The organism is Achromobacter sp. Root83 (assembly GCF_001428845.1).
Classification (GTDB): Bacteria; Pseudomonadota; Gammaproteobacteria; order Burkholderiales; family Burkholderiaceae_B; genus Achromobacter.
Map to the genome: position 1 here is coordinate 570375 of NZ_LMIU01000022.1, position 56267 is coordinate 626641.

Below are 56267 nucleotides of genomic sequence, written 5' to 3' on the forward strand. Positions count from 1 at the left end.
TTGTCATGCGCCCCGCTCAGACCGCCCCCGACGTCACCTTCACCACCCTGGAAGGCAAGACCTTCTCCATGCAGGACTTGCGCGGCAAGGTCGTGCTGGTCAAATTCTGGGCGACCAGCTGCGTGACCTGCGTCAAGCAGATGCCGGACACCATCTCGGCCTACAACGAATACATGGGCAAAGGGTACGAGGCGATCGCGGTCGCCATGAACTACGACCCGCCCAACTTCGTGCTGAACTTCGCCGAAACGCGCAAGCTGCCGTTCCCCGTTGCGCTGGACACCAAGGGGGACATCGCCCGCGCCTTCGGCGATATCCGCCTCACGCCCACGGCTTTCCTGATCGATAAACAGGGACGCATAATCAAGCGCTATCTGGGCGAATACGACAAGGCGGAATTCCACGCGACCGTGGAAAAGGCCCTGGCGGCAGGCTGAAGCCCGCCCCGGTCCGCAGCCCGACGACCGCCCGGCAGGGCGGTTTTTTTCGCCCCGCCGCGCTTGCCCGGGCCCCGGGCCGTCCGCCCAAAAACAAAACCGCCCGAATGGGGCGGTTCCGTGGGACCGGGGAGGCCCGGCTTCAGAAAGCCGGGATCACGGCGCCCTTGTACTTTTCCTGGATGAATTTCTTCACCTCGGGCGAGTGCAGCGCATTGACCAGCTTCTTGATCCCCGGCGCGTCCTTGTTGTCGCTGCGGGCTACCAGGACGTTCGCGTATGGCGAATCGGCGCCTTCGATGAACAGCGCGTCCTTGGTCGGGACCAGGCCGGCTTCGAGCGCGTAGTTCGTGTTGATCAGCGCCAGATCCACGTCATCGAGCGAGCGCGGCAGCATCGCGGCTTCCAGTTCGCGGAACTTCAGCTTCTTGGGATTTTCGACCACATCCGCGGCGGTGGCCAGGATGTTGGACGGATCCTTGAGCTTGAGCACGCCCTGCTTCTGCAGCAGCACCAGCGCCCGGCCGCCGTTGGACGGATCGTTGGGGATCGCCACCGTGGCGCCGTCCTTGAGTTCGGACAGGCTCTTTATCTTCTTCGAGTAACCGCCAAACGGCTCCACGTGCACCAGCGCGACCGGCACCAGCGTGGCCTTGCGGTCCTTGTTGAAGGAATCCAGATACGGTTTGTGCTGGAAGAAATTGGCGTCCAATTGCTTATCCGCCAACTGCAGATTGGGCTGGACGTAGTCGCTGAACACCTTGATGTCGAGCTCCACGCCGTCCTTGGCCAGTTGCGGCTTGACCACTTCCAGGATCTCGGCGTGCGGCACCTGCGTGGCGCCCACCACCACTTTTTCCGCATGGGCGGCGTGGGCCGCCACCAGGAAGGCCGACGCCGCCAGGGCGGAACGGACGAAGTTCAAACGCATGTTTTGCCTCTTTTATGGGTAAAAATAGGGGATCGATGCCCCGCCGGTACGGAGCGGCCCCCTTTTGCGGGGCGTCCCGTTGCGAAAACGCCCCCAATTTACCTGAATGCCGGTTATTTGTCGGGCATATGGACATAGGTTTAAAGCATAAGAAACCTGTGGGTACTACAATCCGTCGTATGCTTGCGCTACCGCGTCCCGAACGCGTTTTTGTGCAGGCATTTTTTACTGCCCTTCAACTTTTACTGATTACTTATTTGCCGACTTAGCTGCCATGACCGACACCCCCGACCCTGCTGCCGTTTCGTCTCCCGCTGTCAAAGCCGCTGTGCTGTCCGAAGCGCTGCCGTATATCCGACGATTTCACGGCAAGACCATCGTGGTCAAGTACGGCGGCAACGCCATGACGGAAGAGCGATTGCAGCGCAGCTTCGCGCACGACGTCGTGCTGCTCAAGCTGGTGGGATTGAATCCGGTGGTGGTCCACGGCGGCGGTCCGCAGATCGATGACGCGCTGCGCCGCATCGGCAAGCAAGGCACCTTCATCCAGGGCATGCGCGTCACCGACGCCGAAACCATGGAAGTGGTGGAATGGGTGCTCGGCGGCCAGGTCCAGCAGGACATCGTCATGATGATCAACGAGGTCGGCGGCAAGGCCGTCGGCCTGACCGGCAAGGACGGCGGACTGATCCAGGCCCAGAAGAAGCTGATGGCCAATAAGGACAATCCCGCCGAACCCATCGACATCGGTTTCGTCGGCGACATCACCATGGTCGAGCCGGCCGTGGTCAAGGCGTTGCAGGACGACCAGTTCATTCCCGTCATCTCGCCCATCGGCTATGGCGAGGACGGCACGGCCTACAACATCAACGCCGACGTCGTCGCCGGCAAGATGGCGGAAGTGCTGGGCGCTGAAAAGCTGCTGATGCTGACCAACACCCCAGGCGTGCTGGACAAGGCCGGCAAGCTGCTGCGCAGCCTCTCGGCGCAGACCATCGACGAACTGTTCGCGGACGGCACGATCTCCGGCGGCATGCTGCCCAAGATCTCGTCCGCACTGGACGCCGCCAAGAACGGCGTGAACTCGGTTCACATCGTCGACGGGCGCGTGCCGCACTGCCTGCTGCTGGAAATCCTGACCGATCAAGGCGTGGGCACGATGATCAGCTCGCACTGATGCGGGCACAGCGTTACCTGCTGCGGCCGGCGGTGCGCATGCGCCGCTCGCGCCGCGTCGCCACGGGCGACTCCGAACGCCTGTGGCTGTTCGATCTGGACAATACCCTCCACGACACGTCGCACGCCATCTTTCCCAAGATCGACCACGGCATGACCATGGCCGTCGCGGAAGCCCTGAACGTGGATATCGACACGGCCAATCGCGTGCGCTCCCAGTACTGGAAGCGCTATGGCGCGACGATGATCGGCATGGTCCGCCATCACGGCGTCGATGCCCATGACTTCCTGCACCGCAGCCATGATTTCGACGTCGGACCGCTGGTGCGCGCGGAAAAGGCGCTGGCCTACAAGCTGCGGCAGTTGCCCGGCCGCAAGGTGCTGCTGACCAATGCGCCGCTGCACTATGCGCGCGCCGTGCTGGCCCGCCTGGGCATCCTGCGTCAGTTCGACAGCCTGTGGGCCATCGAGCACATGCGGCTGCATGGCGAATTCCGGCCCAAGCCTTCGCCTGCCCTGCTGCGCTACGTACTGGCCCGCGAGGGCGTGCCGGCCTACCGGGCGGTTCTGGTGGAAGACACGCTGGCCAACCTGCGGGGGGCGCGCATGGCGGGCTTGCGCACCGTCCATGTGTATCACCCCGGCACCCCGTTCTCGCGCGGGCGATCCCATCGCCCGGCATACGTCGACTTACGGGTAAACTCCGTCAGTGATTTATTGTTACGCCGGCGCCCCTTGCGGGGATAGCGGCGCGCTCTTCCCCCCTTACACCGTCAGCCTGCGCAGAGCAGACCCCTCCATGGCGAGCAAACCCGGCGAGCGCAAGACCCAGATTCTGCAGACCCTGGCCGAGATGCTGGAGCAGCCGCACGCGTCCCGGATCACCACGGCCGCCCTTGCCGCGCGCCTGCAGGTATCGGAAGCCGCGCTGTACCGCCATTTCGCCAGCAAGGCGCAGATGTTCGAAGGGCTGATCGAATTCATCGAGACCAGCATCTTCACGCTGGTGAACCAGATCGCCACCGCCGAGCCCTATGGCCTGGCCCAGGCCCACAAGACCGTCGCGATGCTGCTGACCTTCTCGGAACGCAACAAGGGCATGACCCGGGTGCTGACCGGCGACGCGCTCGTCACGGAAGACAACCGGCTGCAGGAACGCATCAACCATATCAACGACCGGATCGAAGCGTCGTTGAAGCAATCCCTGCGTATCGCCATCACCGACGGAGGCCTGCCCCAGGAGTCCAATGTGGCCGCCCATGCCAGCCTGCTGACGCATCTGGTGCTGGGCCGCTGGCTGCGCTATGCCCAGAGCGGCTGGCGGGTCGCGCCCACGCTGCACCTGGACGAGCAACTGCGCCTGGCGCTGGGCTGATCCGCCGTATCGATGCCGCATTCCAGGCTTGCGGCGTAAACGGGGCGACGAGCATAATGCCCGGAACACGGTTCCACAAGCGCAAAACCTATTCCGCTTGATCTGTATCAATACGGGTTTTCCTCAATGCCGTCACGATCATCCTGTAGCGTCGACATACCGATTTGATTGATCCCGTGCTCGCGGGCGGCGTGTCGTCAGTTTGACCTCAACCGGAGAAGGATATGGCCGCGGAAACCGCAGTCCCTGCCTCGCAAGCCCCCAAGAAATCCAAAATCCCCATCGGCCTCTATGCCGGCGTCCTCGTGATGATCGGCGTACTGATGATGCCGCTGCCCGCCGATCTGCCGGTTGCCGGCCATCGCATGCTGGCAATCCTGGCCTTCGCCGTGGTGGTCTGGATTACCGAAGCCGTGTCTTACGAAGCCAGCGCGATCATGATCACGACGCTGATGGCCTTCCTGCTGGGCACGGCTCCGACAATCAAAGACCCGAACGTGCTCTATGGCACGTCAGCCGCGATCAGCATGGCGTTGGCGGGCTTCTCCAATTCGGCGCTGGCGCTCGTCACTGGCGCTTTGTTCATTGCCGCGGCCATGACGTTCACCGGGCTGGACCGGCGCATCGCGCTGGTCACGCTGTCCAAGGTGGGCACCAGCACCCGCCGCATCCTGATCGGATGTATCGCAGTGACAATCGTGCTGAGCCTGGTCGTGCCCAGCGCCACTGCGCGCAGCGCAGCCGTGGTGCCCATCATGATGGGCGTCATCGCGGCCTTCGGCGTGGACAAGCGGTCGAACATCGCCGCCGGCATCATGATCATCGTGGCGCAGGCCACCAGCATCTGGAACGTCGGCATCCAGACCGCCGCGGCGCAGAACCTGCTGACCGTCGGCTTCATGGAAAAAATGCTGGGCGAACGCGTGGCATGGTCGGACTGGCTGATCGCCGGCGCCCCTTGGTCGCTGATCATGTCGGCTGTGCTGATCATCACCGTGCTCAAGCTGCTGCCGCCGGAAAGTGACAGCATCGCGGGGGGCAAGGAAGCGGTGGAGAAGTCGCTGCTTGACCTGGGTCCGATGACCGGTGCGCAAAAGCGCCTGATGACCGTGTCGATCATGCTGCTTCTGTTCTGGTCGACCGAAGGCAAGCTGCACAAGTTCGACACCACGTCGACCACCTATTTCGGCCTGGTCCTCCTGATGCTGCCGCGCTTTGGCGTGATGACATGGAAGGACGTGCAATCACGCATCCCATGGGGCACCGTGATTGTGTTCGGCGTGGGCATCAGCCTGGGCACCGCGTTGTTGACGACGCAGGCGGGTCAGTGGCTGGGCAACCAGGTGGTAACGCATACGGGTCTGGATCATCTGGGGTCGCTGGCCATCTTCGCTATCCTGGCCGCCTTCCTGATCATCATCCACCTGGGCTTTGCCAGCGCCACCGCGCTGACGTCGGCCATGCTCCCGATCCTGATCTCGGTGCTGGCCACGCTGCCGGGTGACTTCAGCCGCCTGGGCATGACGATGCTGCTGGGCTTTGTGGTCAGCTACGGTTTCATCCTTCCCATCAACGCGCCGCAGAACATGGTGTGCCTGGGTACGGAAACCTTCAATGCCAAGCAGTTCGCCAAGGTCGGGATCATCGTCACCATCATCGGCTACCTGCTGATGCTGCTGATGGGGATGACCTATTGGCGCTGGCTGGGCTGGCTTTAAGGGGTCGCGACATGAAAATCACGATCGCAGAAGCCAATGAATATGGCCGCCGGGTGCTGATGGCGCAAGGCGTGCCCGAAGACATCGCCCGCGATGTGGCCGAGCATCTGGTCGAATCCGACCGGGTCGGCTACACCAGCCATGGCCTGTCCATCCTGACGAATTACCGGCGCGTGCTGTCCGAGGGCCTGGCGCAAGCCGACGGCCGGCCGGAGCTGCTCAATGACCGGGGCGCCATGCTGGCCTATGACGGCCACCACGGCCTGGGCCAGTATGTCGGCAAGGTGGTCATTGAAAAGGCCATCGAACGCACGCAAGAGCACGGCCAGTGCATCGTGACGCTGCGCCACAGCCACCACCTGGGCCGGATGGGCCATTTCGGGGAGATGGTGGCGGCCAAGGGGCTGATCCTGCTGGCGTTTACCAACGTGATCAACCGCTCTCCGACCGTGGCACCGTTTGGCGGCGCGCAGGCATGCCTGACCACGAATCCGCTGTGTTTCGCCGGACCCTTGCCGGGCGGCCGCCCTCCGTTCATCGTGGACATGGCGACCAGTTCGATCGCGGTGAACAAGGCACGGGTGCTGGCTGCCAAGGGCGAACAGGCGCCGCCGGGATCGCTGATCGACGCCGAGGGCAATCCGACCACGGATCCGAACGCGCTGTTCTCGGATCCGCCGGGCGCCTTGCTGCCGTTCGGCGGCCACAAGGGCTATGCGCTGGGCTTGGTCGCCGAGCTGCTGGCCGGTGTGCTTTCCGGCGGCGGCACCATTCAGCCGGAACACCCGCGTATCGGGGTGGCGACGAACAATATGTTCGCGCTGCTGCTGGATCCGCAGGTGGACTTCAATACGGACTGGCGGACGATGGAGGTCGGGGCATTCATCGACTACCTCCATGCTTGCAAGCCGCAGCCGGGAGTCGAGGCGGTGCAGTATCCGGGCGAATATGAGGCGCGGAATCGGGCGGTCAATGCGGATTCGGTGGAGTTCGATAGCAGGATCTGGGATGGGTTGACGAAGCTGGCTTTGGACCTTGGTGTGCCTGAGGCGTTGCCGTAGGTATTTTGGGTTTGCTTGTTGGTGCGGGCGCTTCGAGGGATTGGGGCGTCCGTTTCTTTTTTTGGAGTTCGGATTGGTGCCTGGCGGTTGAGTTCTTGAGGCGCCTGGCGTGGCGGGGGCCTGGGGGTGCGGGGCTTCGATTGCGGTCCGGAGCCTTCGCTCCAGACTGCCCCGTCGTCATCTTCGTCACGGCCTTCGGCCGTTCCTTCAGATTCCCTCGGGCTTATCTGACGCCCCGCCCCCCCAGGCCCCCACCACGCCAGGCTCTAGTGGTTTCAACTTTACGGGAGCTGGGGCGAGTCGAGTTCTTTAGGTTCTCGCCCACAGTGGGGGGTAGAGGAATATCTTGCGGGGCCTGCCCCCGGCCGGCCGCGCGGGCGGCCTTTGGGGGCTTACGCGGTGTCTTGCGTCGTGGCTATGACGCTTTGCGTGTGGCTGCTTTGTGGTTGGGTTCTTGCCGCGATTTTGGGCCGTTGGAATATCGTGCGTTGCTCGCCCCTGGTCGGCCGCGCCGGCGGCCTCGGGGGCTTTGGCGGTGTCTCGCGGTTGGTGATGCCGCTGCGCGAGTGCGGGAGATTTGCCTGCGCTGCCCGCCACTAATCATCACTTGAATCCCGGCGCCCGATGGGCGGCGCGCGCGAGAGAATTTGCAGAAGCAAGCGGCTCGCCATCGCGCGCCGCCCATCACCACCCCCTCCCCCTGATGTCGGCGTCATTAGCACACCAACCGCCGCATTCGCGAAAGCGAACACCCCATCAACGACCCGCAGACATATGCCGATTGCTGCCGCCCGCGCGGCTGCAATCGGCGTCCCCGCAGATTTCACTCCCTGACCACAGCTCTTGTAGCGCAACGACCCCAGACACGCGTAGCCCGGCGGCGCGGGCGCCGTGGTTGCGAGCAACCTCGATGCGCCCGAGGGAACCGGAGCGAACGCTCCGGACCGCAATCGTGGGCGCTCGCAGCCACGGCGACCGCGCCGCCGGGCGACCTACGAAGACTTGGTGCTACCCACCAAGATCGCCAACCCACAAAAACCAACCACAGCCCTACAAACGATCAAGCCTTCACCGACCGATGCCGACTGATACTCATCATGATCCCGAACGCAATCCCCATCGTAAACAACGCCGTCCCCCCATAACTCATGAACGGCAAAGGCACGCCGACCACCGGCAGGATCCCCGTCACCATGCCCACGTTCACGAATACATAGATGAACAGCATCATCGTCAGCGCCCCGGATAACAGCCGGCCGAACTGCGACGACGCCCGTGATGCGATCGTCAGGCCGCGCGCCATCATCAGGCCGTAAAGCACCAGGATGGCGATGCCTCCGTACAGACCGAATTCCTCGGCGTACACGGCGAAGATGAAGTCGGTGGTACGTTCCGGGATGAAATCCAGATGTGTCTGCGTGCCCTTCATGTAGCCCTTGCCGTACATGCCGCCGGAACCCACCGCGATCATCGACTGGATCGTGTGGAACCCCTTGCCCAGCGGGTCGGAGCTGGGATTGAGCAGCGTGCAGACGCGGTGCTTCTGGTAGTCGTGCAGCACCACCCAATCCACGTCGGGCTCGCACAACTGGTCTTCGTAATAGACCAGCGTGCCGATGCCGATGATGCCGGCCAGCATGACGGGCACCAGCAGCTTGAACGACAGGCCGGCAAAATAGATCACGAAAAAGCCGGCGCCGAACACCAGCAGCGCCGTGCCCAGGTCCGGCTGCAGCACGATCAGCCCGAAGGGCGCGGCCAGCATGGCGGCGGCGGCCAGAAAGTCGCGGACGCGGACGGCGCCTTCGTGGCGCTGGAAGTACCAGGCCAGCATCATCGGCACCGCGATCTTCATCATTTCGGACGGCTGGATGCGGGTGACGCCCAGGTTCAGCCAGCGGGTCGCGCCCTTGCTGGTTTCGCCGAAGAACTCCACGCCCAGCAGCAGGACCACGCCCACCACGTAGAAGGGCAAGGCCAGTTTCATCAGCCACTTGGGCGGAATCAGCGCCATGACCCACATCGCGAAGAACGCGATGATGAAGTTGCGCGACTGCTCCGCGAAGCGCCAATCGGTGCCACCCACCGCCGAGTGCATGACAGTCAGGCCCAACGCCGCGAACATCAGCAGGATCGCAAGCAGCGGCCAGTCGAATGCCGTGAAAACGCGCAGCAGGATGAGGCCCAGACGCTTCATTGTTGGCGCACCAGATCGGAAGTGATGGTTTCGACCGTGGCCGTGGCATCCGCGCGTTCCGGCCGCACGATCTTGTCCTGCCGGTCCTTGGCGAGCCAGTAGTCGAACACCTTGCGCGCCACCGGGGCCGCCACGCTGGCGCCCCAGCCCGCGTTTTCGACGATCAGGGACACGGCGATACGGGGGTGCTCGAGCGGCGCGAAGCCCATGAACAGCGCGTGGTCGCGCAGGCGTTCGTCGATGGCGCTGGCGCGGTAATGGCCCCCGCGCAGGCTGAATACCTGGGCGGTGCCGGTCTTGCCGGCGGCCTGGTAAGGCGTATTGGCGAACGCGCGCCGCGCCGTGCCGGCCCGCACGACGTCGGCCATGGCGTTCTTGATCACGTCGACGTTGGCCTGCTTGAGCGGAATGCGGTAATCGGGGGTGGACTCGGTGGGCTTGGCCACGCCCGTGCGCGGGTCGCGCACGGCATGGACCAGATGCGGGCGCCGGAACAAGCCGTTGTTGGCCAGGGTGGAGGTGCCCTGCGCCAGTTGCAGCAGGGTGAACGCGTTGTAGCCCTGCCCCACCGCCACGGAAATCGTTTCGCCCGCGTACCAGCGCTGACGCTCCTTGTCCTTGTACGCCGCGCGCTTCCAGTCGGTGGACGGCAGCACGCCGCGTTTCTCGCCTTCCAGGTCGATGCCGGTGATCTGGCCAAAGCCGAATTGCTTCGTGAAGTCGTGCAGGGCATTCACGCCGATTTCGGGGCCCAGCGAATAGAAATAGGTGTCGGACGACACGACGATGGCCTTGTGCATGTCCGTCATGCCGTAGGCCGCGCCCCCGGCGTTGCGGAACTTCTGCCCGCCGAATTCGTAGTAGCCCGGATCCGAGATCCGGTCGGTGGCCCGGCGCTTGCCAAGCTCCAGCGCCGCCAGGCCCACGAAGGGCTTGTAGGTGGAACCGATAGGATAGGTGCCGTACAGGGGACGGTTGATCAGCGGGTGGTCCGGCGATTCATTCAGCATGCGCCAGTTGTCCACGTCGATGCCGTCGACGAAAAGATTGGGATCGAACGACGGCTGCGAAACGAAGGCCAGGATCTCGCCGGTGTCCGGGTCGATCGCGACCAGGGCGCCGCGCTGCCCCTCGAAAGCCTCTTCGGCCACCTTCTGCAGGCCCAGGTCGATGGAAAGCATGATGTCCGATCCCGGCACAGGGTCGATCCGGCGCAGCGTGCGCATGGGACGGCCGCCGGCGGTGACTTCGACCTCTTCCAGACCGGTGCGGCCGTGCAGTTGCTCTTCCCAGGTCTTCTCGATGCCCTTCTTGCCGATGACCTCGGTGCCGCGGTAGTTGCCCGACTGGCCGGTGCGCTCCAGTTCTTCGTTGTCGCCCTCGGCGATGCGGCCGATGTAGCCCACCACGTGCGCGGCAGACAGCCCCTGCGGATACTCCCGCACCCAGCGCGCGCGCAGCGCCACCCCCGGGAACTGGAAGGCATGCGCGGCGAACCAGGCGGCCTCGGTCTCGTTCAGGTTGTTGCGAAGCTGCAGGCTGGCATAGCGGCTGGATTCGGCGGCGCGGCGCTTGAAGCGCCGCTGATCGGCCGGGCTGATATAGACGACTTCGGTCAGGCGCTCGAACAGTTCGTTCATGTTGCCTGCCTGGGCGGGCACGACTTCGAGCGTATAGGTGCGGTAATTGCGCGCCAGGACTTCGCCGTTGCGGTCCAGGATCTCGCCGCGGCGCGGCGGAATCGGTACGACGGCGATGCGGTTGCGGTCGGCGCGTTCGGACAGGCCCTCGTAGCGGTCGACCTGCAAATACCAGAACCGGCCCACCAGCACGCCAAAGCAGACCAGCGCGAATACGCCGCCCACCCAGGCGCGCAGGCGAAAACGCTGCTTTTGCTGCTGGCCGGTTTTCTTGAATTCAAACATGACGAGACGCCGCCATCAGGCGGAGGAAGATTCGGCGTCGTCGGCACCGCGTTGCGGCAGGTGCAGAACCCAGCCCGCCAGCGGCCACAGGGCGGCGGTCAGGAGCACGCTGATGCCCCAGTCCCAGCCCGGCCATTTTCCGGCCAGCCATGCATGAATGATCTGGGTCACGAAACGGGCGATGAAGAACACAGGCAGCATGTGCATGGCCTGGCTCCAGAGGTCGAAGCGTTGCAGCCGGCGGTGCAGGACCACCGCGCCGTAGGCGACCAGCGTGTAGGACAAGGCATGTTCGCCCAGCAAGCCCGCGTCGTGTACGTCCATCAGCAGGCCGAAGAAGAACGCGGTGAACAGGCCCACGCGGCGCGGTTCGTGCACGCACCAGAAGGCGATGATCAGCAGCAGCATGTCGGGCGCGCCCTGCCACAGGCGCCAGGGCAGGAGGGACACCAGCCATACGAGCAGCACCGTGCCCCAGACGAATACGCCATGCGCGGGGCCCGACAGCCGGTCGGGCTGCACATTGCTGGGCGTGCCCAGCCGGCGCCGGGGCTGTCCTGCGGATTGATTAGTCCGATCCACCGGAATCGACCTCCTGACGGTTGGACTCGGCGCGGTCCACATCCACCTGTAGAACCAGGAAGTGGCGATAGCGTTCGGGATGGGCCAGCGGTTCACATACGGCACGCGCGAAACCGGATGCGGTGTCGCGTTCGACGGAAGTCACCTTGGCCACGGGCAGGCCGGCGGGGAACAAGCCGCCGACGCCGCTGGTAACGATAGTATCGCCTTCCTTGATGTCCGCATTGGCCGCCAGGTAACGAACTTCCATCTTGCCGGGTGAATTGCCGCCAAATGCGATCAGGCGCAGCCCGTTGCGCAGCAACTGCACGGGGATGGAGACCTGTTCATCGGTGACCAGCGCCGCCTCGGCGGTCATGGGGGTCACGCGCACGATCTGGCCGACCACGCCGCCTTCGTCGATCACCGGCATCCCGGGCGCCAGGCCGGCCTTGCTGCCTTTATTGAAGACCAGGCGCTGGGTGAAGGCGTTGGTGGGCTCGTACATGACTTCGACCACCACGGCGGACTGCGCCACGGTATCGGTCACGCCCAGCAGGCGGCGTAGCTGGGAGTTTTCGGCGGCGAGCTGGGCCGCATGCGAGGCGACCTGGGCCAGCTCGATGCGCTGGCGCTGCAAGGCTTCGTTTTCGCTGCGGATGAGGTTGGCCGCGTTGAGCCATTCATTGACTTGCTGAACGAGGTCGCGCGGCGCCATGACGGCGCGTTGGAAAGGATAGAGCGCCACGGAAATCGCCCGGCGCGCCGGTTCCAGCATGCGCCATTGCGAATCCATGACGATCAGGGCCAGGGCAAGGACGACCAGAACGACCAGCCGCACCTCCGCAGGTGGGCCGCGCCTGAATAGGGGGGGGGTCCCTTGTCGTTGCATGAATTTCAGCCCGGGCGCCCGCGTCCGAGGCTCCCGCCGCGGCCGGAGCCATGAGAAAGCGGGGCTCCGGGCTGACGGGCAGTATTAGTCGTTGATGAAGATGGCGCCCAGTTTTTCAAGGTGTTCCAGCGCTTCGCCGCAACCGCGCACGACGCAGGTCAGGGGATCGTCGGCCACCACGACGGGCAGGCCCGTTTCTTCCTGGAGCAGGCGGTCCAGGTCGCGCAGCAACGCGCCACCGCCGGTCAGGGCAATGCCCTTGTCGGTAATGTCGGCGCCCAGTTCGGGCGGCGTCTGCTCAAGGGCAATCTTTACGGCGGAAACGATCTGGTTCAGCGGATCCGTCAGCGATTCCAGGATCTCGTTGGACGAGACCGTGAAGCTGCGCGGCACGCCTTCGGCCAGATTGCGGCCCTTGACCTCGATCTCGCGGACTTCGGAACCCGGGAACGCCGAGCCGATTTCCTTCTTGATGAGTTCGGCGGTGGGTTCGCCGATGAGCATGCCGTAGTTGCGGCGGATATAGTTGACGATGGCCTCGTCGAACTTGTCGCCGCCAACGCGCACGGAACCCTTGTAGACCATGCCGCCCAGCGAGATGACCGCCACCTCGGTGGTGCCGCCGCCGATGTCGACGACCATGGAGCCACTGGCGTCGGACACGGCCAGGCCGGCGCCGATGGCCGCGGCCATGGGTTCTTCGATCAGGAAGACGTGCGAAGCGCCAGCGCCCAAGGCCGATTCGCGGATGGCACGGCGTTCAACCTGGGTGGAGCCGCAAGGCACGCAGACGATGATCCGCGGGCTGGGCGCCAGCATGTTGCGGGGGTGCACCATGCGGATGAACTGCTTGAGCATCTGTTCGGTGACCGTGAAGTCGGCGATGACGCCATCCTTCATGGGCCGGATGGCCTCGATGTTGCCGGGAACTCGGCCGAGCATCTGCTTGGCTTCGTGGCCGACGGCCTGGATGATCTTCTTGCCGTGAGGCCCGCCTTCGTGACGGATTGCGACCACGGAAGGTTCATCGAGAACGATGCCCTTGCCGCGGACGTAAATCAGCGTATTGGCGGTACCGAGGTCAATCGCCATATCGCTGGAAAAATAACTGCGCAGGAATCCGAACATGGGAGCTCAGCTAAATTCTGGGGGAATTGGGGTCATGCCGTGGGGCGTTTGGCCCGAAAAACGACGGGTCCGCCTGTCATCACGGCGATTAAACCGTGAATCATAACTTATAATTTCACCGGAAATAGCGCATAAATGCAGGCTATTCAAGCTTTGTAACGGGTTCGGCGTATGCATACTGCCCGGTCCCGCCCTTCGGCCTTCGCTATCTATTTTGCAATCCCCCCATGGCGCTCAATGACAAAGATGTGGCCCGCATTGCCCGGCTGGCCAGAATCGAACTGACTCCCGACCAGCGCACCGTCGCGCAGGCGGAGCTCAACGGCATCCTCCACCTGATCGAACGGCTCCAGTCCGTCGATACCCAAGGCGTCGAACCGCTGGCCCATCCCCTGTCCGCCCACGAGGACATTGTGCTGCGCCTGCGTGAAGACGCCGTGACCGAAGCCAGTTCGGAAGCGCGCCGCGCGGCGCTGCTGGCCAATGCCCCCGATGCCCAGGAAGGCTTGTTCCTGGTTCCCAAGGTCCTGGATTAAGTCATGACTAAACCCGCTCTGCATACCCAATTCGAGGGGATCGCCGCCCTGCGCGCGGCCCTCGGGCAACGCCAGGTCAGCGCCGTCGAGCTCGCCCAAAGCGGCTTGGCGGCCGCCGAAGCGGCCGCCAGCCTGAATAGCTTTTTACATATTGACGCCGAATTGACGCTGGCGCAGGCGCGCGCGGCCGACGCGGCGCTGGCGGCCGGCACGGCGGGCCCCCTGGCCGGCATCCCGATTGCCCACAAGGACGCCTTCGTGACCCGCGGCTGGCGTACCACCGCCGGCAGCAAGATGCTCGACGGCTACGTCAGCCCGTTCGACGCCACCGTCGTGGAACGCCTGGGCGAAGCCGGCGCGGTGTCGCTGGGCAAGCTGAACTGCGACGAATTCGCCATGGGTTCCGGCAACGAGAACTCCGCCTACGGCGCCGTGAAGAACCCCTGGGACCATGCCGCCGTGCCTGGCGGCTCCTCGGGCGGGTCCGCCGCGGCCGTGGCCGCGCGCCTGGTGGCCGCGGCCACGGGCACCGACACCGGCGGCTCGGTTCGCCAGCCGGCCGCCCTGTGCGGCGTCAGCGGCATCAAGCCGACCTACGGCACCGTGTCGCGCTACGGCATGGTGGCCTTCGGCTCCAGCCTGGACCAGGCCGGGCCGCTGGCCCCCAGCAGCCGCGACCTGCTCGAACTGCTGGACGTCATCAGCGGCTTTGACCCGCGCGACGCCACCAGCCTGGAAAAATGCGATGCCGCCGTGAACGAGCCGGGCCGTGTGCGCCGCGACTTCGACGCCGCGCAGGGCCGTTTCGACGCCGCCGGCAGCCAGCCCCTGAAGGGCCTGCGCATCGGGGTGCCCGACGAATACTTCGGCGCCGGCCTGGCGCCGGACGTGGCCGCCGCGGTGGAAGCCGCGCTGGTGCAATTCGAAGCGCTGGGCGCCGTGCGCGTGCCGGTGTCGCTCCCGCGCACCGAACTGGCCATCCCCGCCTACTACGTCATCGCCCCCGCCGAAGCGTCCAGCAATCTGGCCCGCTACGACGGCGTGCGCTACGGCCACCGCGCCGCGCAGTACGGCAACCTGGATGAGATGATCAGCCGTTCGCGCGCCGAAGGCTTCGGCGACGAGGTCAAGCGCCGCATCCTGATCGGCACCTACGTGCTGTCCCATGGCTACTACGACGCCTACTACCTGCAGGCGCAGCGCCTGCGCCGCCTGATCGCGCAGGACTTCCAGCGCGCCTACGCCGGCCAGTGCGACGTCATCATGGGCCCGGTCACGCCCACGGTGGCCAAGAACATCGGCGACAACCGCGACGACCCGACCGCCGACTGGCTGGCCGACGTCTACACGCTGGGCGTCAGCCTGGCGGGCCTGCCGGCCATGTCGGTCCCTTGCGGCTTGGGTGGCGAAAAACAGAACCGCCCCATCGGCCTGCAGATCATCGGCAACTACTTCGACGAAGGCCGCCTGCTGGCCATCGCCGACCGCTACCAACAAGTGACGGACTGGCACAAGCGTGCCCCTGTCCAGCAAGGCTGAGAACATGAACTGGGAAATCGTCATCGGCCTGGAAACGCACACCCAGCTTTCCACCGGCTCCAAGATTTTTTCGGGCAGCAGCACGCAGTTCGGCGCCGCGCCCAACACGCACGCCAACGAGGTCGACCTGGCGCTGCCGGGCAGCCTGCCGGTCATGAACCGCGGCGCGGCCGAACGCGCCATCCGCTTCGGCCTGGCCGTGGGCGCCACCATCGCGCCGCGCTCGGTCTTCGCGCGCAAGAACTACTTCTATCCCGACCTGCCCAAGGGCTACCAGATCAGCCAATACGAGCTGCCGGTGGTCGTGGGCGGGACGCTGTCGTTCTTCGTGGGCGAAGAGGAAAAGACCGTCAACCTGACCCGCGCCCACCTGGAAGAAGATGCCGGCAAATCCTTGCACGACGACTTCAACCTGGCCAATGGCGCCCCCGCCAGCGGCATCGACCTGAACCGTGCAGGCACCCCGCTGCTGGAAATCGTGACCGAGCCCGAAATGCGCTCGGCCGCCGAGGCCGTGGCCTACGCCCGCGCGCTGCACAGCCTGGTCGTCTGGCTGGGCATCTGCGACGGCAACATGCAGGAAGGCTCGTTCCGCTGCGACGCCAACGTGTCGGTGCGCCCCGTGGGCCAGAAAGAATTCGGCACCCGCACCGAGATCAAGAACGTCAACTCGTTCCGCTTCCTGGAACGGGCCATCGTCTATGAGGCCCGCCGCCAGATCGAGCTGATCGAGGACGGCGGCACCGTCGTCCAGGAAACCCGCCTGTACGACGCCGACCGCGACGAAACGCGCAGCATGCGCAGCAAGGAAGACGCGCACGACTACCGCTACTTCCCGGATCCGGATCTGCCCACGCTGGTGATTTCCAGCGCCTGGGTGGACGAGGTCCGCGCCGCCATGCCCGAGCTGCCGGCCGCCCAGCGCGCCCGCTTCGAATCGGAATACGGCCTGCCCGCCTACGACGCCGCACAACTGACCGTCGCCCGCGACCTGGCTGCCTACTTCGAGGCCGTGGCGCACGCGCTGCCCGCGGGCCAGGCCAAGCTGGCGGCCAACTGGGTCATGGGCGAAGTCGCCGCCGCGTTGAACAAGGAAGAAAAGGGCATCGCCGATTCACCGGTCCAGGCGCCGGCGCTGGCCGCCCTGATCGGCCGCATCATCGACGGCACGGTCTCCAACAAGATCGCCCGGGAAGTCTTTGGCGCCATGTGGGCCGGTGAAAACGGCGGCGACGCCGACGCCATCATCGACGCTCGCGGCTTGAAGCAGATCAGCGACACGGGCGCCATCGGCGCCATGATCGACGAAGTGCTGGCGGCCAACCCGGCCATCGTCGAGGAATACCGCGCCGGCAAGCAGAAGGCGTTCAACTCGCTGGTCGGCCAGATCATGAAGGCCGCCCGCGGCAAGGCCAATCCGCAGCAGGTGAACGATCTGCTGAAGCAGAAGCTCGATAGCTGAGTGCTCTCACGGGAATCAGGCTGATAAGAGGCCGCGGCACATTGCCGCGGCTTTTTCTTTGGCGAAGAATGGGACGGTCAATCGTTAACACGTGACCGGAGAATCGCCATGAAGTACATCGAAATCAGCGATGAGCAATTGCGCGACCAATTCATGGAGTACCTGTTGGCAGTCAGCAAAGGACAGCATTTCGTTGTCACGGTGGATGGCGTACGTTGCGCGCGCTTGACCCCGACACTCCCAGGAACGACCCTGGACGCCCACGACGCCATCGAAGAACTGAAGCAGTTTGTACGTGGTCCCGCGATTGCGCACGACGTGATTCGCGCCTGGATTGAAGAGGGCCGCGAATGAGCCAAACAAGCATGGTGCTGGATGCCTCGGTCACGCTTGCCTGGTTGCTTGGACGCACCGACGCCCAGGAAAGCCTTTTGGCCAGGCATCTACTCGAGGTCGCTCACGACTCCCAAAGCACGGTACCTCCAATCTGGCACCTGGAGATCGCCAACGGCATGCTACGCGCAGAACGGAGCCATCTGGTCTCCCAGGACCAGCTTGCCTCATTCAATCGGATTCTGAGCAGGCTGCCGATCGTGCGGGACCTGTCCGCGGCCGCCTTTCGAATCGCCAGCGTCTGCCAATTGGCGCGTTCGCACGCGTTGACCGCCTATGACGCCAGCTATCTGGAACTGGCGCTGAGAAGCGGCAGACATCTGGCAACGTTTGACCGAAAGCTGGCCGACGCCGCACGGGCATGCGGCGTATCCGTGTGGGGCCAGCCCCACGGCGTGGCTGAGCCGATGGTCCGCTATGGGTAGCAAGACCATGCAACACATGCCGCCCCGCACGCACAAGGGTTACTTCACCCCGTACTTCGTCCGATACGCCAACACCGCATCGCGATTTTCCGCGAACGACGCATCGTCCTGCAGCAGGGCCAGGATGTCCGTCAGCGACGCAATCGCCACCACCGGAATGCCATAGGTCTTGGCCACGTCCTGCACGGCGGAATGCGGCGACAGGGCATCGTCCGGCCCGGCCCGCTCCATCCGGTCCATGGCGATCAGCACCGCCGCCGGCTCCGCTCCCGCGGCCCGGATGATCTCCACCGATTCGCGCACCGACGTCCCGGCCGTGATCACGTCGTCGATGATGACGACCTTGCCCTTGAGCGGCGCCCCGACCAGCGTGCCGCCTTCGCCGTGGTCCTTGGCTTCCTTGCGGTTGTACGCGAACGGCACGTCGCCGCGGCCCTGCATGTCGGGGTGCCCGGCCAGCGCCACGGCCGTGGCCGTGGCGAGCGGGATGCCCTTGTACGCGGGACCGAAAAGCATATCGAACTGCACGCCCGAATCCAGCAGCGCCTGGGCGTAGAAGCGCGCCAGCTTGCCGACCGAGCCGCCGCTGTTGAACAGTCCGGCATTGAAGAAATAGGGACTGATACGGCCCGACTTGACCTTGAAGCTGCCGAAACGCAGTACGCCCTCTTGCAGGGCGAATCGGACGAAATCAAGGGCGGTGGCGGAAGGGTGGGCGGCGGGCATTCGAATGGATCCGGTAGGTGGCAAACCTGGGCATTTTATCCGTTGTCGGGACGATTCCAGGGCGCCGCCACCGAGTCGGTTAAATTCCTGGCATTGCCCGGTCTCCCCGCGGCCGCACTACAGGAGTTTCGCTTTGCTGCGCATCACGTCGATCAATCTCAATGGCATCCGGTCCGCCTTCCGCAAGGGCCTGCAACCGTGGATGGAAAAGCACGCGGCGGACGTGCTGTGCCTTCAGGAAATCAAGGTCTCGCACGATGACCTGACCGAAGATCTGCGTCATCCGCCCGGTTATACCGGCCACTTCCACCACGCGGTGAAGAAGGGCTACAGCGGCGTGGGCATCTACCTGCGCGACGCGGCGGAGCGCGTGAACATCGGTCTGGGCTGCGAAGAGTTCGACCCCGAAGGCCGCATCATCCGCGCCGACTGGAAGAACCTGTCGGTGATCAGCGCCTACCTGCCCTCGGGCTCCAGCGGCGACGAACGGCAGCAGGCGAAGTACCGCTTCCTGGACCGCTTCGGCCCATGGATCGACGCGCTGATGCACGAACACAAGACGACCGGCCGCGAATTCGTCATTTGCGGCGACTGGAACATCGCGCACAAGGAAATCGACCTGAAGAATTGGAAAGGCAACTTGAAAAACTCAGGCTTCCTGCCCGAAGAGCGCGCATGGCTGACGGACGTGTTCGACAAGCGAGGCTTCGTGGACGTGTTCCGCACCATCGACGACCGCCCCGACCAGTACACCTGGTGGAGCAATCGCGGCCAGGCCTGGGCGAAGAACGTGGGGTGGCGCATCGATTACCAGATCGCCACGCCCGGCATCGCCGCCAAGGCTCGCAACGTGGCCATCTACAAGGATGAACGCTTTTCGGACCACGCCCCCTTGACGATCGACTACGACACCGCGCTCTGACCGCCAGGGCGGCCGGCGGCGAGGCGGCCGGCGCCTGCTACGGGCCGCGCGGCGCGTCTTGCTCCCTCAGCACGGCGGCACGGCCTGATTTTTCTCAAATATATATTGGGGACATAATAATGGCATGTCACGATCCCGAGGGGTTGAAAGCGACTCGCACGAGTGCGCTTTTCCCCTGGAGGCGGGCATACCTCCCCATGATCTGCCTGCCAATTTAATTGGGGCCGCATCAATTTCCCTAGGGAATTCAAGACATCTGGCCCTGTAAGCTGGATTCCAAGCCCCTCGGCCGCGACGCACCACCGACAAGCGTCCCTATTTTTATCGCAAAAAAAGCCTTTTGATATCAAGGCGATGGCGCGCTTTCCCGCTTTGCGCAGGGCAACAATTTGCCCCTACAATTCCGCACCACTCAGGTGCAGGCATGCACCAAAATAAATGGTTCGCGCCCCAAAATGGCGCAGCCCGCACCTATTCGAAGCACCCCGAGGAGATCATGTTGAAAGTGCAGAGTCTGGACGACTTCCTGCGTGGCGTCGCCGCGCGCGATCCGCAGCAGCCCGAGTTCATGCAAGCCGTCCAGGAGGTGATGCTGAGCCTGTGGCCTTTCATTGAAAAGCACCCGCACTACGCCGAGCATGCCGTGCTCGAGCGCCTGGTGGAGCCCGAACGCGTGATCCAGTTCCGGGTGTGCTGGACCGATGACCAGGGCCGCGCCCAGATCAACCGCGCTTTCCGCATCCAGCACAGCTCGGCCATCGGCCCGTTCAAGGGCGGCATGCGCTTTCATCCGTCGGTGAACCTGTCGATCCTGAAGTTCCTGGCCTTCGAACAGACCCTGAAGAACTCGCTGACCACGCTGCCCATGGGCGGCGGCAAGGGCGGTTCCGACTTCGACCCCAAGGGCAAGTCCGACGCCGAGGTCATGCGCTTCTGCCAGGCCCTGATGATCGAGCTGTACCGCCACCTGGGTCCGGACACCGACGTGCCGGCCGGCGATATCGGCGTGGGCGCGCGTGAGGTCGGCTTCATGGCCGGCATGATGAAGAAGCTCTCCAACTCGACCGCCAGCGTTTTCACCGGCAAGGGCCTGACCTTCGGCGGCAGCCTGATCCGCCCCGAGGCCACCGGCTACGGCACCGTGTACTTCGCGGAAGAAATGCTCAAGCGCGCGGGCAAGTCCTTCGACGGCCTGCGCGTATCCGTGTCGGGCTCGGGCAACGTGGCGCAATACGCCATCGAGAAGGCCATGGCGCTGGGCGCCCGTGTCGTCACGATCTCGGATTCGAACGGCACCGTCGTGGACGAGGCCGGCTTCACGCATGAGAAGCTGGTGGCGCTGATGCACATCAAGAATGACTTGCGAGGCCGCCTGGACACGTATGCCAGGCAGTTCGGCCTGCAGTACGAAGCCGGCAAGCGCCCGTGGCACGTGCCGGTCGACGTCGCCCTGCCCTGCGCCACCCAGAACGAACTGGAACTGGCCGATGCCCAGACGCTGATCAAGAACGGCGTCGTGTGCGTGGCGGAAGGCGCCAACATGCCCGCCACGCTGGAGGCTGGCAAGGCCTTCATCGCCGCGCGGGTGCTGTATGCCCCGGGCAAGGCCAGCAACGCTGGTGGCGTCGCCGTTTCCGGCCTGGAAATGGCGCAGAACTCGGCCCGCATCGCCTGGACCCGCGAAGAAGTGGACACCCGCCTGCACGCCATCATGCGCGACATCCACGAAAACTGCGTACGCCACGGCCACACCGAGCGCGAATACGTGAACTACCTGGACGGCGCCAACATCGCAGGCTTCGTCAAGGTCGCCGACGCAATGCGCCAGCAAGGGCTGTATTAATAACCCCCCCCGAAGCGCTGCGCGCTTCCCCCAGGGGGCGCCGCTGCGGACCGGCAGAGCCCGGCTCCGCGCGGCCTCGGTCGGGGTAGACCGGCCTGATTGGGAGCGGGCCTGCCTGATCAAGGGCAGACCTGCCTGATCGGAGACGGAACTCGCGGGCAGCGCAGGGCGCTCAGTGCTTCATCGCGCCGTGTTCCATGCCGCCGTGGCTCATGCCGGGGTTGTGCGAGGCCGGCTTGACCTTGAACTGCACGGCCACTTCTCCGGCCTTCTCGAACTTCAGCGTGGCCGGCACCGTGGCGCCGTCCTTGAAGGGCGCCTTCAGCTTGATGAACATGACGTGGTAGCCGCCAGGGCTGAGCTTGACCTCGGTATCGGCGGGCAGCGCGATGCCGCCTTCGACCTGGCGCATCTTCGACACACCGTTCTCGGTCTGCACCGTGTGCAGCTCGACGCGCTCGGCGGCGTCCGAAGACACCGAAAGCAGGCGGTCGGCGGCCTTGGCATCATTGTCGATATCCATATACCCCGCGCCGTTGGCCTGGCCCGGCGCCGAAGCGCGGACCCAGAGGTCGTCGACCTCGATCTGCCCGACCTTGTAGTCCTTTGCCCACGCCGAACCGGCGGTGCACAGGCCGAGGGCGGCGATGGCGGCAAACTTGCGGATGTTCATGGGTATCCTCCTAAGGGGTTAACGCCGCCGGACCAGACTGCGGGCGGCTGACAGAACCGAGTCGGTCAAGGCTTCCATCGCCTCGGAGTTTACCCGCCAATGCTGCCAGTAGAGCGGCACGTCTTCCCAGGCGCGCGCGCGCAGCAGCACCAGTTGACCGGCATCAAGATGTTCCTGCACGAGCGGCAGCGGATTCATGGTCCAGCCCAGGCCGCCCAGCGTGGCCTGGACGAACGCCCGCGTGGACGGCACCCACCAGACCGGCGGCTGCCATGGCGCCGGATCCGCGATCTTGTGGGCAAAGCGCGCCTGCAAGGCGTCCTTGCGGTTGAAGACCAGCACCGGCGCTTGCGCTAGTGTCTGCGCGTTGACGCCCGAGGAAAAATAACGCTTGTGATACTGCGGCGTGCAGGTGGCCACGTAGCGCATGCTGCCCAGCGCATGGATGCGGCAGCCCTGCACCGGATCCGCCAGCGTGGTCACGGCGCCCAGCACCGATCCGTTGCGCAGCAAGGCCGCGGTGTGGTCCTGATCGTCGGACTGCATGTCCAGCGTGGCCCGCGTGCGGCCCGCGAATTGCAGGGCCGCGTCGACAAACCAGGTCTCCAGGCTGTCATGGTTGACGGCGATCGGAATGCTGGCATTCGGCACGTCGTCGTCGGCCACGCCCAGCCGGTTCAGCGCGTCGTGCTCCAGCAGGGCCGTCTGCTCGGCAAGCTGGACGAGCACCTGGCCGTCCGTGGTGGCGGCGGCGGGGACGGTGCGCTGGACCAGCAACCGGCCCATGCGGTCTTCCAGCGCCTTGATCCGTTGCGATACCGCCGAGGGCGTCACGCTCAAGGACAGCGCAGCCCTTTCGAAGCTGCCCTCGCGCACGACGGCGGCCAGCGCGCGCAGGTTCCCATGATCGATTTTCATGTCATTAGATTTACTTAATATAGTGAAGCAAAATTAGCTGTATTTCATATTACAGGCAAGGGAGAATAGCGTCACCGGTGCGCTTACAGCGCCCGGCGCCGTCATCAAAGCGCCGCCACAGGCGTTGCAGTCACAGGTACACGCATCATGTTCACCACCTTGTCATCCCCCCTATTTCTCACTGCCTGGGCCAGCGGCACCGCCACCGGGCTGGGCCTGTTCGCCGTCGTGGGCGCGCAAAGCGCGTTCATCCTGCGCCAGGGGTTGATGCGCGCGCATCTGCTCAGCGTGGTCGCCATCTGCGCGCTGATCGACGCCGTGTTCATCTTCGCCAGCGTGTCCGGCTTGCAGGCGCTGACGTCCTGGTTCCCCTGGCTGACCACCGCCGTGCTGTGGTTCGGCGTGGCCTTTCTGACCTGGTATGCCGCGCAATCCGCGCGCCGCGCCTGGACCGCGACGGGCGGGCTGGCCGCCGCGCGCGACGTGGTGCCGTCGCGTCGCGCCGCGATGCTGGGCGCATTGGGCTTTTCGCTGCTCAATCCGCATTTCTGGCTGGACATGGTGGTGGTCGGTTCGCTCGCGCACGGTTTTGACGACGCGCGCATGGCGTTCGCCGCGGGCGCCTTCACGGCCAGTCTGCTGTGGCTGGCCGTGCTGGGCATCGGCTCGCGGCTGTTCGCGCCGTTCTTCGCCAGTGCGGCCGCCTGGCGCATCCTGGACGGCGTCATTGCCGCGGTCATGGCCGGCCTGGCCGTCAGCCTGGCGGTCAAGGGCATCTGACCGGCGTTCAACTGGAGCGGCCAATCCCAATGGCTGGACGGCTACCGCGTGGTGATTGCACAGGTGCTCCAGCAATACGGCCACGGCCTGCCCGCGCCAACACTTTTATAATCGGCCCTTCACCACTTTTCGTCGGGCCCACCGCCGGCCCGCCAGACGGCCATGCGTGGAGCCTCCTCTTCCAAAGACGTGCGCCTGCCGCCGCTCGCCGCCATCCAGGCGTTTGAAGCGGCTGCCCGGCTGGGATCGTTCGAGCGCGCCAGCGAAGAACTCTTCGTCACCGCCAGCGCCATCGGCAAGCGGATTGCCGCGCTGGAGGCGCTGCTGGACGTCACCCTCTTCATTCGCAGCAGCCGCGGCGCCACGCTGAGCGCCGCCGGGCGCGAATACCTGGAACAGGTGCGCACCGCGTTGGACCTGCTGTCGGACGCCTCGCTGCACAAGCGCGGCGAGCCCAAGCTGGAAACGCTGCGCGTCGTATCCACGCCCACCTTCGCCCGCCAGGTGCTGATCCCCAGCCTTCCCGAATTCACGGCGGCACACCCCGATGTGGAGCTGGAGATCATGCTGTCGATCCCGTACCTCGACATCATGCCGCCCAACGCCGATGTCTGGGTGCGCTTCGGGATCGGCAAATACCCCGGCCTGCATGCGCGCCAACTGACGGAAGATCCAGTGTTCGCGGTCTGCTCCCCGGCATACCGCGACGCGCGGGGTCCGTTCATCCACCCCAAGGACCTTGCCCGCGCGGACCTGCTGCGCTGCCCGATGGAGCCGTGGCGCCCCTGGCTGGCGGCGGCCGGCCTGGATTGGCCCGAGCCTTCGCGCGGCGTCTGGCTGGTGGACCTGGGCATGATGCTGGCGGCCGCGCGCGCCGGCCAGGGCATCGCGCTTACGCGCCGCACGCTGGCGGCCGAATGGCTCGACGAAGGCAAGCTCGTGCGGCTGCTGGACATCGAGATTCCCGGCGAATCCCAGTACCACCTGTGCACCGAATCGTCGCGCCCGCCCGGTGGCGCAGCCCAAGCGTTTTCCCTATGGCTGGCCGACGTGTGCAAACAGGCATCCCAATGGCCATGCGGCCTGCGAGCCGGTCAGGAATAAATTTCCAGCCCCGGGCGGAATGAAATTCCGCGCGCCGTCGCGCCACGCTGGCTAGCATGCGGCCACCGTGACTGTCCCATCCGGCCTCATGGCGTGCGCCTCGCGCCCCGCTCCGTTCGGTCTCATCCCGCTTTTCAGCGCAATGACAGGAACCCCGTGCGTCCGTACTAGGTATTTACGCGGAAAAACGCCGCCGGGTCAGATTCGCGTAAGCGATTAAGCAGACAGTCTCAACACACGACACAGGAGAGCGCCAGAACACTTCTTCCCGCCGACTGGCGCCGGCACACGGTTTTCCACGCAGTTCTACTAATTACAACGGAGACATCCATGGATTTTCGTTTGAAGCTGCTCGCAGGAACCCTCGCATTTGCCGCATCGGCCGCGTCCTACGCCGCCGACCCCATCAAGATCGGCGTAGCCGGCCCGTACACCGGCGGTTCGTCCTCCATGGGTGTCAGCATGCGCGACGGTGTGCGTCTGGCGATCGAAGAGGTCAATAAGAACGGCGGCGTGCTCGGCCGCCAGCTCGTCGCCGTCGAACGCGACGACGAAGCCAAGAACGAGCGCGGCGTGCAGATCGCCCAGGAGCTGATCAACAAGGAACAGGTGACGGCCACCGTCGGCTACATCAATACCGGTGTGGCGCTGGCCTCCCAACGCTTCTACCAGGACGCCAAGATCCCCGTGTTCAACAACGTGGCCACCGGCAGCGTGATCACGCATCAATTCAAGGCGCCGGAATATCCCAACAATTACGTGTTCCGCAATGCGGCGCACGACAGCATCCAGGCCCCGATGATCGTGGAAGAAGCGATCACCCGCCGCGGCTTCAAGAAAGTGGCGATCCTGGCCGACTCCACCAACTACGGCCAGTTGGGCCGCGAGGATCTGGAAAAGGCCCTGGCCGGCAAGGGCATCAAGCCCGTGGCCGTGGAAAAGTTCAACATCAAGGACGTCGACATGACGGCCCAGCTGTTGAAGGCCAAGGCCGCTGGGGCCGAAGCCGTGCTGACCTACGGCATCGGTCCCGAACTGGCGCAGATCGCCAACGGCATGACCAAGCTGGGCTGGAAGGTGCCGATCATCGGAAGCTGGACGCTGGCGATGGCCAACTACATCGACAACTCCGGCGCCAACGGCGAAGGCGCGCGCATGCCGCAGACCTTCATCCAGGACCCGGACACGCCCAAGCGCAAGGCCTTCATCGACGCCTACCTGGCCAAGTTCAAGCCCAAGAACGACCGCATCGACTCCGCCGTGTCCGCGGCCCAGGGCTATGACTCCATCCTCCTTCTGGCCGCGGCCATCAAGCAGGCCAACTCCACCGATGGCGCCAAGGTGCGCGAGGCGCTGGAAAACCTGCAAACGCCGGTCGAAGGCGTGGTGATGGTCTACAACAAGCCGTTCTCCGCCGACAACCACGACGCGATCACCGCCAAGGAAGTGGTCATCGGCGAGGTCAAGGGCGGCCGCGTGGTCAAGGCCAACTAAATCCCGACAAGCAGGAAGGCGGCGGCTGCCCAGCCGCCGCCGCCCGCGCCCCTCCCCAGGGGCGCGTGGCATGCAGCCGCCTGAAAACAGCGTTCTGCCCAAGGGGGTTGGGACGGAACACAGCGCCTCAAGACACACACCATGATTCTTCTACAGCTCATCTATAGCGGTATCGCGCTAGGCATGATCTATGCCGTCATCGCGTTCGGATACCAGCTCACATTCGCCACATCGGGCACGCTGAACTTCGGCCAGGGCGAAGCCCTGATGCTGGGCGCGCTCGTCGGCCTCACGCTCGTCGGCCTGGGCGTGAACTACTGGGTCATGATCCCCATCGTCTGCATCTTCGGCTTCGCGCAGGGCGCGCTGGTCGAGCGGGTCGGCGTCAGGCCGGCCATCAAGGCGCGGTCGGAGTTCGGCTGGATCATGGCCACCATCGCCTTGGGGATCATCTTCAAGAACGTGGCCGAGAACATCTGGGGCCGCGACGACCTGCGCTTTCCCTCGCCCTTGCCCGAAGCCCCCATCCAGGTGCTGGGCGCCAATGTCCTGCCCATGGAGCTGCTGGTGGTGTTCGGCGCGCTGGGCATGATGATCCTGGTGGAAATATTCAACCGCAAGTCCATCTACGGCAAGGCTTTCGTCGCCACGTCCAACGACCGCGACGCCGCCGGCCTGATGGGCATCAACACCGGCATGGTGATCACATTTTCCTACGCGCTGTCGTCGCTGACGGCCGCGTTCGCCGGCGTGCTGGTGGCGCCGCTGACCCTCACGGGCGCCACCATGGGCGCGGTGCTGGGCCTGAAGGCGTTCGCCGTCGCGATCATTGGCGGCCTGTCCAGCGGGATGGGCGTGGTGGTGGGCGGGCTGATCCTGGGGATCGCCGAGACGACCACCGGTTTCTATCTTTCAACGGGGTACAAGGACGTGCCGGGACTGGTGTTGCTGCTGCTCGTACTGACCTTCAAGCCCGCCGGCCTTTTCGGCAAGACCGCGATCAAGAAGGTGTAATCGATGAAACCCCTGCACCTATTGCTATCCGTCGTGGCCGTGGCCTGCCTGGCCGCCGTGCCGCTGGGCGTAACCAACACGTATTACCTGCACCTGATCGAAACCATCATGATTTATTCGATCCTGCTGTTCGGGCTCGATATCGTGGTGGGCTACACCGGCCAGGTGTCGCTGGGCCATGCCGGCCTGTTCGGCATCGGCTCGTATGTCGCGGGCGTGCTGTTCTTCCACCTGCAGATGCCCATCTGGGTGATCCTGCCCGCCGCGATCCTGATCGCCGCGGCCTTTGGGGCGGTGCTGGCCCTGCCGGCGTTGCGCGTCACCGGGCCGTACCTCGCGATGGTGACGCTGGCGTTCGGCACCATCATCCAGATCCTGATCAACGAGATGACCTTCCTGACCGAAGGACCCTTGGGCATCAAGATCCCCAAGCCGTCGATTGGCGGACACATCCTGACCAAGAGCGAGTATTTCTGGCTGGTGGGCGCGCTGCTGGTGATCTCGCTGATCGTGGTGCACCGTATCCTGAAGTCGCACCTGGGCCGCTCGTTCGAAGCTCTGCGCGACAGCCCGATCGCCTCCGACTGCATGGGCGTGTCGGTCTACCGGCACAAAGTGATCGCCTTCGTCATCAGCGCCGGTTTCGCCGGCCTGGCGGGCGCGCTGTATTCGTACTCGGAACAGTACATCTCGCCCAATACCTACAACTTCGAACTGACCATCCTGTTCCTGCTGGCCATCATCATGGGCGGCCGCAAGAGCCGCACGGGCGCGCTGCTGGGCGCTTCCATCATCGTGCTGCTGCCCAAGATGCTGGACGACATCGCCACCTTCAGGCTGATCGCGCTGGCCGTGGCGATCCTGGTGACGGTGGGCAGTGCTGTCGCGGTCTCCAAGGGCCGCGCCGAGCCGCGCCGGGTCGCGGTGCCGGTCGTGGGCACCATCGTGCTGGCGATCTTCTCGTACTGGCTGGACGCGCTGAACGATTGGCGCCTGACGATCTTCGGCGTCATGATCCTGTTCGTCGTGTACTACCTGCCCGACGGCATCGTGGGCTTTGTGCGCAACCTGTTCTTCTCCACCCGGCGCGCGGCGCTGACGGTCAAGAAGGATCTGGTGAAGGAACAGGAAGCCGTGCCGGATGCGGTCGCGGGCAAGGGCGAGACGCTGTTGGCGGCCAAGGGCCTGCTGATGCAGTTTGGCGGCTTGAAGGCGTTGAACGAGGTGGACCTGACCGTCAAGCGGGGCACCATCCACGGGCTGATCGGCCCCAACGGCTCGGGCAAGAGCACGATGATGAACGTGCTGACGGGCATCTACGTGCCGACCGCCGGCGCCGTGGAATTCTCGGGCAAGTCGCTGGTGGGCCTGGCCCCGGCGGACATTGCCGAAACGGGCATTGCCCGCACCTTCCAGAACGTGCAGCTCTTTGGCGAGATGACCGCGCTGGAGAACGTGCTGGTGGGCCTGCATCACACGTTCACCACGGGGATTGCCGGCATTGCGCTGCGCACGCCGAAGTGGAAGGGCGAGGAACAGGGCGCCCGGGCCCGCGCGATGGCGCTGCTGGAGTTCGTGGGCCTGGAGTCGCTCGCCAACGAAGAAGCGCGCAACCTGCCCTACGGCAAGCAGCGTCTGCTGGAGATCGCGCGCGCGCTGGCGCTGGATCCGCAGCTTCTGCTGCTGGACGAGCCGGCGGCGGGTCTGACGGCGCCCGACATCGTGGAGCTGCTGGCCATCATCCGCAAGGTGCGCGACCACGGCATCACGCTGATCCTCATCGAGCATCACATGGATGTGGTGATGGGGGTGTGCGATACCGTTTCGGTGCTGGACTTCGGCCAGAAGATCGCCGAGGGCCTGCCTAACGAAGTGCAAAGCAACGCCAAGGTCATCGAGGCGTATCTGGGCGGCGCGCCCGCCTGACGCCAAGGGGACAACAAGATGCTATCTATCAAGAATCTGGAAGCGGGTTACGGCAAGGTCAAGGTGCTGCATGGCATCAGCATGGAGGTGCCGAAGGCGAAGGTGGTGACGCTGATCGGCTCCAACGGGGCCGGCAAGACGACGACGATGCGAGCGCTGTCGGGCATGATCCGTCCGACAGCGGGCGAGATCACGCTGAGCGGCAAGCGTATCGATGGGCTGGAGTCGCACCGGATCGCGCGGCTGGGCCTGGCGCATTCTCCGGAAGGCCGGCGTGTGTTTCCGACGCTGTCAGTTACCGACAATCTGCTGCTGGGCGCGTTTCCACGCCTGACGGGCAGCCGTCCGAAGGGCGATGTGCAGGCAGATCTGGGCCGGGCGATGGATCTGTTCCCTCGCCTGAAGGAACGCCGCGAGCAGTTGGCGGGCACGCTGTCGGGCGGCGAGCAGCAGATGCTGGCCATGGCGCGGGCGGTGATGCTGAATCCGGAGCTGGTGCTGCTGGACGAGCCTTCGATGGGGCTGGCGCCGATCCTGGTTGAAGAAGTGTTCCGGATCATTGCCCGGCTGAAGGACGAGGGTGTCACGATGCTGCTCGTGGAGCAATTCGCCGCTGCGGCGCTCAATGTGGCCGATTACGGGTATGTGCTGGAGAACGGGCGGATTTCAGTGCATGGCAGCGCGGATAAGTTGAAGCATGATCCGGCTGTGGTGGCGGCTTATCTCGGTGGGTCGCACTGAGACGGCGGTGCGCTCGGGGTTCTGTTGAGGCTGTCAGTCTTCTCAAGTGCTTGCTCTTGTTGGTTCTTGAGGCTGGTGGTTTTCAGGTGGGTGCTCACTTGGTTCTTTAGACGCCTGGCGTGGCGGGGGCCTGGGGGGTGCGGGGCTGCGATTGCGGTCCGGAGCCTTCGCTCCGGACTTCCCTAGGCGGGCCCCCCCTTCGTCATCCTCGTTGCCGCCTCCGGCGGCTGCCTTCTGATTCCCTCGGGCGCATCTGACGCCCCGCACCCCCCAGGCCCCCGCCACGCCAGGCTCTGGTGGTTTCAACTTTACCGGTACTGGGGCGAGTCGAGTTCTTTAGGTTTTTGCCCACGGTGGGGGGTAGAGGAATATCTTGCGGTGCCCGCCCCCGGCCGGCCGCGCGGGCAGCCTTTGGGGGCTTACGCGGTGTCTTGCGTCGCGATGATGACGTTTCGCCGGGCAAGTTTCACACACCGGACGCCAAGTAGCGCAGCCAATCGTCAATTCAACGCCGATGCCCGATGGGCGGCGCGGGCGCCGTGGTTGCGAGCAACCTCGATGCGCCCGAGGGAATCTGAAGGCAGTCGCCGAAGGCGACAACGAAGATGACGAAGGGGGGGCCCGCCTAGGGACGTCCGGAGCGAACGCTCCGGACCGCAATCGTGGGCGCTCGCAGCCACGGCGACCGCGACGTCGGGCGACCTACGAAGCTTCGCCGCATGCAAGCGCCTCACCGAACGCATCAAAAGACGCTTCCGAAGCAGCTTCGTCCGCCCACGGCCTACGAAGCCCCCCGGATGCAAACATCCTTCAACGCTCCCGCCACACTCCCCCTCAATCACCCGCGATATCAAACAATCGTCAACGTCACATCAATATTCCCGCGCGTCGCATTCGAATACGGGCATACGATGTGGGCCGCCGCCACCAACTTCTCGGCCTCCGCACGGTCCAGTCCCGGCAGCGAGATCTTCAGTTCGACTTCGATGCCGAAGCCCGTGGGGATGGCGCCGATGCCGACGGTGCCGTTCACGGACACGTCCGCGGGAATCGCGATCTTGTCGCGGCCGGCCACGAACTTCATGGCGCCCAGGAAGCAAGCGGAGTAGCCGACGGCGAACAGTTGTTCCGGATTGGTGCCGGCCGCGCCTGCGCCGCCGAGTTCACGCGGCGTCGTCAGCTTGACATCCAGAGTGCCGTCGTCGCTGACGCCACGGCCTTCACGGCCGCCGGTTGCGGTGGCGCTGGCGCGGTAGAGGACTTTTTCGATAGACATGATGCGTTTCCTTTTAGATGAAAAGTTGGACTGCATGGCCTGGCGGGACCCTTCCCGCATCGCCGTTTAACTGCGAACCGCTGACTTGCGTTGCCTTTTAAATAGCGTACAACTATATAGTGCGCTATTTATCAGGCCGGATGATGACAGGCATCATCCCTTACCTCAAAGACTTTCGACCAGCTTCTCCCGCAGGGCATGCAGGGTCTTCATCATGCCCTGGGCTTCGGCCAGGGTGCATTGCGCCGCGGCCGCGATGGAATGAGGCACGGCTTCGGCCTGCTCTCGCAGTTGCCGGCCTTGCTTGGTCAGGCCCACGATCACTTGCCGCTCGTCGGCCTGAGCCCGCTGGCGGGTCACCAGGCCCGCGGCTTCCAGGCGCTTGAGCAGCGGCGTCAGCGTGGCGGAATCCAGGAACAGGCGGTCGCCGATATCCGTCACGGTGATGTCGTCGCCCTCCCAGAGCACCAGCATCACCAGGTATTGCGGATAGGTCAGATCAAGCCCGCGCAGCAGCTTGCGGTACACCTTGTTCATCGCCAGCGAGGTCGAATACAAAGCGAAGCAGAGCTGGCTGTCCAGCAGCAGCGGGTTGAATGCGCCCTTGGGTTTGGATCTGGATTTCATTGTGCAATATTAAATAGCGCGCTATTCAACGTCAAGTTTTTTTTGCGAGCCCGCCAATTCATGCGGCCCGCTCTCCCACGGCCGCGCTCCGATCCGATCCGTATTGCTTCAACCCGTCCAGGTTCAGCACGCGGACGGCTCCGTATTCGACGTTCAGCAGCCCGGCTTCCTCGAGCTTGCGCAGCGCCTGGTTGGCGCGCTGGCGGGACACCCGGGCCAGATAGCCGACTTCTTCCTGTGTAATGGCCAGGCGCATGCCCATGCCGGGATACAGCAAAGGATTGAAGAGCTCGGCCAGACAGCGGGCTACCCGTGCGTCGGGATCCAGCAGACGGTCGTACTCCGCCTTGCCGATGAACTGCGCCACGCGCTCGTTCAATTGATGCAGCAGGTAGCGGTTGAACGGAATGCTGGTATCCAGCAGCCAGTCGAAGGTGGCGCCGGGCAGACGCGCCACCACGGAATCGCGCAGGGCCACGATGTCGTACTTGCGGACTTCTCGTTTCAGCAGCGAACCTTCGCCAATCCATCCGCCCGCGGGCACGCCGGTCAGCGAGGCCACCTTGCCTTCGGCGTTGCCCACCGAAACCTTGACCAGCCCCGCCAATACGCCTATCCATGCCTGGGCGAGTTCGCCTTTGCGCTCTATGATCGATCCGGCAACCACCTGCTGCACGGTAAGGTCTCGCTCGACGCGCGATTGCTGCTCGCCGTCGAGCACGCGAAACCAGGCCGCGGCGAGTTGCAGGGAGTCGGATAGCTGCATCGGGAATACCCTAAAAGTTCCTTGAATGTCGCGATGGTGACAGTTGGTAGCAACCCAACCTTATACCTTAACTCCTGCCGTAAATCTAAAACCAACTGGTCAAGCACTTCTTCGCCATCGCCGCTCCCGCGGCCTCCTGGCGCGATGCGCCCAAACCGGAGGAGACAACGTGGCACATTCATCGCCCGCATCTGCACAGATGCCGGCGGCGCTGGACACCTTTCCAGCGCTGCTGTTCGCGCATGCCAACGTTCGCGGGTCGCGGCCCGCGATACGAGAGAAGGATCTGGGGATCTGGCAAACCCTTACGTGGTCCGAGGTGGCGGAGCATGTCCGCCACGTCGCGCAGGGCCTTGCGTCGCTTGGCATCCAGCCCGGCATGCACGTCGCCGTCATCGGCGAGAACCGTCCCCGCCTCTACATGGCCATGATGGCCACGCAGTCGCTGGGCGCGATTCCCGTTCCGCTCTACCAGGACGCCGTCGCCCAGGAGATGGTCTACGTGCTGCAGGACGCCGAGATCAGGGTCGCGGTCGTGGAAGACCAGGAGCAGGTCGACAAGATGATCGAGGTGCGCGAACAATGCCCCGCCCTCAAGCATGTGGTGTTCGACGATCCGCGCGGCCTGCGCCATTACTCCGATCCGATGCTGCTGTCGTATGAGCAGCTCGAGGAACAGGGCCGCCAATACGCCGCGCAGCATCCCGAATTTTTCGAGCGCGCCATCGCCGCCGTCCAGCCGCACGATGCCGCGGCCATGTTCTATACCTCGGGCACGACGGGCAAGCCCAAGGGCGTGGTGCTGACGCACCATGCGCTGATCGACCGCGCGCGCGCCGTGTCCGAGATGGAAAAACTGACCGACCAGGAAGACGTGCTGGCGTACCTGCCGCCCGCGTGGATCGGACAGAACATGTTTTCGTACACGCAGTTGCTGGTCACCGGTTTTACCGTGAACCATCCCGAATCGCCCGACACCGTGTCGATCGACATGCGCGACATCGGCCCCACCTATTACTTTGCGCCGCCGCGCGTGCTCGAGGGCCTGCTGACGCATGTGATGATCCGCATGGAAGACGCGGGCTTTATCAAGCGCCGCCTGTTCGCCGCCTGCATGAAGCTCGCGCGCCGCGTGGGCACCCGTATCCTGGATGGCGAGTCCGTCAATGCCTGGGACCGCCTGCGCTACACGCTGGGCAATGCGCTGATCTACGGCCCGCTGCGCAATGCGCTGGGCATGAGCCGCGTGCGCGTGGCCTACACGGCGGGCGAAGCCATCGGCCCCGACCTGTTCGTCTTCTACCGTTCGATCGGCATCAACCTGAAGCAGTTGTACGGTTCCACGGAAACCTCCGTCTTCGTGTGCGTGCAGCCCGACGGCAAGGTGCGCGATGACACGGTCGGCCCGCCCGTCGAGGGCGTGGAAATCCGCGTGGCCGACAACGGCGAGATCCTGGTGAAGAGCCCCGGGCTATTCAAGGAGTACTACCGCAATCCGGACGCCACCGCCGAGGCGCGCAGCGCCGATGGCTGGTTTCATACGGGCGATGCCGGGTACCTGGACACCGACGGCCAGTTGAAGATCATCGACCGCGCCAAGGACGTCGGCAAGCTTGCCAACGGCAGCCTGTTCGCGCCCAAGTACATCGAGAACAAGCTGAAGTTCTTCCAGCATATCAAGGAGGCGGTGGCCTTCGGCGCTGGCCGCGAGGACGTGTGCGCCTTCATCAACATCGATCTGGAGGCCGTGGGCAACTGGGCCGAACGGCGCGGACTGCCCTATGCCGGCTACACCGACCTGGCGGCCAAGGAAGAGGTCTACCAACTGATCGCGGAATGCGTGGAGCAGGTCAACGCCGACCTGGCCACCGATCCCAAGCTGTCGGCATCGCAGATCGGCCGCTTCCTGATCCTGCACAAGGAACTGGACCCCGATGACGACGAACTGACCCGCACGCGCAAGGTGCGCCGCGCGTTCATCGCGCAGAAGTACGGCGTGCTGATCGATGCGCTCTTTGGCGGCAAGCAGTCGCAATTCATCGAGACCGAAGTGAAATTCGAAGACGGACGCAGCGGCAAGATCTCGGCGGATCTGAGGATCCGCCAGGTCAAGACGTTTCCCGCCATAACCGCCCGAGCCGCCTAGACACCATGAGCACCAACGACCGCGATCAGCGTATCGGCGATGTGATGCTGGACATGCAGAACATCTCCTTGTCTTTCGGCGGCGTGAAGGCGCTGACGGACATATCCTTCAACGTGCGCGAACACGAGATCCGCGCCATCATCGGACCCAACGGCGCGGGCAAAAGCTCGATGCTCAACGTCATCAACGGCGTCTATACGCCGCAGAACGGCGGTATCGAGTTCCGCGGTGAGCGGTTTTCCAAGATGAATCCGCGGCGCGCCGCCGAAATGGGCATCGCGCGCACGTTCCAGAACCTGGCGCTTTTCAAGGGCATGAGCGTGCTGGACAACATCATGACCGGACGCAACCTGCGCATGACGAGCGGGTTACTCGCGCAGGCATTCCGCCTGGGCCCCGCCGAACGCGAGGAAATACAGCACCGCGAATTCGTCGAGAACATCGTCGACTTCCTGGAAATCCAGGCCTACCGCAAGACGCCGGTGGGGCGGCTGCCCTACGGCCTGCAAAAGCGGGTGGACCTGGGCCGCGCGCTGGCGATGGAGCCGCGCCTGCTGCTGCTGGATGAACCGATGGCCGGCATGAACATCGAGGAGAAGCAGGACATGAGCCGCTTCATCCTCGACGTGAACGACGAATTCGGCACCACCATCGTGCTGATCGAACACGACATGGGCGTGGTCATGGATATTTCCGACCGCGTGGTGGTGCTGGACTACGGCAAGAAGATCGGCGACGGCAAGCCCGACGAGGTGCGGGCCAATGAAGATGTCATACGCGCCTATCTCGGCGTGTCGCACTGAGGCGGACAGACATGGGATTTTTTCTAGAAACCTTATTTGGCGGCTTGATGAGCGGCATGATGTATGCGCTGATCGGCCTGGGCTTCGTGCTTATCTTCAAGGCATCGGGTGTCTTCAACTTCGCGCAGGGCGCGATGGTGCTGGTCGCCGCGCTGGCCATGGCGCGGTTCTCGGAATGGATACCGCGCTGGCTCGGCTTCGACAACATGATCCTGGCCAACGTGCTGGCGTTCATCGTCAGCGCCATCGTGATGTTCCTGCTGGCCGTCGCCATCGAACGCTTCGTGCTGCGCCATCTGGTCAACCAGGAGGCCACCACCTTGCTGATGGCCACCCTGGGCATCAGCTACTTCCTGGACGGGCTGGGGCAGATCACATTCGGCAGCTCTGTGTATTCCATCAACGTCGGCATGCCCAAGGATCCGCTGCTGATCCTGGACTCCGTCTTCGAGGGTGGGCTGCTCATCAACCTTGAAGACCTGACGGCCGCCGTCATCGCCGCGCTGCTGGTGGCGGCGCTGGCCCTTTTCTTCCAATACACCTCCACCGGGCGCGCGCTGCGCGCGGTGGCCGACGACCACCAGGCCGCGCAGTCCATCGGCATTCCGCTCAACCGCATCTGGGTGATCGTGTGGTGCGTCGCGGGACTGGTGGCGCTGGTGGCCGGAATTATCTGGGGATCGAAGTTCGGCGTGCAGTTCACGCTGTCCACCGCGGCGCTGCGCGCGCTGCCGGTGGTGATCCTGGGCGGGCTGACCTCGGTGCCGGGGGCCATCCTGGGCGGCCTGATCATCGGCGTCGGCGAAAAGCTGTCCGAGGTCTACCTGGGGTCGCTCGTCGGCGGCGGTATCGAAATCTGGTTCGCCTATGTGCTGGCGCTGGTGTTCCTGCTGTTCCGTCCGCAAGGGCTGTTCGGCGAGAAGATCATCGACCGCGTTTAAGCCACCGGGCCCAAAGGATAAACAATGTTCTACCGCGAAAACGGCCAATTCAAGACCAGCTATCGCGCTGACCAGCAGATCTTTCCGATCCGCCAGGACCGCGTATTCATCTGGCTGCTGCTGGCGGTGGCGTTCATCGCCATCCCCGCGCTGGCCAGCGACTACCTGCTGCGCGCCATCCTTATTCCCTTCCTGATCCTGTCGCTGGCCGCCGTCGGCCTGAACATCCTGGTGGGCTATTGCGGCCAGATCTCGTTGGGCACGGGCGCCTTCATGGCGGTGGGCGCCTATGCGGCATGGAACTTCGGCGTGCGCTTTCCCGGCATGCCGCTGGTCATCCAGATCCTGCTGGGCGGTTGCTTCGCCACGATCGTGGGCGTGATCTTCGGCATACCCAGCCTGCGCATCCGGGGCCTGTACCTGGCAGTGGCGACGCTGGCCGCGCAGTTCTTCGTGGACTGGGCGTTCCTGCGCATCCCCTTCTTCACCAACTACTCGTCGTCCGGCAGCGTGTCGGTGCCGCCGCTGACGGCCTTCGGCCTGCCGGTGCAGAGCGCCATGGAAAAGTACCTGTTCGTGCTGGTTCTGGTGGTGATCTTCAGCCTGCTGGCCAAGAACCTGGTGCGCGGCGCCATCGGCCGCCAGTGGATGGCGATCCGCGACATGGACGTGGCGGCATCCGTCATCGGCATCCGTCCCATGTACGCCAAGCTCACGGCGTTCGCGGTCAGCTCGTTCATCGTCGGCGTGGCCGGCGCCTTGTGGGGCTACATCCACCTGGGTTCTTGGGAGCCGCTGGCGTTCGACCTGACGCGATCGTTCCAGCTTCTGTTCATGGTGATCATTGGCGGCCTGGGGTCGATCATCGGCAGCTTTTTCGGCGCGGCCTTCATCGTGCTGGTGCCGGTGGCGCTATCCAACATCCCGCACGCGCTGGGCCTGCCGCTGTCGGTGGATACGGCGGCGCACATCGAACACATGGTGTTCGGCGCGCTGATCGTGTTCTTCCTGATCGCCGAGCCGCATGGCCTGGCGCGGCTGTGGAGCATCGGCAAGGAGAAGCTGCGCATATGGCCGTTCCCGCATTGAAGCCCCCCCCGAAGCGCCCTTGGCGCTTCCCCCCAGGGGGCGCCGCTGGGGACCGGCGAAGCCGGATCCGCCGCGGCCCCGATCAGGGAGACCCGAGTTTCATGCAACAAGAACGTATTGATCATCACCGGCCGCAGCAGCACGAACTCCGCGGTCGGCGCCCTAGATACCCGGCTCAAGACCGGGCCAATCCCGGTGTCCCAGGGTTTACTGACCCAAGCACCACGCAGGAGGTAAATGGAGATGAAGCGTCTTAACCTGAAGTTGGCGGCAGCCCTGGTGGCCGCAGCCGGCGCCGTCGGCGCCGTGGCCACGCCGGCAATGGCGGCCGAAGAGCAGTTCGTCCCGTTGCTGGTGTATCGCACCGGGTCGTTCGCACCGCTGGGCATCCCCTGGGCGGATGGCAAGCTGGACTACCTGAAGCTCGTCAACGAACGCGACGGCGGCGTCAACGGCGTCAAGATCACGTACGAAGAATGCGAGACCGCCTACGCCACCGACCGCGGCGTGGAATGCTACGAGCGCCTGAAGGGCAAGGGCACCGGCGCCTCGGGCTTCGACACCCAGTCCACCGGCATCACCTTCGCGGTAAGCGATAAGGCCATGCTCGACAAGGTACCTGTCGAAACGATGGGCTACGGCCTGTCGCAATCGGTGGACGGCAGCGTGTTCGAGTGGAATTTCCCGCTCTTGGGCACGTACTGGACCGCGGCCGACGTGATGATCCAGGACATCGCCAAGAAAGAAGGCGGCATGGACAAGCTCAAGGGCAAGAAGATCGCCCTGGTCTACCACGACTCGCCTTATGGCAAGGAGCCTATCCCGCTGCTGCAGAAGCGCGCGGCCAAGGAAGGCTTCGAACTGGTGCTGTATCCGGTGACCGCCCCCGGCGTCGAACAGAAGTCCACGTGGCTGCAGATCCGCCAGGCCCGCCCGAACTACGTGCTGCTGTGGAGCGCGGGCATCATGACGCCCACCGCGATCCGCGAAGCGCAGGCCAGCGGCTATCCGCGCGACAAGATGTACGCGATCTGGTGGGCCGGCTCCGAAGGCGACGTCAAGGACCTGGGCGATGTGGCCAAGGGCTACAACGCCATCACCGTGCACAACAGCGGCGCCGAGCACGACAAGGTCTATGACGATCTCAAGAAGTTCGTCTACGACAAGGGTCAGGGTTCGGACAAGTCCGGCAAGACCACGCTCGGCACCATCGCCCACACGCGCGGCATGATGATCTCGATGCTGCAGGTGGAAGCGATCCGCACCGCCCAAGAGAAATTCGGCAAGGGCAAGGCGCTGACGCCGGAGCAGGTGCGCTGGGGCTTCGAGAACCTGGACCTGACGCAGGAGAAGCTCGACAAGCTGGGCTTTGGCCAGATCATGCGTCCGGTCAAGACCTCGTGCAGCAACCACAAGGGCGACGACTGGGCCCGCATCGTGCAGTGGGACGGCGCGAAGTTCAAGGTGGCCTCCGACTGGTACCAGGCCGACAAGACCATCCTGGACCCGATGGTGAAGGAATCCGCGGCCAAGTACGCCAAGGAAAAGAACATCACGCCCCGCAAGTGCGAGAACTGATGTGAACCGGCGGCCGGCCCCGAGGCGGGGCCGGCCGCCACCCAGCCGCAGGAACCGCCATGACCGCTGCAACGACTTCCGCAATACCCGCAGACACCCCCAAGGTGCTGCTCGATGTGAACGGCATCGAGGTGATCTACAACCACGTGATCCTGGTGCTCAAGGGCGTGTCCCTGCAAGTGCCGGACGGCAGGATCGTGGCCTTGCTGGGCGCCAACGGCGCCGGCAAGACCACCACGTTGCGCGCGATCTCCAATCTGCTCAAGGGCGAGCGCGGTGACGTGACCAAGGGCCATATCCAATACCGCGGCCAGCGCATCGAAAGGCTCTCGCCGGCGGAACTGGTCAAGCGCGGCGTCGTGCAGGTAATGGAAGGCCGGCATTGCTTTGCTCACCTGACCATCGAGGAAAACCTGCTGACCGGCGCCTACACGCGCAGCATGAGCCGCGGCGACACCGCGGCCGCGCTGGACAAGGTCTATCAATACTTCCCCCGGCTGAAACAGCGCCGCGCCAGCCAGTCCGGCTATACCTCGGGCGGCGAGCAGCAGATGACGGCGATCGGCCGCGCGCTGATGGCCAACCCCAACATGATTCTGCTGGACGAGCCGTCCATGGGCCTGGCTCCGCAGATCGTCGAAGAGATCTTCGAGATCGTGCGCGACCTGAACCAGCGCGAGCGCGTGAGCTTCCTGCTGGCCGAACAGAACACCAACATCGCGCTGCGCTATGCCGACTACGGCTACATCCTGGAGAACGGGCGCGTGATGATGGATGGCGCCGCGTCCGACCTGGCGCAGAACGAGGACGTGAAGGAGTTCTACCTGGGCATATCCAGCGGGGAACGCAAGAGTTTCCGAGACAACAAGTTTTACCGCCGCCGCAAACGCTGGCTGGCCTGATTCCTGGAGCGGGCAAGCCAGCAACGCTTGCCGCCTGCCGCCGGCAACGGCACCGCAATACGGCACACGAGAAGGTGCGATCCCATGTCCGAGTTTTTCGATGTACTGGAAACCCGAGCGCCCGAGCAACGCGAGCGCGAACTGATGGCCGCCTTGCCCGGCGCGATCGCGCGGGCCATTGCCCGGGCGCCCGCCATCGCCGAGCAATTGCGCGGCATCGACCCCGCCGCCATCACGTCGCGCGAGGCCCTGGCCCGTTTGCCCGTGCTGCGCAAGCATGAGCTGCTGGAGCGCCAGCAGCTCAGCCGCGACGACGCGGCGGCGCCCGCGAGCCCCGAAAAGGCCTTTGGCGGCTTTTCCGCCATTGGCTGGGGCGAGGCGATGCGCGTGTTCGCTTCGCCGGGTCCGATCTACGAACCGGAAAGCGCGCGCGCGGACTATTGGCGTTTTGCGCGCGCCCTGTACGCCGCGGGCTTTCGTGCGGGCGAACTGGCCTACAACTGCTTTTCGTATCACTTCACCCCGGCCGGCTCGATGATGGAAACGGCGGCGCACGCTGTCGGCTGCACCGTGTTCCCCGGCGGCACCGGGCAGACCGAACAACAGGTGCGAGCGATCCAGGACCTGGCGCCCAGCGGCTATACCGGCACGCCGAGCTTCCTGAAGATCATCCTGGAAAAATCGGACGAACTGGGCGTGAAGCTGGATTCGCTGCGCCGCGCGCTGGTGTCGGGCGAAGCCTTCCCGCCGTCGCTGCGCGATTGGCTGGCGGCGCGCGGCATCGAGGGCTATCAGGCCTACGGCAGCGCCGACCTGGGCATGATCGCGTTCGAGACGCCCGCCCGCGAGGGTCTGGTGCTGGGCGAGGACATCATCGTCGAAATCGTGCGCCCCGGCACGGGCGAGCCGGTACCCGCCGGTGAAGTCGGCGAGGTCGTCGTGACCACGCTGAATCCCGATTATCCGCTGGTGCGCTTCGGCACGGGCGACCTGTCCGCAGTGATGCCCGGCATCTCCCCTTGCGGCCGCACCAATACGCGCATCAAGGGCTGGATGGGCCGCGCGGACCAGACCACCAAGGTGCGCGGCATGTTCGTCCATCCGTCGCAAGTGGGGGACGTGGCGCGCCGGCACCCCGAGATCCTGCGCGCGCGCCTGGTCATCAGCGGCAGCACGGGCTCGGACCGCATGGTGCTGAAGGTGGAATCGCGGGTGCGCGGCGAAGACCTGGCCAAGCGGATCGCCGAATCGGTGCGCGACCTGACCAAGCTGCGCAGCGATGTCGAATGGGTGGACGCGGGCAGCCTGCCTAACGATGGCAAGGTCATCGACGACATCAGGACGTACGAGTAATCCGCGCAAGGCGGGCTTGGCTTTCTGCCGTTGCGCGGCCTCGGTTCAGGGGCGCTTCGAACGCTGAAGGACGGAAAAGATCGCCATACCGGCGATCATCGCCGCCACGAAGATCAGGGCCTGCGGAATGCCGGCCGCGGCGGCGACCAGGGCCGGCCCCGGACAGAAGCCCGCCAGCCCCCAGCCCACGCCGAACGCCAGGCTGCCGCCAGCCAGCCGCCAGTCCACCCGGGTGGCGTCCGGCCAGTGCAGGGGTTCGCCGGACAGGCTGAGACGGCGGCGCCGCAGGGCGGCGAAGCCCACGCTGGCCGCCAGGACCGCACCCGCCATCACGAAAGCCAGCGTCGGATTCCAGGAACCGGCCAGATCCAGAAAGCCGAGCACCCGGGCGGGGTCCGCCAGGCCCGAGATGATCAGGCCGAGCCCGAACACCAGGCCCGCGGCGAAAGCGAAAAGACCGGTCATGTCAGCCTCCCATCACGTGGCGCAATACGTAGACCGTGGCAAAGCCCGCCGTCATGAAGATCGCCGTGGCCGCCAGCGACCGGCGCGATCCCCGGGACAGGCCGCACACACCATGGCCGCTGGTGCATCCCGAGGCGTAGCGGGTGCCAATGCCGACCAGCAGGCCCGCCACGATCAACTGCGGCGTGCCCGCGTCGACGGTCATGCCGGGCAGCGCCGAAAACATCCGGTACAGCCACGGGGCGGCGCAAAGTCCCAGCAGGAAGGCAATTCTCCAGCCGCCGCCGCGCTCGGGCGCAAGCAGGCCGCCCAGGATGCCGCTGATGCCCGCGATGCGTCCCGCGCCCAGCATCAGCAGCACGGCGGCGGCGCCGATCAGCAGCCCGCCGGCGGTGCCGGCGGCCGGCGCGAAGGCGGACCAGTCGACATTCACTTGAGTGACTCCAGCGCTCGTCCGCAGTACAAACTCGATAGCGTTTTCATGACCTGGCTGACCTCGAAGCTGGCCATCTGGTAGTAGACGTATTTGCCGTCGCGCCGCGTTGCGACCAGGCCCTCGTCGCGCAGCACGCCCAACTGCTGCGACAAGGTCGGCTGGCGGATGCCGGTCAACGATTCCAGTTCACCCACGTTGCGTTCGTTCTGGACAAGCTGGCACAGCAGCAGCAGGCGGTCTTCGTTGGCCAGCGCCTTGAGCAGCGAGCACGCCTGAGAGGCGGATTCGCGCAGGACAGCGACCTCGCAGTCGGTAAGAGGAGCGTTCATGGTGTATGTGTGTCAGTCGCTTGACGGATGGCTCGATCATTATATTGACGAATAAACTATCCAACAATATTATTCAAAATTGTATATTGTTGTGTTGCGCCGCGCCCAGCGGCACCTTGCGAGCGCTCAATGAATCCGCAAATCCAGGCCTTCTTCGACCCCGTCACCGCCACCATCACCTACGTGGTCCATGAAGACGCGGCGGGCGGCGCGTGCGCCATCATCGATTCCGTGCTGGACTTCGATCCCAAATCCGGCCGCACCGGCACGGGCAGCGCCGACCGGGTCGCGGATTACGTGCGCGAGCGCCAACTGAAGACCGTCTGGCTTCTCGAAACCCATGCCCACGCCGACCACCTGTCGGCCGCGCCTTACCTGCAGCGCCAACTCGGCGGCGTGATCGCCATTGGACAGAGCATCCGCACCGTGCAGGACGTGTTCAAGAAGATCCTGAACCTGGAGCCCGAATTCCAGCTTGATGGCTCGCAGTTCGGCCATCTGTTCTCCGACGGCGAAACCTTCCAGGTCGGCGCGCTGACCGCCACCGCCATCCATGTGCCCGGCCATACACCCGCCGACATGGCATACCTGATCGGCGACGCGGCCTTCGTGGGCGACACCCTGTTCATGCCGGACGTGGGCACCGCGCGCTGCGACTTTCCCGGCGGGGACGCCCACGCGCTGTACCGCTCGATACAACGGCTGCTGAGCCTGCCCGCCGGCACCCGGCTGTTCATGTGCCACGACTATCCGCCCGCCGAACGCGAGACCACCTGGCAGACCACGGTGGCCGAACAGCGCCGCGCCAACATCCATGTGCGCGACGGCGTCAGCGAAGCGGAATTCGTGGCCATGCGCACGCGGCGCGACGCGACGCTCTCCATGCCCACGCTGATCCTGCCCGCCATCCAGGTAAACATCCGCGCGGGCCACTTTCCGCCCGCGGAGGACAACGGCGTGCGCTACCTGAAGATTCCCATCGACGCCCTGTAACGCGCCGGCCGCGCGGCACTTGCGCGCCACGGCCATATCCCGCAAGATCGCCCGATCGAAAACATCCGATCCGACGCATCCTCATGTTCGCCGAAGCAGAAGCCGATCCCAGCCTGTCCAAAGAAGCCTTCAAGCCGCTGGAGGCGCGGCTGCGCGTGGCGCTGCTCGATGCGCAGTACCGGCGGCTCGGGCAGGCGGACAAGACGCTGCTGGTGGTCGTGGCGGGAATCGACGGCGCGGGCAAGGGCGCCGCCGTCAACCTGCTGAACGAATGGATGGATCCGCGCCACATCAAGACGCTGGCCTACGGTCCGCGTGAAGGCGAGGAGCTGGAACGTCCGGCGCTGTGGCGCTACTGGAAGGATCTGCCGCCCAAGGGCAATACCGGCATCGTATTCGGCTCCTGGTATGCACCCCTGATACTCGAAACCCTGCGCAAAAAGCCGAATCAGGACATCATCGAAGCGCAGTGCGCCGCGATCATGCGCTTTGAGGCGATGCTGGCCGCCGAAGGCGTGCAGATCATCAAGCTGTGGTTCCACCTGTCCGCCAAGGCGCAGAAGGCGCGCGCGCAGCGCCTGTTGGCCAGTCCCGAAACGGCGTGGCAAGTCAGCCCCGCCGATCTCAAGGTCCAGAAAAAGTACGACCGCATCTGTTCGGGGGGACGGCTCGTGTTGAAACACACGGACACCCCCCATGCGCCCTGGTTCGTGATCCCCAGCGCCGACGAGCAGATGCGCGCCGTGCGCACCGCCGAGGCGGTGCTCGCCGCGATGCGGCGGCGCGGCGTGCCGCGCATCGCGCCCGCGTTTCCGGCGCCTGCCGGCGCCACGCGCATCGTCAACCGCCTGGGTCAGTTGGACTACAGCGCCCAGGTCGACGAAGACGAGTACGAATCCGAACTGGGCCTGCTCCAAGGAAGGCTGGCACGCGCCGCGCGGTCCGCGAAATTCCGGGCACGCTCGCTGGTGCTGGTGTTCGAGGGCCAGGACGCCGCCGGCAAGGGTGGCGCCATCCGCCGCGTCACGCATGCGCTGGACGCCAGGCAGTTCGACATCACGCCCGTGTCCGCGCCCAGCAGCGAAGAGTTGGCTCGGCCGTATCTGTGGCGCTTCTGGCGCGGCGTCCCACGCCACGGCCGTATCGCCATCTTCGACCGGTCCTGGTATGGCCGGGTGCTGGTCGAGCGCGTCGAGAAACTGACCCCGCCCGCGAAGTGGCGCCGGGCCTACGCCGAGATCAATGACTTCGAAGAGCAACTGGCCGCAAGCGGCGCGCTGGTGCTGAAATTCTGGCTGGCGATCACCGCGGACGTGCAGCTGGCGCGGTTCCGAGAGCGCGAAAAATCTCCGTTCAAGAATTTCAAGATCACCCCCGACGACTGGCGCAACCGTGACAAGTGGGATGCGTACGCCGCGGCAGCCAACGAAATGCTGGCCCGTACCGACACCGCTCATGCGCCGTGGCATCTGGTGTCCGCCAACGACAAGCGTTACGCTCGATTGCAAGTGCTGCGACACATCGTCGACGCCATGGAAGATCAACTCTGAACCCCGCCGCCAGGAGGCCTCGCGCCATGAGTACCGCAGAAATCCGTCCCATCGTCGCCGCCGACTTCGACACGTGGCTGCCCCTGTGGAAGGGCTATCAGGACTTTTACCGCGTCGACATCGACGCCGCCGTCACCCGCAACACCTGGGCGCGCTTCCTGGATCCCGCGGAACCCATGCATGCGGCCCTGGCCTATGAAAGCGGGCGCGCCGTCGGCATGGTGCACTGGATCTTCCACCGGTCCACCTGGACGGCCGGCGACTATTGCTACCTGCAGGATCTCTATGTGGACCCCGACACGCGCGGCACGGGCGCTGGCCGCAAACTGATCGAACACGTTTATGCCGAGGCCGCCGCCGCCAACTGCGCGCGCGTGTACTGGCTGACGCACGAAACCAACGCCACCGCCATGCAACTGTACGATCGCATCGCCGACCGGTCGGGCTTCATCCAGTACCGCAAGGTGATGGCTTGAGCACGCGCGATCCCAACTGTCCGCTGTGCCAGGAAGACGGCGGCGCGCTGCTGTGGCGCGGGCCGCACCTGCGCATCATCGAGGTCGACGACCCGGACTATCCGGGTTTCACGCGGGTGGTCTGGCATGCCCACCTCGCCGAAATGACCAGCCTGTCGACCCACGGCCGGGACCTGCTCATGCGGGCCGTGTACGTGGTTGAAGAAGCGCAGCAATCGATCCTGTCGCCCGACAAGATCAACCTCGCTTCGCTGGGCAACATGGTGCCGCATCTGCACTGGCATGTGATCCCGCGCTGGCGCGGCGACCGCCATTTCCCGGATCCCATCTGGGCGGCCCCGCGCGTCGCCGTCGGCCAGGAGCCCGAAGAATGGAAGGCGAGGCAGGCGCACATACAGGCGCTGCTGCCCCGCTACCGCAACCGCGTCATCGAGGCGATGAACGCGCTGCTCTGGCACTGAGGCCCGAGCCCTGGTCCCGCGTCAGGCGGCGCGGGAAGGCCCCGGGTCAGGCAGCGCGTGAAGGCCCGCGCCGCTCGCCCAGCCAGCGCACATAGACGCCCTCTACCAGGTCCGCGGTCCGTTCCGCGGAGAACAGGCCCTGGCCGCGGATCAGGGTGCGGCCCGCGTCGCCCATCCGGCGGCGCAGATCCGGATCGGCCAGCAGGCTTTCAAGCGCGGCCGCCAGCGCCTCCGGGTTCCGCGGAGGCACCAGCAAGCCCGTCACTCCCGCCTGCATGGTTTCCGGCACGCCGCCCACATCCGTGCCGATGACCGGCAGTCCCATAGCGGCGGCCTCGATGAAGGCCGTGCCCAGGGCTTCCCGATGCGTCGGCAACGCGAAAACATCGCACGCCGTCAACACGTTGCCGATGTCCTGCCGCCGGCCCATGAAATGCACGCGCGAACCCAGGCCCAGGCTGGCCACCTGCGACTGCAGGCGCGCGAACACCGGCATGCCCTCTCCCACCAGCACCAGATGCGCGCGCGGAAACGCCGCGGAAATGCGGTGGAAGGCGTCGATCAGGTCGCTGTGTCCTTTTTCCTCGCGCATGACGGCCACGCAGCCGACCACAAGCGCATCGGCCGGCAGGCCCAGCTCTTGCCGGACACAGGCCTGCTCGTTCACCTGGGGCAGCACCACGGGCGAATGAATCGTGGCGATGGAACCGGGCTGCGCGCCACGCTCCAGCAATTGCTTGTACACATGGCGGCTGACCGCGATGACGCGATGCGCCAGCCAGGTGTAGGCATACAGGGAGTTGATCGGCTTTGCCAGGTGACGCGTGCGCACGATGAGCGGCGTGCGGGCAAGACGCGCCGCGATGGCGGCCCGCACGGTGTCGGAGCGGCTGTGCGTATTGACGACGTCGAAGCGCCCGCGCCGCAACACCCGCCGTACGAACACCACGCTACGGAAGAAATTGAGCGGCCCGTACATGGAGATGATGTGCACGGTGAAACCGGCCTCGCGCAAACGCTCAGCCAGCTCGGCACGCGGCTGGCACACGGCTTCCAGATGGTGCCCGCGCTCGCGCATGGCGACCATCTCCTTGAAGATGCAGAACTCCTGGCCGCCGTATGCCGTCGCGGCTTCGGTGTGCAGGATGCGCAAGCGCCCGCTGGTCCCGGCGGCGCTGGCTTGCGAGTCAACGGAACTCAACATGATCGGAGGAAATGGAGTGATGGCATGGCAGCAGGTCGCCAGACGGCCAGACTGAGGCCACTGACGAATCAGGTTCAAAAAATGCCGACGGGTGAAACCGGGCGTAACTGGCTGGATATTGACTCATTACGGGCGGAATGCAACCGAAAAGCGCGCGGCCACTCGGGCCGCGGCAGCCTTGGAAATTCAAAGTCCATAAGACTTACCGAGAATTGACGAAAAATCGGTCGCAGTTAGCTGGAATAGAAGAGAATAGCCGCTAATTCAGTTAGCATTCAGGTTTATTGCTCGGCAGCGTTCAGGATTCAATGAAGGACAATTCGGCCACCCCCATGACCCCGGCCCCCGCGAGGCCCACCTCTTTCCTGCAAGCGTTCTTACGATCGGAAGCCCTGGGCGGCTACGTGCTCATGCTGGCCGCGCTGGCCGCGCTGGTGGTCGCGAACACCTCGGCCGCGCCCATGTACTTCGACGTCCTGAGCGCCAAGCTCGGCTTCCAGGCGGGGCCCGTCGTGCTCAAGGAAACCGTGCTGCACTGGATCAACGACGGCCTCATGGCGGTCTTCTTCCTGCTGGTGGGCCTGGAGATCAAACGCGAAGTGCTGGATGGCCAACTGCGCGGCGCCGCCCGCATCGTGCTGCCGGGCATCGCGGCGCTGGGCGGCATGGTGCTGCCGGCGGCCATCTACCTGCTGGTCAACCTGGGCAGCCCCGACACGTTGCGCGGCTGGGCCATTCCCGCCGCCACGGATATCGCCTTTGCCCTGGGCATCCTGGCGCTGCTGGGCAGCCGGGTGCCGACGTCGCTGAAGATCTTCCTGACGGCGCTGGCCATCCTGGACGACCTGGGCGCCATCGTCATCATTGCGCTGTTTTATACGTCGGGCCTGAATGTGTTCGCGCTGGCCATGGCCGGCGCGCTGCTGCTGTGCCTGTTCTGCCTGAACCGCATGGGCGTTACGCGCCTGACACCGTACCTGCTGCTCGGCGCGGTGCTGTGGTATTTCGTCCTGAAGTCCGGCGTGCACGCCACGCTGGCCGGCGTGGCGCTGGCGCTGACGATTCCGCTGCGCCCGCAGAACCAGGGAGGGCCCCACTCGCATTCGCCGTTGCATGCGCTGGAACACGCGTTGCACAAGCCGGTGGCGCTGCTGATCGTTCCGCTGTTCGGCTTTGCCAATGCGGGCGTGTCGTTCGCCGGCATGGGCCTGGCCAGTTTGGCGCAGCCGGTGCCGCTGGGGGTGGCGCTGGGACTTTTCCTGGGCAAACAGCTCGGGGTTTTCGGTTTTGCCTGGCTCGCCATCAAGACGGGCATCGCCAGCCTGCCCAGGCATGCGACCTTCACCCAGCTCTACGGCGTGGCGCTGTTGTGCGGGATCGGCTTCACCATGAGCCTCTTCATCGGCGCCCTCGCCTTCACCGACGCCGCGACCGTCGACGCCACCAAGATCGGCGTGCTGACGGGTTCGCTGGCCTCCGCCGTCGCCGGTTTCGTGCTGCTGCGCGCCGCCGGCGCCCCGGCGCGAGGGACGTGGCCGCGCTGAACGGCGCCCCTGGGACGTTGCGGTAGACTGGCTGCAACGTTTTTCGCGGGAGGCGGCATGAAATCTTCTGTTATCGCCGTGCAGCGCATCTACGAGGGCACCGGACCGGAAGGCCGCTACCTGGCTCTGGTCGATCGCATGTGGCCGCGTGGCCTGCGCCGCGCCGACCTGGGACTGGACGAGTGGGCCCGAGACATCGCCCCCACCCCCGAACTCTGCAAATGGTTCAGCCATATCGACGAGCGCTGGGACGAGTTCCGCACCCGGTACCTGGCGGAACTCGCGACGCCCGAGCAGCAAGCGCGCATGGCGGCCCTGCTCGAGGCGGCCGGCACGCGCCCCCTGACCTTGCTGTACGGCGCGCGCAATACCGAGCACAACCAGGCCATCGTGCTGCGCGACGCCTTGCTGGACTACGCCCGCCACCACGGCAAACGCGCGGCCTGAAGCCGGTGCCGGGCGCGGGCCATGTGCCAAAATCGCGCCATGCCGATCGATAACCGCCTGACACCTCATGCCCTCGCCGCCCAGACGGCGCAACTGCCCGCCGCCTGGCAGGCCGCTTTCACATCGAAAACCGTGGCCGACGCGCTCGCCGCGGTCACGGCCCACGTGGAAATGCGCCTGGCCGAAGGCGCGGTGGTGTATCCCGCCACGCCTTTCCGCGCGCTGCACGGCTTGGCGCCGTCGGATGTCCGGGTCGTGATCCTGGGTCAGGACCCGTACCACGGCCCCGGGCAGGCCCAGGGCCTGGCTTTCTCCGTCCCGGACGACTGCAAGCGTCCGCCCAGCCTGCGCAATATCTTCAACGAGATCGCCCAGGAATATCCGGGCACGGACGTGCCGGATGGCAACGACCTGAGCCGTTGGGCCGATCGCGGCGTGCTGCTGCTGAACACCGCGCTGACGGTCGAGGACGGCCTGCCCGCGTCGCACGCCAAGCGCGGCTGGGAAACAGTGACGGATGCGCTGATCTCCCTGGTTGCCCGCGACCCCTCGCCCAAGGTATTCATGCTCTGGGGCGCCCATGCCCAGACCAAGCGTATGTTGCTGCCGGACGACAGTGGCCACCTGGTCCTGATGTCCAACCATCCGTCTCCGCTTTCCGCCCGCAGGCCCCCGGTGCCGTTTCTGGGCTGCGGACACTTCCGCGCCACGAACACATGGCTGGAAAACCAAGGGAAAAACCCTATTGATTGGGGGCTGGACAAAAAAATAATTCCCATGCAGGGCGATTTCGGGTTATGATCGCCGCACTGCACAAAACGAGTTCGGCATTTACCGCCTTGATTTAGCGGAATTTTTTGCAGCCTGCCGGGAAGTCTAAGCCCCGGCCCCATGCCGAACTATCATCGATTCCTGACCTCCTTTCCTTTCGCCCTGCGTTCCAGTCTGTACAAGAGAACGCGCCACGCGCATGGTTGATTCGGTCGGCACGATGCTCCATCAACCGTCGCCTGGATCCGGCCGCCTAATCCCCTGGCCCGCCCAAGCACTGCGTCGCATTGATTGCGGCAAGGGAAAGTAATGTCTTTCGAAAACCTGGGCCTCGCGCCTGCTCTGTTGTCGGCCGTTCAAGAAGCTGGCTTCAGCACCCCCACCCCCGTCCAAGCCGCTGCCATTCCGCAAGCGCTGGCCGGTCAAGATCTGATGGTGTCCTCGCAAACGGGCAGCGGCAAGACCGCCGCCTTCATGCTGCCGGCCCTGCACCGAATTGCCCAGATGCCCGCCAACAAGGGCGTCGGCGTGCAAGTGCTGGTGCTGACCCCGACCCGCGAACTGGCTCTGCAAGTCACCGAAGCCACCGCTACCTATGGCCGCAAGCTGGCTGACCTGCGCACCGCCACCGTCGTCGGCGGCATGCCCTACGGCGCGCAACTGAAGGCGCTGTCGCGCCGCGTTGACGTGCTGGTCGCCACCCCCGGCCGCCTGATCGATCACCTGCAATCGGGTCGCGTCAAGCTGAACACCGTGCACACGCTGGTGCTCGACGAAGCCGACCGCATGCTGGACATGGGCTTCATTGAAGACATCGAGACCATCGTCAGCCGCCTGCCTGAAGACCGCCAGACGCTGCTGTTCTCGGCCACGCTGGACGGCACGATCGCCAAGCTGGCTGCCAAGATGATGCGCGACCCGCAACGCATCGAATTGGCCGGCGCCAAGGAAAAGCACACCAACATCACGCAAAGCCTGCTGTACGCGGACGATGCCAGCCACAAGATGCAGTTGCTGGATCACGTTCTGCGCGACGCCAAGCTGGACCAGGCCATCGTCTTCACGTCGACCAAGCGCGGCGCGGATGACCTGGCCGACCGCCTGGCCGACCAAGGCTTTGCCGCCGCTGCCCTGCACGGCGACATGAACCAGCGCCAGCGCACCCGTACGCTGTCGCAACTGCAACGCGGCCAGCTGCGCATCCTGGTTGCCACCGACGTGGCCGCCCGTGGTATCGACGTGCAAGGCATCAGCCACGCCGTCAACTTCGACCTGCCGATGCAAGCCGAAGACTACGTGCACCGTATCGGCCGTACCGGCCGCGCCGGCCGCAGCGGTCTGGCGTTCACGCTGGCCACGCATTCCGAGCGCCACAAGGTTCGCCGCATCGAGCACTACATCGGCCAGTCGATCACCCCTGAAGTGATCGCCGGTCTGGAACCCAAGCGCACCCCGCGTCCGTCGGCCGGCGGCAGCGGCGCCCCGCGTGGCGGCAAGCCTTTCGGCAAGCGTCCGGGCGGCTTCGGCGGCTCGCGCCATGAAGGCGGTTACCAGGGCAACCGCGAAGGCCGTTCCTTCGCACCGCGTGACGGCGCCCCCCGTGGCGAGTTCAAGCCGCGTGAAGGCGGTTACCAAGGCAATCGCGACGGCGCTCCGCGCGAAGGCGGCTACCAAGGCAACCGTCCGTTCGGCGACCGCCCCCAGCGTTCGTTCGGCGACCGTCCCAGCTTCGGCGATCGTCCCCAGCGCGAAGGCGGCTACCAGGGCAATCGTCCCTTCGGCGACCGTCCCCAGCGTGAAGGCGGCTTCCGCGGCGGCGACCGCGATGCGCGCCCCAGCTTTGGCGGCGACCGTCCCAGCTATGGCGATCGTCCCCAGCGCGATGCACGTCCGTTCAGCGAACGCGCTCCTCGCGAAGGCGGTTTCCGTGGCGGCGATCGTGACGCCCGCCCCAGCTTCGGCGATCGCCCCAGCTTTGGCGACCGTCCCCCGCGTGAAGGCGGCTTCCGTGGCGGCGACCGTCCCGAAGGCGGTTTCCGCGCCAAGCCCGCGTTCGACAAGCGTCCCGGCGGCCCCGCCAAGCGCTTCGCCAAGCCGGCCGACCGCCGCGGCTGATCAGCCAGCCTGACCCAAGAAAACCCGCGCATGCCGCGGGTTTTTTTTCGCCGCGCCTCAGCGAAATGAAGAATGTCTCGCCGGGACGCCCGCCGCCTGAGCGGCTGCGCGGCGCAAGCGGCCAATATTTGGGAAAATGCCCCATTGCCCTCGCCTCACTCGACCATGCAACGTCCCACCCCCGCCAATCTGCCCCCGCTTGCCCCCGCCGCGCTGGAACACAGCGAAGCCGCCGCCGCTCACTTGCGCGCCGCCATCGCGTCCAACGGCGGCTGGCTGCCGTTCGATCACTGGATGGCTGAAGCGCTGTACGCCCCGGGGCTGGGCTATTACGCGGCTGGCAACGTCAAGTTGGCCGATGCGGAAGACGGCGCCAGGACACCCGCCGGCGACTTCGTCACGGCGCCCCAATTGACGCCGCTGTTCTCGCGCACCGTGGCCCGCCAGGCGGCCGAGGTGCTGCGCCAGACAAACACGCAAACCGTGCTGGAGTTCGGCGCCGGCACCGGCGCCCTGGCCGAAGGCGTGCTGCGCGAACTGGACGCCTTGGGGCTGCAAGATACCCGCTACCTGATCCTGGAAGTGTCCGCGGATCTGCGCGCCCGCCAAGCCGAGCGGCTTGCCGCGTTCGGCGGCCGCGTGCAGTGGCTGGACGCGCTGCCCAACACATTCAGCGGCTGCGTGCTGGCCAACGAGGTCCTCGACGCGATGCCGGTTTCGCTCTTTGCCTGGAGCGGCGAGGGCGCCGTGCTGGAGCGCGGCGTGGCGCTGGACACCTCCGGAGCGTTCACCTGGGAAGACCGCCCCGCCCCCGCGGCGCTGGCGTCGGCCGTCGCCGCGCGCATGCCGGCGCTGCCCGGCTACGTGTCCGAGATCAATCTGCAGGGCGAAGCCTGGATCGGCGCCATGGGCAGTTGGCTGGAACGCGGCGCGGCCCTGCTGGTGGACTATGGATTTCCGCGCAGCGAGTACTACCACCCGCAACGCGCGGGCGGCACGCTCATGTGCCACCTGCGCCATCACGCGCACGGGGACCCGTTCACCGCCCCGGGCTTGCAGGACATCACGGCCCATGTGGATTTCACCGCCATGGCGGATGCGGCCCTGGAAGCCGGCATGCAGGTGCTCGGCTACACCTCGCAGGCCCGCTTCCTGATGAATGCGGGCCTGATGGATTTGCTGGCCCAACTGGATCCCTCGGATGCGCAGGCCTACGCGCAAGCCGTCGCGCCCGTGCAGAAGCTGCTGTCCGAAGCGGAAATGGGCGAGCTGTTCAAGGTGCTGGCAATTGGACGCGGCATGCAGGAACCGCTGACGGGGTTTTCGCGCGGCGACAGGCTGGGCAAACTGTAGCTGCCCGCAGCCGCCGGCGGGCGCGCGGGAGGCGGAGTCAGCCGGCCCGCAGGCGTTCCAGCCGCGCCAGGCGCACGCTTTCCTTGATGCGGGCCGGTTCGCCCGCGCAGGCCTTGGCGATCGCCCCCGCATCCACGCCGCGCACGGCGGCCACCCGGGATTGCCAGGCGGGCTTGTCCACCGGCCGCAATACCGCAACCGTGTCCAGGAGATCGAAGAAGCGCTCGGGCTTGCGCAAGGCGTCGGCGCGCTCCATCAGCGCAAGCTGCGCATCAGCGGCATCCCCGCCCTCTTGCGCGCCGTCCAGCCCGGCCAGCATCTCGGGCAACAGGCGGGCGTAGTCATTGCATTCGGCAGGCACGCGCAAGCGGCGGCCCATGGCCTCGCGATCGGGCGTCAGGCGGCACAGCAGCGCATAGCGCCCCGCCAGCGACAAACCTGCCGCGGCGGCGCGGTCGATGTCGGCGGCAACGTCGTCAACCCCCTGCAATTCGGGCATCACGCGCGCCAGCGCGCCCGACGCCTGCAGAACGTCCAGCATGCGCGACGGCGCATCCGCCATCAGGCCGCGCGATAGTTCCTTCCACACCCGTTCGGCCACCAGGGCGTCGGCTTCGCCGGCGTCCACCATGCGGCGGCACAACGCCATGGTCTCGGGCGCCACGGAGAAGTCAGCGAAGCGCGCGGCGAAACGCCCCAGCCGCAGGATGCGTACCGGATCCTCGGCGAATGCCTCGCCCACGTGGCGAAACACCCGCGCCCGCAGGTCCGCCGTGCCATCGAGCGGATCGACCAGGGTCCCGTCCTGTTTTTGCGCGATGGCATTGACGGTCAGGTCGCGGCGCCGCAGGTCTTCTTCCAGCGTGACGTCCGTGCCGGTATGGAACGTAAAGCCCTTGTAGCCGCGCCCGGACTTGCGCTCGGTGCGCGCCAGGGCGTATTCCTCTTTGGTGCGGGGATGGAGGAAGACGGGGAAATCGCCGCCCACCGGGATGAAGCCGCGGCGCGCCATGTCTTCCGGCGTGGCGCCCACCACGACCCAGTCGTGGTCGCCCGGCGCCAGGCCAAGCAGCGCATCGCGCACCGCCCCGCCCACGATGTAGACCTGCAGGCCGTCGGTGGCCGGATCCCGCGTCATGGGACGGACGTGGTTTCCGCGCCCACCGGCACCACGTTGCCCAAGCGTTCTTTCAGCGATTGCGGCTGACCGCTGAACATCGCCGCGTAATACACGGCGTTGGACATCACGTTCTTCACGTAGGTGCGCGTTTCGCTGAACGGAATGGTCTCGGCGAAGATGGCGCCTTCCACGGGATGCGTGAACGTGGAGCGCCAGTTGCGCGGACGGCCCGGACCGGCGTTGTAGCCCGCGCTGGCCAGCATCTGCGATCCGTTCAGGTCGCGCAGCACGATGTTCAGGTAATTGGTGCCCAGCTCGGTGTTGGTGTCGAAGTCGTTGACGCTGCTGGGCGTGAAATCGCTCATGCCGATCTTGCCCGCGACCCACTTGGCCGTGGCCGGCATGAGCTGCATCAGGCCCGAGGCGCCGACATGCGAGCGCGCGTTCATGATGAAGCGGGATTCCTGGCGGATCAGGCCATAGACCCAGGCAGGATCCAGGGCGATGGCGTTGGCCTTGGCCGTGACGCGCCCTTCGAAGGGCGCGATGAAGCGCTGGCTGAAGTCGAACTCTTTTTCGGTGCGGTCGGAGGTATTGACCACGCGGTCGTAGATGTTCTCGGCCCGGGCCAGTTCGGCGGCCGCCATCAGTTGGCGGTCGCTCATGCCGCGCAGGGTGAAATTCCATTCGGGCACGGCTTCGGCGCGCCAGCCCAGGCGAAAGAGCAGGACCGCGCGCTGCAGGCCGGGATTGGCGCGCGCCTCGGCGATCTCACGATCGGTGATGGGCGCGGGACGCGGCGGCACATCGATGCGGCGCCCCAGCTCTTCCGCCGCCAGTTGGCCGTAGAAGTCGAAGCGGTCCGCGATGCTGGCGTATGCGGCCTCGGCCTGCGTCTTGTTGCCAAGGGCGGCCTGCCCGCGCGCCTTCCAGTACACCCACGACGTCTCTGCCTGCTGCGCGGCCGGCATGTCGTCGATGGATTCGATGACCCACTTCCAGTCGATCTTGGGCTGGCGCAGGGCGGCCCGCACTTTCCAGCCCGAGTTGTAGTCCGTCATGCGGATATGGCCGGCTTCGCGGTACCAATCGTTCGCGCGGCTATCCAGATTCAGGGCGGCGACCAGCGCATACTGGCCACGCACCCACGCGAGATTCGGCTTGGTCATGGACTTTGCCCACTCGCGGCGCAGGTAGGAGTCGGCGACGCTGACATCCGAACGCGCCAGGCGGGCCAGCGCGATGGTGACGAGTTCCTTTTCGTTGCGGCCCACGGGCAGACGGTCCTGGCGCGTCAGCCACTTCATGGGGTCCTTCATGAGGATGTCATAGGTTTTCAGGTCACGCGGCTCGAACATGTACTGCACGAACTTGCGCGCGTCCGTCGTCTTGTTGGCCTCGATGGCGTCGCGCAACTGGGGCTCAAGCTGTTCCCAGCCCAGGATGCGATCCGCCACCAATTGGTCGTACAGGGCCCAGCAGGCCCCGCCGGGCGCGAACACCGCCGTCGCCTGCGCGGCCGTGGCGCGCTGGCCGGTCATGTGCCTGCCGTCGAGAATGGCGCATTCGATCTGCGCATTGGTGTTCTTCACGGGCGCCAGCTTGCGCACGGTTTCGAAGTCGCC

53 protein-coding genes (2 of these 53 cut by a window edge) are annotated in these 56267 nt (G+C 65.3%); 35 read left to right on the forward strand and 18 right to left on the reverse strand.

The features are described 5' to 3' along the window. Positions 1 to 437, forward strand: the 3' portion of a protein-coding gene (locus tag ASE30_RS18415) for a peroxiredoxin (protein WP_057285704.1). It extends 58 nt beyond the left edge of the window; only the last 437 of its 495 coding nucleotides appear in the window; the start codon falls outside the window, past its left edge; the stop codon is at positions 435 to 437. Between the two features lie 142 nt (positions 438 to 579). On the opposite strand, the gene ASE30_RS18420 is transcribed toward ASE30_RS18415, so the two are convergent. Beyond that, complete coding sequence (locus ASE30_RS18420; protein ID WP_057285705.1) at positions 580 to 1368, reverse strand: MetQ/NlpA family ABC transporter substrate-binding protein; 789 nt, start codon at positions 1366 to 1368, stop codon at positions 580 to 582. A 274-nt stretch (positions 1369 to 1642) separates the two neighbouring features. Here ASE30_RS18420 and argB point away from each other — a divergent pair, with 274 nt between their 5' ends. The 5 genes from argB (at position 1643) to ASE30_RS18445 (ending at position 6698) form a co-directional block, all read left to right on the forward strand. Continuing rightward, positions 1643 to 2545: an acetylglutamate kinase gene (gene argB, locus ASE30_RS18425; RefSeq protein WP_057285706.1), complete on the forward strand. Its 903-nt coding sequence runs from the start codon at positions 1643 to 1645 to the stop codon at positions 2543 to 2545. Next, positions 2545 to 3291 carry a pyrimidine 5'-nucleotidase gene (locus ASE30_RS18430; protein WP_057285707.1) on the forward strand — a complete coding sequence of 249 codons (747 nt, stop codon included), beginning with the start codon at positions 2545 to 2547 and terminating at the stop codon, positions 3289 to 3291. Before argB ends, ASE30_RS18430 begins: the two co-directional genes overlap by 1 nt. 52 nt (positions 3292 to 3343) lie before the next feature. Continuing rightward, positions 3344 to 3919: a nucleoid occlusion factor SlmA gene (gene slmA, locus ASE30_RS18435; RefSeq protein WP_057285708.1), complete on the forward strand. Its 576-nt coding sequence runs from the start codon at positions 3344 to 3346 to the stop codon at positions 3917 to 3919. Positions 3920 to 4143: 224 nt separating this feature from the next. Next, on the forward strand, positions 4144 to 5637 hold the full coding sequence (locus ASE30_RS18440) for a DASS family sodium-coupled anion symporter (RefSeq protein ID WP_057285709.1): 1494 nt from the start codon (positions 4144 to 4146) through the stop codon (positions 5635 to 5637). Positions 5638 to 5648: 11 nt separating this feature from the next. Then, on the forward strand, positions 5649 to 6698 hold the full coding sequence (locus ASE30_RS18445; RefSeq protein WP_057285710.1) for an Ldh family oxidoreductase: 1050 nt from the start codon (positions 5649 to 5651) through the stop codon (positions 6696 to 6698). Between the two features lie 1060 nt (positions 6699 to 7758). On the opposite strand, the gene rodA is transcribed toward ASE30_RS18445, so the two are convergent. From rodA to ASE30_RS18470, 5 genes are all read right to left on the reverse strand, one after another. Further along, on the reverse strand, positions 7759 to 8895 hold the full coding sequence (gene rodA, locus ASE30_RS18450; protein ID WP_057285711.1) for a rod shape-determining protein RodA: 1137 nt from the start codon (positions 8893 to 8895) through the stop codon (positions 7759 to 7761). Continuing rightward, complete coding sequence (mrdA, locus tag ASE30_RS18455; RefSeq protein ID WP_057285712.1) at positions 8892 to 10820, reverse strand: penicillin-binding protein 2; 1929 nt, start codon at positions 10818 to 10820, stop codon at positions 8892 to 8894. Before mrdA ends, rodA begins: the two co-directional genes overlap by 4 nt. Positions 10821 to 10835: 15 nt before the next feature. Continuing rightward, entirely contained in the window at positions 10836 to 11402 is a 567-nt protein-coding gene (gene mreD, locus ASE30_RS18460; protein WP_057285713.1) for a rod shape-determining protein MreD, read from the reverse strand. Beyond that, a complete protein-coding gene (gene mreC, locus ASE30_RS18465; protein ID WP_057285714.1) occupies positions 11389 to 12273 on the reverse strand; it encodes a rod shape-determining protein MreC in 885 nt (294 codons plus the stop codon). The genes mreD and mreC overlap by 14 nt, the downstream gene beginning before the upstream one ends. 84 nt (positions 12274 to 12357) lie before the next feature. Next, positions 12358 to 13401 (reverse strand): rod shape-determining protein, encoded by a 1044-nt coding sequence (locus tag ASE30_RS18470; protein WP_006216320.1) that lies wholly within the window; start codon positions 13399 to 13401, stop codon positions 12358 to 12360. Positions 13402 to 13628: 227 nt separating this feature from the next. On the opposite strand from ASE30_RS18470, the gene gatC reads away from it, so the two are divergent. The 5 genes from gatC (at position 13629) to ASE30_RS18495 (ending at position 17756) form a co-directional block, all read left to right on the forward strand. Next, complete coding sequence (gene gatC / locus ASE30_RS18475) at positions 13629 to 13937, forward strand: Asp-tRNA(Asn)/Glu-tRNA(Gln) amidotransferase subunit GatC (RefSeq protein ID WP_057285715.1); 309 nt, start codon at positions 13629 to 13631, stop codon at positions 13935 to 13937. A 3-nt stretch (positions 13938 to 13940) separates the two neighbouring features. Further along, the gene (gatA, locus tag ASE30_RS18480) at positions 13941 to 15476 is read left to right on the forward strand and encodes an Asp-tRNA(Asn)/Glu-tRNA(Gln) amidotransferase subunit GatA (protein ID WP_057285716.1); all 1536 of its coding nucleotides are present in this window, start codon (positions 13941 to 13943) and stop codon (positions 15474 to 15476) included. 4 nt (positions 15477 to 15480) lie between these two features. Next, on the forward strand, positions 15481 to 16938 hold the full coding sequence (gene gatB, locus ASE30_RS18485) for an Asp-tRNA(Asn)/Glu-tRNA(Gln) amidotransferase subunit GatB (RefSeq protein WP_057285936.1): 1458 nt from the start codon (positions 15481 to 15483) through the stop codon (positions 16936 to 16938). 108 nt (positions 16939 to 17046) lie between these two features. Then, positions 17047 to 17292, forward strand: coding sequence for a hypothetical protein (locus ASE30_RS18490; protein ID WP_057285717.1), 246 nt, complete (start codon positions 17047 to 17049; stop codon positions 17290 to 17292). Further along, positions 17289 to 17756 carry a type II toxin-antitoxin system VapC family toxin gene (locus tag ASE30_RS18495; protein WP_057285718.1) on the forward strand — a complete coding sequence of 156 codons (468 nt, stop codon included), beginning with the start codon at positions 17289 to 17291 and terminating at the stop codon, positions 17754 to 17756. Before ASE30_RS18490 ends, ASE30_RS18495 begins: the two co-directional genes overlap by 4 nt. Before the next feature lie 39 nt (positions 17757 to 17795). Here ASE30_RS18495 and pyrE read toward each other — a convergent pair whose 3' ends face one another. Further along, the gene (gene pyrE / locus ASE30_RS18500; RefSeq protein ID WP_057285719.1) at positions 17796 to 18482 is read right to left on the reverse strand and encodes an orotate phosphoribosyltransferase; all 687 of its coding nucleotides are present in this window, start codon (positions 18480 to 18482) and stop codon (positions 17796 to 17798) included. Positions 18483 to 18615: 133 nt separating this feature from the next. On the opposite strand from pyrE, the gene ASE30_RS18505 reads away from it, so the two are divergent. Both ASE30_RS18505 and gdhA read left to right on the forward strand, forming a co-directional pair. Continuing rightward, on the forward strand, positions 18616 to 19404 hold the full coding sequence (locus tag ASE30_RS18505; protein WP_057285720.1) for an exodeoxyribonuclease III: 789 nt from the start codon (positions 18616 to 18618) through the stop codon (positions 19402 to 19404). 496 nt (positions 19405 to 19900) lie between these two features. Beyond that, complete coding sequence (gene gdhA / locus ASE30_RS18510) at positions 19901 to 21247, forward strand: NADP-specific glutamate dehydrogenase (RefSeq protein WP_057285937.1); 1347 nt, start codon at positions 19901 to 19903, stop codon at positions 21245 to 21247. Positions 21248 to 21419: 172 nt separating this feature from the next. On the opposite strand, the gene ASE30_RS18515 is transcribed toward gdhA, so the two are convergent. Both ASE30_RS18515 and ASE30_RS18520 read right to left on the reverse strand, forming a co-directional pair. Next, positions 21420 to 21920, reverse strand: a complete 501-nt coding sequence (locus ASE30_RS18515) for a copper chaperone PCu(A)C (RefSeq protein ID WP_057285721.1) — start codon at positions 21918 to 21920, stop codon at positions 21420 to 21422. A gap of 18 nt (positions 21921 to 21938) precedes the next feature. Further along, positions 21939 to 22838 (reverse strand): LysR family transcriptional regulator ArgP, encoded by a 900-nt coding sequence (locus tag ASE30_RS18520; protein WP_057285722.1) that lies wholly within the window; start codon positions 22836 to 22838, stop codon positions 21939 to 21941. Positions 22839 to 22985: 147 nt separating this feature from the next. Here ASE30_RS18520 and ASE30_RS18525 point away from each other — a divergent pair, with 147 nt between their 5' ends. From ASE30_RS18525 to ASE30_RS18550, 6 genes are all read left to right on the forward strand, one after another. Then, complete coding sequence (locus ASE30_RS18525; RefSeq protein WP_057285723.1) at positions 22986 to 23618, forward strand: LysE/ArgO family amino acid transporter; 633 nt, start codon at positions 22986 to 22988, stop codon at positions 23616 to 23618. 162 nt (positions 23619 to 23780) lie between these two features. After that, positions 23781 to 24722, forward strand: a complete 942-nt coding sequence (locus ASE30_RS18530; protein WP_057285724.1) for a LysR substrate-binding domain-containing protein — start codon at positions 23781 to 23783, stop codon at positions 24720 to 24722. Between the two features lie 330 nt (positions 24723 to 25052). Further along, positions 25053 to 26216 (forward strand): ABC transporter substrate-binding protein, encoded by a 1164-nt coding sequence (locus ASE30_RS18535; protein ID WP_057285725.1) that lies wholly within the window; start codon positions 25053 to 25055, stop codon positions 26214 to 26216. A 141-nt stretch (positions 26217 to 26357) separates the two neighbouring features. Further along, positions 26358 to 27230, forward strand: a complete 873-nt coding sequence (locus tag ASE30_RS18540) for a branched-chain amino acid ABC transporter permease (RefSeq protein WP_057285726.1) — start codon at positions 26358 to 26360, stop codon at positions 27228 to 27230. Positions 27231 to 27233: 3 nt separating this feature from the next. After that, on the forward strand, positions 27234 to 29156 hold the full coding sequence (locus ASE30_RS18545; protein WP_057285727.1) for an ATP-binding cassette domain-containing protein: 1923 nt from the start codon (positions 27234 to 27236) through the stop codon (positions 29154 to 29156). 18 nt (positions 29157 to 29174) lie between these two features. Then, on the forward strand, positions 29175 to 29897 hold the full coding sequence (locus ASE30_RS18550; protein WP_057285728.1) for an ABC transporter ATP-binding protein: 723 nt from the start codon (positions 29175 to 29177) through the stop codon (positions 29895 to 29897). 850 nt (positions 29898 to 30747) lie between these two features. Here ASE30_RS18550 and ASE30_RS18555 read toward each other — a convergent pair. From ASE30_RS18555 to ASE30_RS18565, 3 genes are all read right to left on the reverse strand, one after another. Continuing rightward, the gene (locus ASE30_RS18555; protein ID WP_057285729.1) at positions 30748 to 31173 is read right to left on the reverse strand and encodes an organic hydroperoxide resistance protein; all 426 of its coding nucleotides are present in this window, start codon (positions 31171 to 31173) and stop codon (positions 30748 to 30750) included. 165 nt (positions 31174 to 31338) lie between these two features. Further along, entirely contained in the window at positions 31339 to 31800 is a 462-nt protein-coding gene (locus ASE30_RS18560; RefSeq protein WP_057285730.1) for a MarR family winged helix-turn-helix transcriptional regulator, read from the reverse strand. A gap of 58 nt (positions 31801 to 31858) precedes the next feature. Further along, positions 31859 to 32566, reverse strand: coding sequence for a Crp/Fnr family transcriptional regulator (locus tag ASE30_RS18565; protein WP_057285731.1), 708 nt, complete (start codon positions 32564 to 32566; stop codon positions 31859 to 31861). Between the two features lie 169 nt (positions 32567 to 32735). On the opposite strand from ASE30_RS18565, the gene ASE30_RS18570 reads away from it, so the two are divergent. The 7 genes from ASE30_RS18570 to ASE30_RS18600 all read left to right on the forward strand — a co-directional run bounded on the left by ASE30_RS18570 (position 32736) and on the right by ASE30_RS18600 (position 41378). After that, positions 32736 to 34712, forward strand: coding sequence for a long-chain fatty acid--CoA ligase (locus ASE30_RS18570; protein WP_057285732.1), 1977 nt, complete (start codon positions 32736 to 32738; stop codon positions 34710 to 34712). 5 nt (positions 34713 to 34717) lie between these two features. Continuing rightward, complete coding sequence (locus ASE30_RS18575; protein ID WP_057285733.1) at positions 34718 to 35515, forward strand: ABC transporter ATP-binding protein; 798 nt, start codon at positions 34718 to 34720, stop codon at positions 35513 to 35515. An 11-nt stretch (positions 35516 to 35526) separates the two neighbouring features. Next, a complete protein-coding gene (locus tag ASE30_RS18580) occupies positions 35527 to 36456 on the forward strand; it encodes a branched-chain amino acid ABC transporter permease (RefSeq protein WP_057285734.1) in 930 nt (309 codons plus the stop codon). A 24-nt stretch (positions 36457 to 36480) separates the two neighbouring features. Further along, positions 36481 to 37545: a branched-chain amino acid ABC transporter permease gene (locus tag ASE30_RS18585; protein WP_057285735.1), complete on the forward strand. Its 1065-nt coding sequence runs from the start codon at positions 36481 to 36483 to the stop codon at positions 37543 to 37545. Positions 37546 to 37782: 237 nt separating this feature from the next. Further along, entirely contained in the window at positions 37783 to 39123 is a 1341-nt protein-coding gene (locus ASE30_RS18590) for an ABC transporter substrate-binding protein (RefSeq protein WP_082601631.1), read from the forward strand. Between the two features lie 59 nt (positions 39124 to 39182). Continuing rightward, complete coding sequence (locus tag ASE30_RS18595) at positions 39183 to 40025, forward strand: ABC transporter ATP-binding protein (protein ID WP_057285736.1); 843 nt, start codon at positions 39183 to 39185, stop codon at positions 40023 to 40025. Between the two features lie 84 nt (positions 40026 to 40109). After that, positions 40110 to 41378 (forward strand): phenylacetate--CoA ligase family protein, encoded by a 1269-nt coding sequence (locus ASE30_RS18600; protein WP_057285737.1) that lies wholly within the window; start codon positions 40110 to 40112, stop codon positions 41376 to 41378. 45 nt (positions 41379 to 41423) lie between these two features. On the opposite strand, the gene ASE30_RS18605 is transcribed toward ASE30_RS18600, so the two are convergent. Genes ASE30_RS18605 through ASE30_RS18615 form a run of 3 tightly spaced genes read right to left on the reverse strand, consistent with a single transcriptional unit; the run spans position 41424 to position 42608 of the window. Further along, a complete protein-coding gene (locus ASE30_RS18605; protein WP_057285738.1) occupies positions 41424 to 41843 on the reverse strand; it encodes a DUF6691 family protein in 420 nt (139 codons plus the stop codon). Position 41844: 1 nt separating this feature from the next. Continuing rightward, on the reverse strand, positions 41845 to 42276 hold the full coding sequence (locus tag ASE30_RS18610) for a YeeE/YedE family protein (RefSeq protein ID WP_057285739.1): 432 nt from the start codon (positions 42274 to 42276) through the stop codon (positions 41845 to 41847). Then, on the reverse strand, positions 42273 to 42608 hold the full coding sequence (locus ASE30_RS18615; protein ID WP_057285740.1) for a helix-turn-helix transcriptional regulator: 336 nt from the start codon (positions 42606 to 42608) through the stop codon (positions 42273 to 42275). The genes ASE30_RS18610 and ASE30_RS18615 overlap by 4 nt, the downstream gene beginning before the upstream one ends. A 129-nt stretch (positions 42609 to 42737) precedes the next feature. Here ASE30_RS18615 and ASE30_RS18620 point away from each other — a divergent pair, with 129 nt between their 5' ends. The 4 genes from ASE30_RS18620 (at position 42738) to ASE30_RS18635 (ending at position 46088) form a co-directional block, all read left to right on the forward strand. Then, positions 42738 to 43601: an MBL fold metallo-hydrolase gene (locus ASE30_RS18620; RefSeq protein WP_057285741.1), complete on the forward strand. Its 864-nt coding sequence runs from the start codon at positions 42738 to 42740 to the stop codon at positions 43599 to 43601. A gap of 83 nt (positions 43602 to 43684) precedes the next feature. Next, a complete protein-coding gene (gene pap, locus ASE30_RS18625; RefSeq protein ID WP_057285742.1) occupies positions 43685 to 45151 on the forward strand; it encodes a polyphosphate:AMP phosphotransferase in 1467 nt (488 codons plus the stop codon). Positions 45152 to 45177: 26 nt separating this feature from the next. Then, positions 45178 to 45627: a GNAT family N-acetyltransferase gene (locus tag ASE30_RS18630; protein WP_057285743.1), complete on the forward strand. Its 450-nt coding sequence runs from the start codon at positions 45178 to 45180 to the stop codon at positions 45625 to 45627. Then, complete coding sequence (locus ASE30_RS18635; RefSeq protein WP_057285744.1) at positions 45624 to 46088, forward strand: HIT family protein; 465 nt, start codon at positions 45624 to 45626, stop codon at positions 46086 to 46088. The genes ASE30_RS18630 and ASE30_RS18635 overlap by 4 nt, the downstream gene beginning before the upstream one ends. A 46-nt stretch (positions 46089 to 46134) precedes the next feature. On the opposite strand, the gene ASE30_RS18640 is transcribed toward ASE30_RS18635, so the two are convergent. Continuing rightward, positions 46135 to 47292, reverse strand: coding sequence for a glycosyltransferase family 4 protein (locus ASE30_RS18640; RefSeq protein ID WP_082601632.1), 1158 nt, complete (start codon positions 47290 to 47292; stop codon positions 46135 to 46137). Positions 47293 to 47600: 308 nt separating this feature from the next. Between ASE30_RS18640 and nhaA the strand changes: the two genes are divergently transcribed. From nhaA to ASE30_RS18665, 5 genes are all read left to right on the forward strand, one after another. After that, on the forward strand, positions 47601 to 48836 hold the full coding sequence (gene nhaA, locus ASE30_RS18645; protein ID WP_235515285.1) for a Na+/H+ antiporter NhaA: 1236 nt from the start codon (positions 47601 to 47603) through the stop codon (positions 48834 to 48836). 57 nt (positions 48837 to 48893) lie between these two features. Next, complete coding sequence (locus ASE30_RS18650) at positions 48894 to 49283, forward strand: DUF488 domain-containing protein (protein ID WP_057285745.1); 390 nt, start codon at positions 48894 to 48896, stop codon at positions 49281 to 49283. Positions 49284 to 49322: 39 nt separating this feature from the next. Further along, positions 49323 to 50084 (forward strand): uracil-DNA glycosylase, encoded by a 762-nt coding sequence (locus tag ASE30_RS18655; RefSeq protein ID WP_057285941.1) that lies wholly within the window; start codon positions 49323 to 49325, stop codon positions 50082 to 50084. Positions 50085 to 50363: 279 nt separating this feature from the next. After that, positions 50364 to 52169, forward strand: a complete 1806-nt coding sequence (locus ASE30_RS18660; RefSeq protein ID WP_057285746.1) for a DEAD/DEAH box helicase — start codon at positions 50364 to 50366, stop codon at positions 52167 to 52169. Between the two features lie 165 nt (positions 52170 to 52334). Next, positions 52335 to 53522: a class I SAM-dependent methyltransferase gene (locus tag ASE30_RS18665; protein WP_057285747.1), complete on the forward strand. Its 1188-nt coding sequence runs from the start codon at positions 52335 to 52337 to the stop codon at positions 53520 to 53522. 37 nt (positions 53523 to 53559) lie between these two features. Here ASE30_RS18665 and ASE30_RS18670 read toward each other — a convergent pair whose 3' ends face one another. Continuing rightward, positions 53560 to 54660, reverse strand: a complete 1101-nt coding sequence (locus ASE30_RS18670; RefSeq protein WP_057285748.1) for a tRNA CCA-pyrophosphorylase — start codon at positions 54658 to 54660, stop codon at positions 53560 to 53562. After that, positions 54657 to 56267, reverse strand: the 3' portion of a protein-coding gene (locus ASE30_RS18675; protein ID WP_369819340.1) for a transglycosylase SLT domain-containing protein. The gene runs 567 nt beyond the window's last position; only the last 1611 of its 2178 coding nucleotides appear in the window; the start codon falls outside the window, past its right edge; it ends in the stop codon at positions 54657 to 54659. Before ASE30_RS18675 ends, ASE30_RS18670 begins: the two co-directional genes overlap by 4 nt.

What these genes read in the sequence shown, in the direction of transcription:
- ASE30_RS18420 (WP_057285705.1), bottom strand. Translation starts at nt 1,368, where the DNA reads ATGCGTTTGAACTTCGTCCGTTCCGCCCTGGCGGCGTCGGCCTTCCTG.
- argB (WP_057285706.1), top strand. Translation starts at nt 1,643, where the DNA reads ATGACCGACACCCCCGACCCTGCTGCCGTTTCGTCTCCCGCTGTCAAA.
- ASE30_RS18430 (WP_057285707.1), top strand. Translation starts at nt 2,545, where the DNA reads ATGCGGGCACAGCGTTACCTGCTGCGGCCGGCGGTGCGCATGCGCCGC.
- slmA (WP_057285708.1), top strand. Translation starts at nt 3,344, where the DNA reads ATGGCGAGCAAACCCGGCGAGCGCAAGACCCAGATTCTGCAGACCCTG.
- ASE30_RS18440 (WP_057285709.1), top strand. Translation starts at nt 4,144, where the DNA reads ATGGCCGCGGAAACCGCAGTCCCTGCCTCGCAAGCCCCCAAGAAATCC.
- ASE30_RS18445 (WP_057285710.1), top strand. Translation starts at nt 5,649, where the DNA reads ATGAAAATCACGATCGCAGAAGCCAATGAATATGGCCGCCGGGTGCTG.
- rodA (WP_057285711.1), bottom strand. Translation starts at nt 8,895, where the DNA reads ATGAAGCGTCTGGGCCTCATCCTGCTGCGCGTTTTCACGGCATTCGAC.
- mrdA (WP_057285712.1), bottom strand. Translation starts at nt 10,820, where the DNA reads ATGTTTGAATTCAAGAAAACCGGCCAGCAGCAAAAGCAGCGTTTTCGC.
- mreC (WP_057285714.1), bottom strand. Translation starts at nt 12,273, where the DNA reads ATGCAACGACAAGGGACCCCCCCCCTATTCAGGCGCGGCCCACCTGCG.
- ASE30_RS18470 (WP_006216320.1), bottom strand. Translation starts at nt 13,401, where the DNA reads ATGTTCGGATTCCTGCGCAGTTATTTTTCCAGCGATATGGCGATTGAC.
- gatC (WP_057285715.1), top strand. Translation starts at nt 13,629, where the DNA reads ATGGCGCTCAATGACAAAGATGTGGCCCGCATTGCCCGGCTGGCCAGA.
- gatA (WP_057285716.1), top strand. Translation starts at nt 13,941, where the DNA reads ATGACTAAACCCGCTCTGCATACCCAATTCGAGGGGATCGCCGCCCTG.
- gatB (WP_057285936.1), top strand. Translation starts at nt 15,481, where the DNA reads ATGAACTGGGAAATCGTCATCGGCCTGGAAACGCACACCCAGCTTTCC.
- ASE30_RS18490 (WP_057285717.1), top strand. Translation starts at nt 17,047, where the DNA reads ATGAAGTACATCGAAATCAGCGATGAGCAATTGCGCGACCAATTCATG.
- ASE30_RS18495 (WP_057285718.1), top strand. Translation starts at nt 17,289, where the DNA reads ATGAGCCAAACAAGCATGGTGCTGGATGCCTCGGTCACGCTTGCCTGG.
- pyrE (WP_057285719.1), bottom strand. Translation starts at nt 18,482, where the DNA reads ATGCCCGCCGCCCACCCTTCCGCCACCGCCCTTGATTTCGTCCGATTC.
- gdhA (WP_057285937.1), top strand. Translation starts at nt 19,901, where the DNA reads ATGTTGAAAGTGCAGAGTCTGGACGACTTCCTGCGTGGCGTCGCCGCG.
- ASE30_RS18515 (WP_057285721.1), bottom strand. Translation starts at nt 21,920, where the DNA reads ATGAACATCCGCAAGTTTGCCGCCATCGCCGCCCTCGGCCTGTGCACC.
- ASE30_RS18520 (WP_057285722.1), bottom strand. Translation starts at nt 22,838, where the DNA reads ATGAAAATCGATCATGGGAACCTGCGCGCGCTGGCCGCCGTCGTGCGC.
- ASE30_RS18525 (WP_057285723.1), top strand. Translation starts at nt 22,986, where the DNA reads ATGTTCACCACCTTGTCATCCCCCCTATTTCTCACTGCCTGGGCCAGC.
- ASE30_RS18530 (WP_057285724.1), top strand. Translation starts at nt 23,781, where the DNA reads ATGCGTGGAGCCTCCTCTTCCAAAGACGTGCGCCTGCCGCCGCTCGCC.
- ASE30_RS18535 (WP_057285725.1), top strand. Translation starts at nt 25,053, where the DNA reads ATGGATTTTCGTTTGAAGCTGCTCGCAGGAACCCTCGCATTTGCCGCA.
- ASE30_RS18540 (WP_057285726.1), top strand. Translation starts at nt 26,358, where the DNA reads ATGATTCTTCTACAGCTCATCTATAGCGGTATCGCGCTAGGCATGATC.
- ASE30_RS18545 (WP_057285727.1), top strand. Translation starts at nt 27,234, where the DNA reads ATGAAACCCCTGCACCTATTGCTATCCGTCGTGGCCGTGGCCTGCCTG.
- ASE30_RS18550 (WP_057285728.1), top strand. Translation starts at nt 29,175, where the DNA reads ATGCTATCTATCAAGAATCTGGAAGCGGGTTACGGCAAGGTCAAGGTG.
- ASE30_RS18555 (WP_057285729.1), bottom strand. Translation starts at nt 31,173, where the DNA reads ATGTCTATCGAAAAAGTCCTCTACCGCGCCAGCGCCACCGCAACCGGC.
- ASE30_RS18560 (WP_057285730.1), bottom strand. Translation starts at nt 31,800, where the DNA reads ATGAAATCCAGATCCAAACCCAAGGGCGCATTCAACCCGCTGCTGCTG.
- ASE30_RS18565 (WP_057285731.1), bottom strand. Translation starts at nt 32,566, where the DNA reads ATGCAGCTATCCGACTCCCTGCAACTCGCCGCGGCCTGGTTTCGCGTG.
- ASE30_RS18575 (WP_057285733.1), top strand. Translation starts at nt 34,718, where the DNA reads ATGAGCACCAACGACCGCGATCAGCGTATCGGCGATGTGATGCTGGAC.
- ASE30_RS18580 (WP_057285734.1), top strand. Translation starts at nt 35,527, where the DNA reads ATGGGATTTTTTCTAGAAACCTTATTTGGCGGCTTGATGAGCGGCATG.
- ASE30_RS18585 (WP_057285735.1), top strand. Translation starts at nt 36,481, where the DNA reads ATGTTCTACCGCGAAAACGGCCAATTCAAGACCAGCTATCGCGCTGAC.
- ASE30_RS18590 (WP_082601631.1), top strand. Translation starts at nt 37,783, where the DNA reads ATGGAGATGAAGCGTCTTAACCTGAAGTTGGCGGCAGCCCTGGTGGCC.
- ASE30_RS18595 (WP_057285736.1), top strand. Translation starts at nt 39,183, where the DNA reads ATGACCGCTGCAACGACTTCCGCAATACCCGCAGACACCCCCAAGGTG.
- ASE30_RS18600 (WP_057285737.1), top strand. Translation starts at nt 40,110, where the DNA reads ATGTCCGAGTTTTTCGATGTACTGGAAACCCGAGCGCCCGAGCAACGC.
- ASE30_RS18605 (WP_057285738.1), bottom strand. Translation starts at nt 41,843, where the DNA reads ATGACCGGTCTTTTCGCTTTCGCCGCGGGCCTGGTGTTCGGGCTCGGC.
- ASE30_RS18615 (WP_057285740.1), bottom strand. Translation starts at nt 42,608, where the DNA reads ATGAACGCTCCTCTTACCGACTGCGAGGTCGCTGTCCTGCGCGAATCC.
- ASE30_RS18620 (WP_057285741.1), top strand. Translation starts at nt 42,738, where the DNA reads ATGAATCCGCAAATCCAGGCCTTCTTCGACCCCGTCACCGCCACCATC.
- pap (WP_057285742.1), top strand. Translation starts at nt 43,685, where the DNA reads ATGTTCGCCGAAGCAGAAGCCGATCCCAGCCTGTCCAAAGAAGCCTTC.
- ASE30_RS18630 (WP_057285743.1), top strand. Translation starts at nt 45,178, where the DNA reads ATGAGTACCGCAGAAATCCGTCCCATCGTCGCCGCCGACTTCGACACG.
- ASE30_RS18640 (WP_082601632.1), bottom strand. Translation starts at nt 47,292, where the DNA reads ATGTTGAGTTCCGTTGACTCGCAAGCCAGCGCCGCCGGGACCAGCGGG.
- nhaA (WP_235515285.1), top strand. Translation starts at nt 47,601, where the DNA reads ATGAAGGACAATTCGGCCACCCCCATGACCCCGGCCCCCGCGAGGCCC.
- ASE30_RS18650 (WP_057285745.1), top strand. Translation starts at nt 48,894, where the DNA reads ATGAAATCTTCTGTTATCGCCGTGCAGCGCATCTACGAGGGCACCGGA.
- ASE30_RS18655 (WP_057285941.1), top strand. Translation starts at nt 49,323, where the DNA reads ATGCCGATCGATAACCGCCTGACACCTCATGCCCTCGCCGCCCAGACG.
- ASE30_RS18660 (WP_057285746.1), top strand. Translation starts at nt 50,364, where the DNA reads ATGTCTTTCGAAAACCTGGGCCTCGCGCCTGCTCTGTTGTCGGCCGTT.
- ASE30_RS18665 (WP_057285747.1), top strand. Translation starts at nt 52,335, where the DNA reads ATGCAACGTCCCACCCCCGCCAATCTGCCCCCGCTTGCCCCCGCCGCG.
- ASE30_RS18670 (WP_057285748.1), bottom strand. Translation starts at nt 54,660, where the DNA reads ATGACGCGGGATCCGGCCACCGACGGCCTGCAGGTCTACATCGTGGGC.